General features: G+C 66.8%; 42 protein-coding genes. 18 read left to right on the top strand and 24 right to left on the bottom strand.

All coding sequences use genetic code 11. The features are described from left to right. On the bottom strand, positions 1 to 548 hold a 548-nt coding region (locus DWV11_RS01645), incomplete at its 3' end, for an ABC transporter substrate-binding protein (RefSeq protein ID WP_245953387.1). Between the two features lie 388 nt (positions 549 to 936). Here DWV11_RS01645 and DWV11_RS01650 point away from each other — a divergent pair. Continuing rightward, positions 937 to 1,593 (top strand): hypothetical protein, encoded by a 657-nt coding sequence (locus DWV11_RS01650; protein ID WP_115787164.1) that lies wholly within the window; start codon positions 937 to 939, stop codon positions 1,591 to 1,593. A 454-nt stretch (positions 1,594 to 2,047) separates the two neighbouring features. Then, on the top strand, positions 2,048 to 2,425 hold the full coding sequence (locus DWV11_RS01660; protein WP_115787166.1) for a YegP family protein: 378 nt from the start codon (positions 2,048 to 2,050) through the stop codon (positions 2,423 to 2,425). Positions 2,426 to 2,486: 61 nt separating this feature from the next. On the opposite strand, the gene DWV11_RS01665 is transcribed toward DWV11_RS01660, so the two are convergent. From DWV11_RS01665 to DWV11_RS01680, 4 genes are all read right to left on the bottom strand, one after another. Continuing rightward, a complete protein-coding gene (locus DWV11_RS01665; protein ID WP_115787167.1) occupies positions 2,487 to 2,915 on the bottom strand; it encodes an ester cyclase in 429 nt (142 codons plus the stop codon). An 87-nt stretch (positions 2,916 to 3,002) separates the two neighbouring features. Continuing rightward, positions 3,003 to 4,076 carry a DNA polymerase IV gene (locus tag DWV11_RS01670; RefSeq protein WP_483964180.1) on the bottom strand — a complete coding sequence of 358 codons (1,074 nt, stop codon included), beginning with the start codon at positions 4,074 to 4,076 and terminating at the stop codon, positions 3,003 to 3,005. Positions 4,077 to 4,210: 134 nt separating this feature from the next. Next, on the bottom strand, positions 4,211 to 5,833 hold the full coding sequence (locus DWV11_RS01675) for an ABC transporter permease (RefSeq protein WP_136017855.1): 1,623 nt from the start codon (positions 5,831 to 5,833) through the stop codon (positions 4,211 to 4,213). Between the two features lies 1 nt (position 5,834). Further along, positions 5,835 to 6,818 (bottom strand): ABC transporter ATP-binding protein, encoded by a 984-nt coding sequence (locus DWV11_RS01680; RefSeq protein ID WP_115787170.1) that lies wholly within the window; start codon positions 6,816 to 6,818, stop codon positions 5,835 to 5,837. A 162-nt stretch (positions 6,819 to 6,980) separates the two neighbouring features. On the opposite strand from DWV11_RS01680, the gene DWV11_RS01685 reads away from it, so the two are divergent. Further along, complete coding sequence (locus DWV11_RS01685; protein ID WP_115787171.1) at positions 6,981 to 7,418, top strand: DUF1003 domain-containing protein; 438 nt, start codon at positions 6,981 to 6,983, stop codon at positions 7,416 to 7,418. Between the two features lie 21 nt (positions 7,419 to 7,439). On the opposite strand, the gene DWV11_RS01690 is transcribed toward DWV11_RS01685, so the two are convergent. The 3 genes from DWV11_RS01690 to DWV11_RS01700 are packed head-to-tail and all read right to left on the bottom strand — an operon-like array spanning position 7,440 to position 10,393. Continuing rightward, entirely contained in the window at positions 7,440 to 8,876 is a 1,437-nt protein-coding gene (locus tag DWV11_RS01690) for a multicopper oxidase family protein (RefSeq protein ID WP_115787172.1), read from the bottom strand. Beyond that, positions 8,876 to 9,880, bottom strand: a complete 1,005-nt coding sequence (locus tag DWV11_RS01695; protein ID WP_210725640.1) for a 1-phosphofructokinase family hexose kinase — start codon at positions 9,878 to 9,880, stop codon at positions 8,876 to 8,878. Before DWV11_RS01695 ends, DWV11_RS01690 begins: the two co-directional genes overlap by 1 nt. Before the next feature lie 33 nt (positions 9,881 to 9,913). Then, the gene (locus DWV11_RS01700) at positions 9,914 to 10,393 is read right to left on the bottom strand and encodes a pyridoxamine 5'-phosphate oxidase family protein (RefSeq protein WP_115787173.1); all 480 of its coding nucleotides are present in this window, start codon (positions 10,391 to 10,393) and stop codon (positions 9,914 to 9,916) included. Between the two features lie 199 nt (positions 10,394 to 10,592). Here DWV11_RS01700 and DWV11_RS01705 point away from each other — a divergent pair, with 199 nt between their 5' ends. Next, entirely contained in the window at positions 10,593 to 11,456 is an 864-nt protein-coding gene (locus DWV11_RS01705) for a universal stress protein (protein ID WP_115787174.1), read from the top strand. Positions 11,457 to 11,566: 110 nt separating this feature from the next. Here the strand turns inward: DWV11_RS01705 and DWV11_RS01710 are convergent, their stop codons facing one another. The 5 genes from DWV11_RS01710 to DWV11_RS01730 all read right to left on the bottom strand — a co-directional run bounded on the left by DWV11_RS01710 (position 11,567) and on the right by DWV11_RS01730 (position 14,459). After that, the gene (locus DWV11_RS01710) at positions 11,567 to 12,460 is read right to left on the bottom strand and encodes a universal stress protein (RefSeq protein ID WP_245953388.1); all 894 of its coding nucleotides are present in this window, start codon (positions 12,458 to 12,460) and stop codon (positions 11,567 to 11,569) included. A 5-nt stretch (positions 12,461 to 12,465) separates the two neighbouring features. Beyond that, positions 12,466 to 12,912 (bottom strand): universal stress protein, encoded by a 447-nt coding sequence (locus DWV11_RS01715; RefSeq protein ID WP_115787176.1) that lies wholly within the window; start codon positions 12,910 to 12,912, stop codon positions 12,466 to 12,468. A gap of 69 nt (positions 12,913 to 12,981) precedes the next feature. After that, on the bottom strand, positions 12,982 to 13,254 hold the full coding sequence (locus DWV11_RS01720) for an SHOCT domain-containing protein (protein WP_115787177.1): 273 nt from the start codon (positions 13,252 to 13,254) through the stop codon (positions 12,982 to 12,984). Positions 13,255 to 13,320: 66 nt separating this feature from the next. Further along, positions 13,321 to 14,067, bottom strand: coding sequence for a glucose 1-dehydrogenase (locus DWV11_RS01725; RefSeq protein WP_115787178.1), 747 nt, complete (start codon positions 14,065 to 14,067; stop codon positions 13,321 to 13,323). Between the two features lie 62 nt (positions 14,068 to 14,129). Beyond that, entirely contained in the window at positions 14,130 to 14,459 is a 330-nt protein-coding gene (locus tag DWV11_RS01730) for a DUF3040 domain-containing protein (RefSeq protein ID WP_115787179.1), read from the bottom strand. Between the two features lie 254 nt (positions 14,460 to 14,713). Here DWV11_RS01730 and DWV11_RS01735 point away from each other — a divergent pair, with 254 nt between their 5' ends. Continuing rightward, positions 14,714 to 15,730: a zinc-dependent alcohol dehydrogenase family protein gene (locus tag DWV11_RS01735; protein ID WP_115787180.1), complete on the top strand. Its 1,017-nt coding sequence runs from the start codon at positions 14,714 to 14,716 to the stop codon at positions 15,728 to 15,730. Between the two features lie 4 nt (positions 15,731 to 15,734). Next, on the top strand, positions 15,735 to 18,389 hold the full coding sequence (locus DWV11_RS01740; protein WP_115787181.1) for a cation-translocating P-type ATPase: 2,655 nt from the start codon (positions 15,735 to 15,737) through the stop codon (positions 18,387 to 18,389). A 94-nt stretch (positions 18,390 to 18,483) separates the two neighbouring features. Here DWV11_RS01740 and DWV11_RS01745 read toward each other — a convergent pair whose 3' ends face one another. The 4 genes from DWV11_RS01745 to DWV11_RS01760 all read right to left on the bottom strand — a co-directional run bounded on the left by DWV11_RS01745 (position 18,484) and on the right by DWV11_RS01760 (position 21,463). Next, positions 18,484 to 18,945 carry a pyridoxamine 5'-phosphate oxidase family protein gene (locus DWV11_RS01745; RefSeq protein WP_115787182.1) on the bottom strand — a complete coding sequence of 154 codons (462 nt, stop codon included), beginning with the start codon at positions 18,943 to 18,945 and terminating at the stop codon, positions 18,484 to 18,486. A gap of 111 nt (positions 18,946 to 19,056) precedes the next feature. Further along, positions 19,057 to 19,527 (bottom strand): pyridoxamine 5'-phosphate oxidase family protein, encoded by a 471-nt coding sequence (locus DWV11_RS01750; RefSeq protein WP_115787183.1) that lies wholly within the window; start codon positions 19,525 to 19,527, stop codon positions 19,057 to 19,059. A 126-nt stretch (positions 19,528 to 19,653) separates the two neighbouring features. Further along, entirely contained in the window at positions 19,654 to 20,928 is a 1,275-nt protein-coding gene (locus tag DWV11_RS01755; protein WP_115787184.1) for an MFS transporter, read from the bottom strand. A 46-nt stretch (positions 20,929 to 20,974) separates the two neighbouring features. After that, positions 20,975 to 21,463: a hypothetical protein gene (locus DWV11_RS01760; RefSeq protein WP_115787185.1), complete on the bottom strand. Its 489-nt coding sequence runs from the start codon at positions 21,461 to 21,463 to the stop codon at positions 20,975 to 20,977. Positions 21,464 to 21,566: 103 nt separating this feature from the next. Between DWV11_RS01760 and DWV11_RS01765 the strand changes: the two genes are divergently transcribed. Then, the gene (locus DWV11_RS01765) at positions 21,567 to 22,232 is read left to right on the top strand and encodes an ArsR/SmtB family transcription factor (RefSeq protein WP_115787186.1); all 666 of its coding nucleotides are present in this window, start codon (positions 21,567 to 21,569) and stop codon (positions 22,230 to 22,232) included. A gap of 43 nt (positions 22,233 to 22,275) precedes the next feature. On the opposite strand, the gene DWV11_RS01770 is transcribed toward DWV11_RS01765, so the two are convergent. Continuing rightward, the gene (locus DWV11_RS01770; protein WP_115787187.1) at positions 22,276 to 22,797 is read right to left on the bottom strand and encodes a MarR family transcriptional regulator; all 522 of its coding nucleotides are present in this window, start codon (positions 22,795 to 22,797) and stop codon (positions 22,276 to 22,278) included. Positions 22,798 to 22,904: 107 nt separating this feature from the next. Here DWV11_RS01770 and DWV11_RS01775 point away from each other — a divergent pair, with 107 nt between their 5' ends. Continuing rightward, positions 22,905 to 24,170, top strand: coding sequence for an FAD-dependent oxidoreductase (locus tag DWV11_RS01775; RefSeq protein ID WP_115787188.1), 1,266 nt, complete (start codon positions 22,905 to 22,907; stop codon positions 24,168 to 24,170). Here the strand turns inward: DWV11_RS01775 and DWV11_RS01780 are convergent. From DWV11_RS01780 to DWV11_RS01785, 3 genes are all read right to left on the bottom strand, one after another. Then, entirely contained in the window at positions 24,163 to 26,289 is a 2,127-nt protein-coding gene (locus tag DWV11_RS01780; RefSeq protein WP_425452035.1) for an alpha-galactosidase, read from the bottom strand. The two genes, DWV11_RS01775 and DWV11_RS01780, sit on opposite strands and share 8 nt — an antisense overlap. Before the next feature lie 176 nt (positions 26,290 to 26,465). After that, positions 26,466 to 28,871, bottom strand: a complete 2,406-nt coding sequence (locus DWV11_RS20005) for a glycosyl hydrolase family 95 catalytic domain-containing protein (RefSeq protein WP_168404513.1) — start codon at positions 28,869 to 28,871, stop codon at positions 26,466 to 26,468. A 93-nt stretch (positions 28,872 to 28,964) separates the two neighbouring features. After that, positions 28,965 to 29,966: a LacI family DNA-binding transcriptional regulator gene (locus tag DWV11_RS01785; RefSeq protein ID WP_115787190.1), complete on the bottom strand. Its 1,002-nt coding sequence runs from the start codon at positions 29,964 to 29,966 to the stop codon at positions 28,965 to 28,967. A gap of 298 nt (positions 29,967 to 30,264) precedes the next feature. Between DWV11_RS01785 and DWV11_RS01790 the strand changes: the two genes are divergently transcribed. The 8 genes from DWV11_RS01790 (at position 30,265) to DWV11_RS01825 (ending at position 43,705) form a co-directional block, all read left to right on the top strand. Then, positions 30,265 to 31,539, top strand: coding sequence for an ABC transporter substrate-binding protein (locus tag DWV11_RS01790; protein ID WP_168404515.1), 1,275 nt, complete (start codon positions 30,265 to 30,267; stop codon positions 31,537 to 31,539). A 67-nt stretch (positions 31,540 to 31,606) separates the two neighbouring features. After that, complete coding sequence (locus DWV11_RS01795; RefSeq protein WP_115787192.1) at positions 31,607 to 32,566, top strand: carbohydrate ABC transporter permease; 960 nt, start codon at positions 31,607 to 31,609, stop codon at positions 32,564 to 32,566. After that, positions 32,566 to 33,471 (top strand): carbohydrate ABC transporter permease, encoded by a 906-nt coding sequence (locus tag DWV11_RS01800; RefSeq protein ID WP_115787193.1) that lies wholly within the window; start codon positions 32,566 to 32,568, stop codon positions 33,469 to 33,471. Before DWV11_RS01795 ends, DWV11_RS01800 begins: the two co-directional genes overlap by 1 nt. Further along, the gene (locus tag DWV11_RS01805) at positions 33,471 to 35,810 is read left to right on the top strand and encodes a beta-glucosidase (RefSeq protein WP_115787194.1); all 2,340 of its coding nucleotides are present in this window, start codon (positions 33,471 to 33,473) and stop codon (positions 35,808 to 35,810) included. Before DWV11_RS01800 ends, DWV11_RS01805 begins: the two co-directional genes overlap by 1 nt. A gap of 84 nt (positions 35,811 to 35,894) precedes the next feature. Continuing rightward, positions 35,895 to 37,502 carry an alpha-N-arabinofuranosidase gene (locus tag DWV11_RS01810; protein ID WP_115787195.1) on the top strand — a complete coding sequence of 536 codons (1,608 nt, stop codon included), beginning with the start codon at positions 35,895 to 35,897 and terminating at the stop codon, positions 37,500 to 37,502. A gap of 101 nt (positions 37,503 to 37,603) precedes the next feature. Next, positions 37,604 to 39,901 (top strand): beta-L-arabinofuranosidase domain-containing protein, encoded by a 2,298-nt coding sequence (locus DWV11_RS01815; protein WP_168404517.1) that lies wholly within the window; start codon positions 37,604 to 37,606, stop codon positions 39,899 to 39,901. 259 nt (positions 39,902 to 40,160) lie between these two features. Beyond that, entirely contained in the window at positions 40,161 to 41,366 is a 1,206-nt protein-coding gene (locus DWV11_RS01820) for a metal-dependent hydrolase family protein (protein WP_115787197.1), read from the top strand. Positions 41,367 to 41,548: 182 nt separating this feature from the next. After that, on the top strand, positions 41,549 to 43,705 hold the full coding sequence (locus DWV11_RS01825; RefSeq protein ID WP_115787198.1) for an amylo-alpha-1,6-glucosidase: 2,157 nt from the start codon (positions 41,549 to 41,551) through the stop codon (positions 43,703 to 43,705). Between the two features lie 4 nt (positions 43,706 to 43,709). Here DWV11_RS01825 and DWV11_RS01830 read toward each other — a convergent pair whose 3' ends face one another. Both DWV11_RS01830 and DWV11_RS01835 read right to left on the bottom strand, forming a co-directional pair. After that, positions 43,710 to 45,047 (bottom strand): MFS transporter, encoded by a 1,338-nt coding sequence (locus DWV11_RS01830; protein ID WP_245953389.1) that lies wholly within the window; start codon positions 45,045 to 45,047, stop codon positions 43,710 to 43,712. Between the two features lie 71 nt (positions 45,048 to 45,118). Beyond that, positions 45,119 to 46,585, bottom strand: a complete 1,467-nt coding sequence (locus tag DWV11_RS01835) for an FAD-dependent monooxygenase (protein WP_115787199.1) — start codon at positions 46,583 to 46,585, stop codon at positions 45,119 to 45,121. 347 nt (positions 46,586 to 46,932) lie between these two features. Here DWV11_RS01835 and DWV11_RS01840 point away from each other — a divergent pair, with 347 nt between their 5' ends. Next, a complete protein-coding gene (locus tag DWV11_RS01840; RefSeq protein ID WP_115787200.1) occupies positions 46,933 to 47,280 on the top strand; it encodes a TraR/DksA family transcriptional regulator in 348 nt (115 codons plus the stop codon). 112 nt (positions 47,281 to 47,392) lie between these two features. Continuing rightward, entirely contained in the window at positions 47,393 to 48,019 is a 627-nt protein-coding gene (locus DWV11_RS01845; RefSeq protein ID WP_115787201.1) for a dihydrofolate reductase family protein, read from the top strand. 4 nt (positions 48,020 to 48,023) lie between these two features. Here the strand turns inward: DWV11_RS01845 and DWV11_RS01850 are convergent, their stop codons facing one another. Next, positions 48,024 to 48,620 carry a dihydrofolate reductase family protein gene (locus DWV11_RS01850; RefSeq protein WP_115787202.1) on the bottom strand — a complete coding sequence of 199 codons (597 nt, stop codon included), beginning with the start codon at positions 48,618 to 48,620 and terminating at the stop codon, positions 48,024 to 48,026. Positions 48,621 to 48,891 lie beyond the last annotated feature (271 nt).

Genomic DNA, 48,891 nt, shown 5'->3' on the forward strand with positions numbered 1-48,891 from the left:
CGCAGCGCCACGTCCTGGGTGCCGCCCAGCTGCGGGGAGGCCAGGGTCTTGCCCTTCAAACCGGCGGCTGAGGTGATCCCGGGTTTGACGACCAGCTGCGCGCCGCCGGCGGCGGCACCGGCGATGATCCGGATGGACTCGCCGTTGCTTTTGACGAAGGAGTTGATGGCCGGGTTCGGGCCGATGTAGGTGGCGTCGATCGCGCCGGCGTTCAGGGCCTCGATCGCGGCCGGGCCGGCGTTGAAGACCTGGGTGCTCAGCTTCGTGGCGCCGAGTTCCTTGGCGATGAATCCCTTGCTGACCCCCACCAGGGCCGGGGCGTGGGTGACGTTGCCGAAGTAGCCCAGGCGCAGCTCGGCGGCCGGGGAGGGCGCGGCTGCCGGGGCGGCGTTGTTCCGGGCGACCGCCGAAGCGACCGCGGCGCCGCCGCCGACCAGCAGGGCCAGGCCGACGGCGATGCCCACTTTCAGGCCGCGCCCGGCCTTGGGCTTGTTGCTCTCACCGGCAACGATACGGGTAGTCGAGGTGTTGTCGTGGGGTGATGACACGGGGAAATCCTTTGGGAGAGGGCAGGCCCATATGACGGCCTGGGCCATGAACGGAGGTGGTTGGAAAGCCCGGGAGGAGGTCCCCTGCCCGGGCTGGCTGCCTTGGCTGGATTGAGATTACGGTCACCGTTTCATGGCCACAACGGGAAACGACACGTGCTGTCACCGGGGGACGCCGACGTTAATCCGTCGTCGCCCGGGGTCATGGGAGGACCAAGTTCTTCATGCAGGAGTGCGTCCTCCCTGGGGCTCCGCCGCGGCCGCCGACTGGCAACCCGGGCAAAAAGCCAGCAGACTGGACAGGGGGTAGTCAGGGGAGCGGGCGGAACCCGCTCCCGCCGGATGGAGAGGCCCCGTCATTCCAACACCACATCGCCGGATCAATCCGTTGATCCGCAAATACCTCAGACCCGGCCGTCCCGCTTCCTACGAGGCGGGGAACCTCGGCGACCTCAGGCCGGTCGAACCGGCGGCTTGGCGCGAGGGCGTGCCGCTTATCGGCGACGATCAGGTCTACGTGATGAAGCGCGGGGCTGTGTACCACCGCAGGTGGTGCCCCTCTGTGGCCGACAAATGGGGAACCGCCCCCAGGGGACTGCTGGTGGCAATGCTTGCCGACGTCGGGGCGCGCACCCCCTGCAAGGAATGCGCCCGCCTCGTGAAGGCGGCCAGTGCCGCAGCACAGGAACAGCAGATTCCGCCCCGCACGGTACAGCAAGCCGGTCCTGCACCTGGGGTCGTCCCACTGAAGGCTGTCGGGCTCGCCCACGGAATCCTCTTCCTGGCAGCGGCGGCGGAACATCGGGGCCGGCTGAAGGAGACCGCCGTGGAGCCGGCGACCCCTCTGTACGTCGATGGCCAGCGAGCCGGCATGCTCGTACGTTTGGACGCCGGCCGCGCCGAGCCACTACTGGTAGTGCAGATGGACCCGCGGGCCACGTTCCGGGACGGAGCGTACCAGGTGCGCCTGCGTCACCCGCTGCGGCGGTCGGCGAGCAAACCCTTCGCGGTGGCCTGCATCGAACCGGTGCCGGAGGCGCAATAACGGGGGCTGCCCGCGTAACCGGCCTGCCGCCGTCGTACCCGGAAGGAGTCAGTCCACCATGTCGGGGAGGAGCGCCCCGTCGTCATCGGGCATCGGCATCCTGGACGTGGAGGGTTCCTTGCCGCGGCGGAAGTACAGTGCCGGTTCCGCGGCGCACTGGCGATTTGTGCTGATCCTGTCGCTTGAAGCACCATCCCACGTCCACAAGTTTGAACGTCTCGTCCGTATTTTGAATACGAGGAACCATTGGCCGCACGCGGTCGCATTGGGAAAGTCCGCCCGCATTCCCGGAACGGCCCTAGTCAGCCGGGCTCCTTGCCCTTTAGGTTGGTTTCCAACACGGTGTGGCGGGTATCACTCGCAGTCGGACAATGATGTCCGAAGCGAGCCGCTGCGTTCCGGACCCGTCGAGACCTTGCGGGCGTTCAGCCGCCCGCCGTTCAGGAGGATACGTATGACCGGTATGTTTGAAGTTTTCATCGACGAGGACGAGAGCTTCAAATTCAGGCTCAAGGCGCCGGACGGGACCGTGGTGGCCGTTTCGATGTCCTTTCCCGACAAACCCGCCGTGGTGTGCGGCATCCGCGACGTGCGCGAGTATGCCGGAATGGGCCTGATCACCGATTTGTGCCCGGAGGTCCCGGTCCACGGACCATTACCGGATGGCCCGGCGGCTCCAAGGCAGCTTGCCCCTTCCGCCGCTCCGCTGCCGCCAGCCCCGCAGCTTCCCGTACCGCAGCGCCTCCACGGTCCACTCCTGCAGAAGGAGCGGGCTATCCGGCCCTGGCACACGGGATCCGCAGTGGACTGCCCCGGCATGGTGGAAGCCTAGGTGCAACAGGCGCAACAGGCGCAACAGGGGAGTCGGCACGGGGAGCCTGGTCGAAACGCGGTCACTCCGCCCCGGGTTCGAAATGGCCGCCCATCTGTGTGAGGGCGCCATACAGGTCCGGCACGCCCCACCATTCGACGGCGCGGCCCCCTTGAAAACGCAGGATCTGGATCGACACCACCGTCAGCGGTTTGCCGGTTGCTGCGACGCCTACAAACGGCCCTGTGTGCGTTCCCCGCCACGTCACCCGGGCAGCGACCTTGTCGCCCTCCACGACGGTGTCTTCGACCGTTCCCGTGAGGCCGGACAGGGCCGCATGCAGTCCCCGCATCCAGAAGGCAATCCCGGGGAGGCCCGGCGCCTGGCCGGGGAATGGGGCGTGGTCCACAATGTCCGGGTCTACGGTCTCCGCCAGCGCATCGCCGTCGTTGGCTTCGACGGCGGCGATAAGCCGCACGTACGCCTGCCGCAAGTCATTGTTGTTGCCCATGGTTCCTCCTCGCAGGGCGCGCCGCCAGCCGGAACGGCTAGCACCAAGTGTGGGCGCCGCGGAGCAGGTGGACAAGGGCCGACGCCGTCACCAGCCGCCGCGCGTCGGCGTGTGTCCTTTCCGGGCATCGTCCGGCATGGCCATTTCGGCACGCAGGCCAAGGAGCCGGATCGGTCGGCCCGTTTCGATGACGGTTGCGAGGTCCAGGGCCCTCGCGAGGACTTCGTTCCGGTCGAAGGTTTCCGGGACCTTTTTCGCATGGGTCGTGGTGAGGAATGGCGCATACCGGATTTTCAGGGTGAGCCCGATCACCGGCCGCCCTTCGGCCACGACATCCTCCAGGACGTGCGCCGCCAGCTCCCGCACGGCGTCCTCCACCTCGGCAGGATCGGTCAGGTCGTGCTGGAAGGTGGTCTCCCGGCTGTGCCCACGGGCAACCCAAGGGGTGTCATCCACCACGCTGGCGCCTTCCCCGCGTCCAAGCTGCGCGTACCACGGGCCCATCCTGGGGCCGAACTCCGGAACCAGGTCCTGGGGGTCGCACGCGGCGAGCTCGGCAACGGTGTTGATGCCGTGTTTGGCAAGCCGGGCCGAGACCCTGGAACCGACGCCCCACAGCTCCTTGGTGGGGCGGCTCCCCATGACGTCGAGCCAGTTCCCGGCGGTCAGGCGGAAGACGCCGGCCGGCTTACCGAAGCCGGTGGCGACTTTGGCCCTGACCAGGGTATCGCCGATGCCAACGCTGCAATGCAGTTGCGTCCGCTCCAGGACGGCGGACTGCACCTGCCGGGCGTAGGCCTCCGGATCCTCGGTTTCGACTCCCACAAAGGCCTCGTCCCACCCCAGCACCTGAACCGTGGCACCGGGTTGTTCGCGCAGTGTGGCCATCACCGTTTCGGAAGCCGCCAGGTACGCCTCGAAGTCGACGGGCAGGATCACGGCGTCCGGCACCTTGCGCGCGGCAACACGCAAGGGCATTCCCGAACCCACGCCGAACGCCCTGGCCTCGTAGGAGGCGGTGGACACCACCGCCCGTTCCGTCGGGTCACCCCGCCCGCCCACGATGATCGGCTTGCCCGCAAGTTCCGGCCGCCGCAGCACTTCGACCGCCGCGATGAACTGGTCGAGATCGACGTGCAGCACCCACCGGATTCCGCTCACGGCTCCAGTGTGCCCTAAACCCCGCCGCCAGGCATCGGGTCCGGTAGGGGTTCTCTGGGCCCCGGCAGGCGGACCGCTCACTGGCGGCCTTCGAGACGCTCGACAGAGTTGTTCCGGCAATAACCGGTGCCTGCTTACGCCGAGCCGACCTCCCGGCGGCGCACAGCGAGCAGGGCGAGAAGTGTCAGGGCTGCGGCGATGCCGAGCATCCAGAACCCGTCGCCCCAGTCCGTTCCGGCAGCGGTGGTGACCGGTGAGTGCGTGAAGGGCGAGAGGTCCCGGACTGTCTGGTCGAAGCCGAGCATGCTTCCGTAGATACCGACGACGACGCCGAGGCCCAGCAGTGCCCATCCGGCCGGAATGGTGGCGCGCGGCCAGATGACGAAGACCGCGGCCGGGAGGGCGAGATAGATCAGGGCGGCCGGGAGTTGGTTGACCGCGGTCAGCCACACCTCACCGACCGCGCTCGACGTGTCGCCGGAAGCGACGAGGGAGAGCCATGCGCCGAGAGCCGTGAACGCCATGACAAGTACGACTGAAGCCGCGCCCAGACCAAGGAAGCTCCCGAGCCAGCGCACGCGCCCTACAGGGCGGGACAGGACCTGCTCTGCCGTGCCGGCTGCTTCTTCCTGGCGCAGCCTCAGCACGGCTTGGAGGCCACAGGCAGCGGCAAGGACACCTGCCACTTCGAAGAGGGCAGCCACGAGGAGTTGGGTCATGGAGGTCCCTTGTGCCTCGATCATGGAACGGAGGACCGCGGTAACCTGGGGATTGTCAGTAATCGCGGATTGTATTGCCGATCCGAGGGAGCCGGTCAGAACACCTGTGGCCAGGCCGCCGACGCACCAGCCAACGATCGCGCCCTGTTGGAGGCGCAGCGCGAGGGTGAACGCGCCGCGCAGGGTGGATGGCGCGTCCGCCCGCCCTGCCCGGCCGGTGAGGATGCTCGCACCAACGTCCCGCCGGGCCATGACTGCGGCCACCGCGGCTGTGCAGGCAACTCCAAGCGCGAGCGGCAGGAGCAATGGCCACAGCCGGTTGCCCGTGTAGGCGAACGTCTGTTGGCCCCATCCGATGGGCGAGAGCCAGCTCGGCCAGGCAGCGGTCATGGTCATGCCGTCGGCGCTGACCTCGCCCGTCGCGTCGCCGAAGCCGCGCAGCAGATAGGCGACCATGGCCAGCGCCGAAGATGCTCCGTTGGCGCTGCGGGAAGTGCTGAAGAACTCGGCGGTCAGCAGCCCCACGCCAAGGAACGCGAACCCGACCGCGCCTGTGGCCAAGCCGGCGACGACCGAACCGGCCGGATCAAGCCCGCCTCCCACGAAGCCAAGCGCAGTGGCAATTGCGACGAGAATGTTGGCGGCGATGCCGTGGAGCACTGTTGCCGCAAGCGGAGCCCAACGACCGGCCGCCGTCGCGGAAACCAAGTCGGCGCGGCCGGCCTCCTCCTCGGCACGTGTGTGGCGCACGGCCATGAACGTGTTCATGAAAGCGGCGAGCAAGGCAAGGAACGCGAAGATCTCGAAGAACGTGAAGGAGCCGAGCTCCGGTCCGCGGGCGAGGCCGCGAAGCAGCAGGATCGCCGGGGTTGCCGTCGCGAGGCGGAGGATTTCGGCGCGCGCCGCCTCATCACCGAAGGACTTCGCGATGGCAGCGACGGCGAAGAGTGCCAGGACGCCGATCGAAAGGACCCAGCTGGCCAGCTGCCATCGATCCCGGCGCAGCCGCTGCCGGTACAGGATCCAGAGTGCTTCCACCTTAGGCTCCCGCCCCCGCGGCCGCACGATGCCCGCGATGGCGACGGGCGCCGTCGTGCGCTTCCTGCACCGGTTCAATGACCTGGTCCCCGTAGTGGCGCAGGAACAGTTCCTCCAGCGACGGCGGGGCGACGAGGAGGTCTTTGACCCCCAGGGTGCCGAGCAGAGGGAGCACTTCGTGGACCCTGTCGGAATCGGCGCCGAACTTGACGCGGCCGTCGGCGACGACGAGGTCGTGCACTTGGGTGAGGGCCGCGAGGGCGTGGGTTTCGACGCTGTCCGCCGAGAAGGAGACTTCCGTCCGGGTGAGGTGCCGGAGGGTTTCGAGGGTGCCGCCGTCGACGATCCGCCCGGAGCGGATGATGCTTACGCGGTCCGCAAGATGCTCCACCTCGGACAGGATATGGCTGGAGAGCAGCACCGTTGCACCGTTCTCCTGCACCAGCCGCCGGGCCTCCCGCATGAAGACGGCCTCCATGAGGGGGTCGAGTCCGCTGGTAAGCTCGTCGAGGAGGTAGAGCTCGGCGTCTGTTGCGAGGGCGGCGATGAGGGCGACCTTCTGCCGGTTGCCCTTGGAGTAGGCACGGCCCTTCTTGCTCGGATCGAAATCGAAGATCTCGCACAGCTGTTTCTTGCGACGCTTGTATCCTTCGCGGTCTTCGGCGCGCCCGCTCAGTCGTGAAAGGAGGTCTATCGCTTCTCCGCCGGAGAGGTTGGGCCAGATGCTCACGTCGCCTGGCACGTTCGCGACGCGCCGGTGGAGCGCGACGGCGTCCGCCCATGGGTGCAGGCCAAGCACCGTAGCGGTGCCCGACGACGCGCGCGCGAGGCCGAGCAAGATGCGCAAAGTGGTGGTCTTCCCGGCGCCGTTGGGGCCGAGGAAGCCGTGGATCTCGCCGGCGTGGACTTCGAGGTCGAGGCCATCGAGGGCCTTGACGCGGCCGAAGTTCTTGTGGAGGTCGACAGTCTGGATGACGGTGTCCATGGTGTGAGCGTACGAAGCTTTCGCTGTTCTGTGAACGTCCCAAAGGCCCTTGCGCGCCAGGAAATTCCGTAGCAAACAATTCCGTCCGTCAGCGCATGCCCAAACAGGGCCTTGAGGCCTTCCTTCCTCGCTTCGGGATGCAACGGACCTTACCCTGTGGCTATGAACCAGCGGGGAAGAAATTGGCACGGGCAGCACAAAGCGGAGCTGACCCGGGGCGAACGCGCCGCGGACGTACTCCGCAACGGAATGGGCAGCTGGACCTTCGTCGGGCTGTTCATGGCGTTCATGGCGGCCTGGGCGGCGATCAACACTTACGTGTACGGTTCCCAGGCATGGGATCCGTACCCCTTCATCCTTCTGAACCTTTTCCTGTCCATGTTGGCGGGCCTCCAGGGCGCAATCCTGCTGATTGCCGCCAAACGCCAGGACGCCATAGCGGCCGCGATGGCCCAGCACGACTACGAGACGGATGTCCTTGCAAAGTCGGAGATCGACCGGCTCATGGCCGTCAACAACGAGCAGCTGAAGCTGTTGGAAGAGCTCCGGGCCCTGCTCGTGTCGCAGCGGGGGGACCGGGGCTCACCGCATGCGGGATGAGGAATCCGTGCGGGAAGCTGGCTAGCGGACGTCGATGACGCCCATCATCCCGGAATCCTCGTGGTCGAGGATGTGGCAGTGATAGACGGACTTTCCCGTGAAGTCCCTGAAAGCAACCCGGACCCTCACCTGTCCTCCGGCCGGCACGTTCACGACGTCCCGGTAGAGCACGGCAGCCGGGGCCACTCCGCCTGCTTCCACGAGCTGCATCGGCCAGACGTGCAGATGGAACGGGTGATCCATCGGGCCGGCATTAAGAAGCGTCCATTCCTCGACGCTTCCTGCCGTGGCGATGGTGTCGGTTCTCGCCGGGTCGAAGTGTTTGCCGTTGATCGTGAAGTCCATCATGCCCATCATGGCCGCTCCACCAAACAGCAGGTGCCGCCGTGCGTCAACGGGAAGCAACCTCAGGTCCTCGGGCCCTGGACGTTCGAAGGCAGGCTCCGGCGGAGGCCCGGAATCACCGGTTCCCCGGAAGGTGGCGAGAGCCACCGGGTTGTCCGGGGACAGGGGACCGGGGAAGCCCGGCATGCCCATGCCCCTTCCATAGGGCGCCGTCGTCAGGAGAACGTCGCCGGGAGCCGCCGTCACCAGCAGGTCCGCACGGTTGCCGGGTACGAGCAGTATTTCCGTCGCCGGATCCGCTGGATCCGGCGCGCCCGAGTCGATGCCAAGGACACGCAGCCGCCGGCCCTCCATGCTTAGCAGCAGGTAGCGGGACGCGCAGGCATTGACGATCCGCCACCGTTCATGTTCGCCCGGGCGGGCTTCCAGGCGGGGAGTGAGCTGGCCATTGAGCAGCAGCAGTTGGCCTTCGCGGCCTGCCATCCGTTCCATGGCCGACGGCGGCAGGACCGTGCCGCCCGCGTCCAGGGTGGTGTCGGAAACCACCATGACACGTTCGCGGCTCACCGCGGCGGGAACCCGGTCCTCGACGATGATCGCTCCGAAGAGCCCGGCGAAAAGCTGATCGGCTGCGTTCCCGTGATGGTGCGGGTGGTACCAGTAGACCCCCGGGGGGTGGTCGTCGGGTATCCGGTACTCGTAGTCGAAGCTGCTTCCGGGGTCAACGGAGATGAAGGCATTGTCACCGTTGCCCTGCGGCGTGACATGCAGGCCGTGCAGGTGCAGGTTTGTCGGGTCCTGGAGGGAGTTGACGAGCCTGATTGCCAAGGAGTCGCCAGGGCGCATCCGCAATGTGGGACCCGGGACCACCCCGTTGTATGCAAAGCACGACGCCGCACGGCCGGCAAGCGGTACGGTTGCGGGCGATGCCTCCAAACGGACGTCAAGACGCCCGGCGGAACTGCGGATTACCGGCGGTTCCAGCAGTCCATCCCCGCCGGGCGATGCCGGCCCGGAGCCCGATGTGAGGATAGCGCCCACCGTACCGGCGGCCATTCCGGCCAGGCCGAGCCCGCCAATCAGGAGCGCCGTCCGCCGGCTGACGGGAGCCATCAGTCCACACTTCCCTCTTTCGTGGCCGGATAGGGCATCAACGGGCCACCGCCGGCTGGTCCCATGTCCGCTTCGAGCCGTTCGACGTCTTCCCGGCGGCATAGCTCGGTCGCCGGCGTCAGAACCGCGGCACTCCCGGCCGCAACCGCAGTCCTCAGCGCGGTTTCCGGCGGGTTTCCCTGCGCGAGCCGCAACACGAAGGCGGCCAGGAAGCTGTCCCCGGCCCCGACCGCGCTGACGACCTTGACGGGTGGCACAGCTATCCGGGCCGCACCGGAGGCGGACGCCAGGAGGGCTCCGTCTTCGCCGAGGGTCAGGGCCACATACTCCGCGGAGCCCTGTGCGATGAGGCCGGACGCGGCTTCCATCAGGTTTCGTTCGTCGTTCAGGTCCGCCCCGACAAGTTCGGAGAGCTCCCGTCGGCTGGGTTTGACCATAAAGACGCCCTCCCCGAGAGCTGCCGCAAGGGCAAGTCCGGAGGTGTCCACGATGCAGCGGGCCCCTGCCTTGCGCACCATCTGCGCAACCCTGGCGTAGAAGTCCACGGGCGCCCCGGGTGGCAGGCTGCCACTCGCAACGACGTATCCATGTGCCGGAACGGCACGGGCAGCAAGCCTCAGACAGTTGCGCCACTCGCGCCCGCTGAGTTCGGCCCCTTCAAGCACGAAGCGGAATTGCCGTCCGGTGGAGAGTTCGTCAACAGTGAAGTTCTGCCGGGTGCTCCCGCGCACGGGCGCGACGAGCACGGGGATTCCTTCTGCTTCCATGAGGTGCCGGTAGGTATCTCCGGTGGTGCCGCCCGCTGTGTACATGGCCACAGCCTGCCCGCCCAGCCGATGGATCACCCGGGCGACATTCGCGCCCCCGCCTCCGGGATCGATCCGGCTGCTGCCGCACCGAAGCTTGTGGCCGCTGTAGATTGAGTCCGCCGAAGTACTGATGTCCAAGGCAGGGTTCATGGTGAGCGTCAGGATCGGCATGGACATCCCCGTTCCGGAAGCCATTCCCGGACTCCTGTTCCACCCGGCGCCGGCGGCTCAGGCGTCGCCGTCGCTCTGGGACAGCGTGTCCGGTGTGCGAGGGGGCCACCATTGCACCGGATCGCTGATGACGAAGCGCCGTCCGCTGAGCCCGGTGGGGATTATCCGGACCACGTTGTCCTTGGGTCCGGCTTCCCAAGGGGACAACGACGTGCCGGCGGCCTCCTGTAGCTCCGCCACATCGTCAACAAGTTCGGCGGTTCCCTTGACGACGACGCTCCAGGCAATGGTGCCGTAGCGGTTCAGGCCGTCCGCTTCGAAGGCAATCGGTTTTCCGCTTTGCACGGCGTCGAGCTTCGTGCCTGGACCGGTCCGGAAGATCAGCGTGCCGTAGTCCGGAACATAGTTGACCGGGAAGATTTCGGGATCGCCGCTGCTGACCAAGGCGATTCTTCCTACGGAAGCGGTCCCAAGGTATTTCCAGCAGTCGTGCACGGTGAGGGACGTGGTGTCGGAAGCGGAGGCGGGAGTATCCATGGACCGAGGGTAGGTTCCAGGGCACGCGGACCGGTAGGGCAGAAAGTCCTGCGGAACCGTAGCCGGCGCCGGGAGCGACAGGGCGCTCCGCCGTCGGCGGGACTTCCGGCCCTAATCCGGACGGGACAGCAACGGGAGACTGGGTCTGCAGGGCCTGTGCAGGGTCCGCGGAATCCTTGGACGAGGAACGGGAAACACCATGAAGAATCCAATTATCGTCGGCGTCAACGACACCGATGCAAGCCAGGCGGCCCTTGCCTGGGCCATGCACAGGGCGGCAGCGTTGAAGCTGCCGGTGGTCCTGGTCCACGCCATCGACTACCCTCCGTCTTACGAGAACTACGCCAGCATGGAAACGGTCAGGAAGTACGGGACCGAGTTGCTTGAGAAGGCCAAAGCCCGGGCCGTGGAGGCGGAACCCTCAGTGGACCTTGCGACCAAGCTGGTTTCTGGAAGCGCCGGATATTCGCTGCGGAAGCAATCCCGGAACGCCTCGATGGTGGTCATCGGCTCCGGGGAGTCCTGGTTCGGCGGAGCGGTGACAGACAGGGCATTGCAGATTGCCGCCGTCGCACACTGTCCGGTGGCTGTCATCGGAACGAACGCCGGCGACGGCGGGCGGCAGGGCGTCCTGGTCGGTGCGGACGGGTCCGAGGAGGCCACCCAGGCGGTCGCGTTCGCGGCGGCGGAGGCGGACCGTGAAGGCCAGGAACTGACGATCCTGCACGCGTTCGGAAGCCCGCGTTTCAAAGTTCCCAAGGGCATGCCTGGCAGCGACCTCGCCGAACTCGCCGCGGAAGAAGAACGGGTGATCCTGTCCGAAACCGCGGCGGGCCTTGCGGAAAACTACCCTGACCTGACTGTCCGCCAAGTTCTCGTAGTCGATACAGCGCCCGCGAAAGCCCTCGTCGAAGCCGCCGGAAACGCCGGCCTGCTGGTCCTGGGAAGCCGGGGCAGGGGCGCGTTCAAGCGGCTGCTGATGGGTTCCACCGCCCATGCTGTGCTCTCGCAACTGCCGTGCCCCACCATCATTACGAGGATCCGCCCGGACCAGCACCGGTAGGGACAAGCACCCCATGCGGGAGGCCGGCTTTGGGGCGCCGCCTCCCGCGGACGGTGGTCACGTATCGGTGGTCACGGCTAGGAAACGGTCACGGCCAGGAAACCTGGCGGTCAGGGGACCGGCCCGCCAGGAGCGTCCGCGGTCCGGACAACCAATACCGGGCACGAAGCATGATGAAGCACTGCGTGCGCGGTCGAGCCGAGGCTTCCGCTGAGGACACTGCGGGAATGGGTGCCAACAACCACGGCGCTGGCACCGTGGGCGGCGTCCAGCAAAGTCCCGGCAACCGAGGTGCCGGTGAGCATCCGGGTGCGGACATCGAGTGCCGGTGACCACCGGCGCACCGTGCGTTCGGCGTCGTCAAGGACTTCCTCCGGGCGGCGCGGCCTGGCCGGCGCCGGGGTGCGGTGCCACGCACCTTGCCGGTGCTGCACGGACACGATGAGCAGCGGCGATTCCGTGAGCGTCGCAAGGACGCAGGCCTTGCGGACCGCTTCCTCCCAGTGCCGGTTGTCGGCCGCGGAAGCGGCATGCTCGGCGTCGACGCCGACGACGACGGGGCCGCCTTCGGGACCGGAACCGGTACCGCGGACGACGGCGACCGGGCAGTCCGCCGTGGCTGCCAGCTCCAGGCTGACCGATCCGACCAGCAGGCCCATGAAGCCGCCGATGCCCCGGCTGCCCACGACCAGCATGGTCGCGTCGGCCGAAAGCTCCTTCAGGACAGCGGCGGGCCAACCGAACTTCAAGACTGTACCGACCGCCACGGCAGGGGCTTCTTCCCGGGCGATGGCTGCACCTTCGGCCGCGACCGCCTCCGCCGCATGCTGCAGGCCGCTGTCCGCGATCCCGGGGACGGGCCCAAGATCGTGGGTGAAGGCAGGCCACACGGAGCAGTGCACCACGCTGAGTCCTGTTCCCCGCAGGAAGGCCTGGTGCGCGGCCCAGCGGACCGCAGCAGCTGCCTCGTCGGAGCCGTCGTAGCCGGCAACAATGCCCGACACTGAACTCAACTGTCTTCCGGGGTGTGGACGACAAGCACCGGGCAGTGGGCGTGTGCTGCCACTGCCGAGCTGACGGATCCGAGGAGGAGTCCGCCGAAGCCCCCGTGGCCCCGCCTGCCCACAACGATCATGTCAGCGTCTTTGCTGGCCTCGACGAGCATGTCCCTCGGATGGCCGCGGACCAGGCGGGGCACGACGTTGTCCGGCAGCTCCGGCCCGAAGGCCTTTTCGACGGCCTCCCGGAGAATAGTGTTCGCAGCTTCCTCGAATTGCCCGATACCCACCGCCACATAGCTGGCATACGCCTGGGGATAGTCCCAATAGGCGGAGGCCTCCAGCCGGGCCCCGAGCGGGACCGCCAGCTTCTGGGCCTGCCGGAGGGCTTCGATTGAGGCGTCGGAGCCGTCCACACCGACGATGATCCGGTGTTGATCCGGTGAATTGCCGTCCACTGCTCCTCCTGGCTTGGCGATGTTGATGGGCTGGGTAGCAACACTGTGCTCCCGGACAGGGGGTTGTGGCTAGGGCTGGGGGCGGCCGCGCAACACCGCGATCGACTTCTGGTATTCCTCGGCACCGATCTCGCCGCGGGCGAAGCGTTCGGCCAGGATCTCTTCCGCGGGGCGGGAAGCCGGAGGCGGAGCGAATCCGGCCGGCGGGTTGTGCCGGTCCTGCGGCTTGGCCAGGGAGCGGGCAACGAGGATGATGGCAGTGATTACCGTCCCCCAAAGAAGCAGCATTGTCACGGCCATGAAGACATACCCCCAGACGCCCAACTGCGTATTCCAGTACATGGCTGTTCCTTCCTTCTTCAGCAGGACGTTTTCTTCAGCAGGACGCTTGTTCAGCAGACCGCTGGCTCAGCCCGCCGCCGGCGGCGTGACAGTGCCGGCGGTGTCGCCGCCGTCGATGACGAATTCGGCTCCGGTAACGAAGGACGAGTCATCCGAGGCGAGGTACAGAATGAGCTCGGCGACTTCGCCGGGGTGCCCCATCCGGCTGATTGCAACATGGCTCATGTCCAAGGTCATGCCGGCGGTCATGGGGGTGGAGATGACGCCGGGATGGACCGAATTGACGCGGATGCCGTGGCGGCCCAGATCCAGTGCGGCGCTCTTGGTAAGGCCGCGGACTCCGAATTTCGAGGCCGTGTAGCCGGGAATCTGTTCGTAGCCGCGCAGGCCCGCAGTCGAGGAAACGTTGATGATGGACCCGCCCTTGGACTTCTTCAGGGCGGGTATGGCGGCCTTGATCCCGTTGAAGGTACCCGTCAGGTTGACGGCTATGACCGAATTCCATTGCTCCAGGGTGTAGTCCTCGATCGAGGCGAAATTGACGATTCCGGCATTGTTCACCAAGATATTGAGGCCGCCGAAGGTGTCGACGGCGGCTGCCACGGCCGCCTCCCAATCCTGCGGGGAGGTCACGTCGAGATGGACGTACAACGCGCCCGAACCGATGCGTTCGGCCGTTTCTTTGCCTTCGTCATCCAGGACATCGGCCAGCACCACACGCGCGCCTTCCCCGTGGAGCCGGGCAGCCGTGGCCGCTCCGATGCCGCGGGCAGCCCCGGTGACCAGAGCAACTTTGTCGATTACGCGTTCCATGGGTCTTCCTTTGTTTGGGGTGGAATGTGTGTGCGGCCGGCGAGTGGCTCACAGCGGGTGGCTCACAGCGAGGGCCCGGGACTGCCATCGTCGGCGGGCTGGCCTTTGGCGCGGGGCAGCCTGATCCCCAGGCGGGTATGCCTGAAGACCAAGTAGGCGCCGGACGCCATGATGGTGAACCCCACGGCGCCCAGGCCCGTAAGTTGCGTGGCGATACCCGCCATGAGGACGAAGGCCCCCACAAGCAGGATGAAAGCGCCGGCCGCCCTGCGGGCGGGACGCGCGACGTCGACCGTCGGGGCGCAGAGCTTGGCAGCCAGTCGGGGGTCTTCCTGCAGCAGCTGCTCGGCAAGCAGCTCCAACTGGTGCCTTTCGTATTCCGTGAGGGCCATTGCTTCCTCCTCGTCGAGCAACGTGGCCGGAAGCGCCCGGGTATCCCGCAGCGCGTCTGTTTCAAGGATGGTTCCGGCCGCTTCCCGCCAACAGGGCCGAAAGTCACGATAGGAGCAGGGCCTGCCGGCGCCGCCTGCCACTCTGTGAGGCACCACGCCGGGAGGACTTTCGGCCCTGTTGAACCCGTAAGGGGCAACGTGATTCTGGGGAGGGAAGCTCTTCCAACTTCACCTTTCCCGGCAGAGGAGGCACCGTGCGAGCATGGTGGGTGGACGATCCGGGGCCGGTCCGCATCGATCGGCTGAAGGGCGGTGAACGTCCGGATCCGGTCCCTGGCCAGGGCGAGCTCCTCCTGGCTGTCAAGGCCTGTGGAGTGTGCCGGACTGATCTGCACCTGGCCGAAGGAGACCTGCAACCCAGAGCGTCCGGAGTCATACCGGGGCACGAAGCCGTAGCTGAAGTGGCCGGCCTCGGTGAGGGCTGCACAAAGTACCGGATCGGGGACAGGGTGGGGGCTGCCTGGCTGGGCGCCACCTGCGGCGCCTGCCGCTTCTGCCTCGGGGGCCGGGAGAATCTGTGCCTCCACCCGCGGTTCACCGGCTGGGACCTGGATGGCGGCTACGCGGAATTCATGGTCGTCAAGGAGGACTTCGCCTACGCGATCCCCGACGCCTTCAGCGACGAAGAGGCCGCACCCCTCCTGTGCGCCGGAATCATCGGATACCGGGCGCTGAGGCGGGCGGCGGTTCCCCGTGGCGGCCGCCTTGGAATCTATGGCTTCGGGGCATCGGCGCACCTTGCCGCCCAAATTGCCATCTTCGAGGGGGCCGAGGTCTATGTGATGACCCGTTCCGAGAATGCCCGCCGCCTGGCCCTGGCACTGGGGGCAGTCTTCGCCGGGGACTCCCTGGACCGGCCGCCGGTGTCATTGGACTCGGCAATACTTTTCGCCCCGGCGGGCGAACTGGTTCCCGTTGCACTGCGGGCTCTCGACAGGGGTGGCACGCTGGCAGTTGCCGGTATCCATTTGAGCGACATACCGCCCCTGAAATACGGCGAGGAACTGTTCCAGGAACGGCAGTTGCGCAGCGTCACGGCCAATACCCGGCAGGACGGAATGGAGCTGATGGAGATCGCGTCCCGGATACCTCTTCGACCGGCCACCACCGCGTACCCGTTCGACGAAGCGAACAAGGCTTTGATGGACCTCGCAGCAGACCGGGTCACTGGTGCCGCCGTCTTGCGCATCGGCAACGGCAGGGGCCACTGAAGCCATGAAGGAAGCCGCGCCGACGGGGCAGGCGAGCGCTACCGCCGGGTTGACCACGGAGGCGGCAGCGGAACTCCTTCGACGGTATGGTCCCAACCAGTTGCCTGACGCCGGTTCGGCCTCGCGCTGGCGGCGGCTCCTCGCCGAGTTCGTGCACTTCTTCGCCCTCTTGCTGTGGGGTGCCTCCGGGCTCGCATTCATTGCGGGAATGCCCCAGCTGGGAATCGCGATTCTCGTGGTGGTCATCATCAACGGAGTCTTCGCCTACATCCAGGAGGAAAGGGCGGAGCACGCGGCAGCGAAGCTCAGGGCGCTGTTGCCGGCACAGGTGCTGGTGCGGCGCGACGGTGAAAGCTGCCGCATACCGGCCCGGGATCTGGTACCGGGAGACGTGGTCCTGCTCACCGGCGGGGACAGGATTCCCGCAGACGTCCGCCTTGTCGTCGTGGCGGGCTGCTCGGTGGATGAGTCGATGCTGACCGGCGAAAGTGAGCCCGTGGCCAAGGACCCCGGCGCCCCGGGAACCGGCGGCACGTTCCTGGTCAACGGCGATGCCGAAGGCATCGTCCTCGCCACGGGAGCCACGACCCGCCTGGCGCGGATCGCGGAACTGGCAGCCCGGGTCAAGCGGCCGCCCAGTCCGCTGAACCTGGAGCTGGACCGCATAGTCAGGACGATCGCCGTCGTCGCCCTGATAGTCGGCGGAGGCTTCTTCGCGGTCTCCGCCATGATCGGGATCCCCTGGCGGGATGCCTTCCTGTTCGCCATCGGGGTATCAGTGGCGTTGATCCCGGAAGGCCTCCTTCCGACGGTTACTCTGTCCCTCGCCATGGGCGCGCAACGGATGGCCGGCCGGAATGCCCTGGTGCGGCACCTGCAGGCCGTCGAAACGCTGGGATCCACCACCTTCATCTGCACCGACAAGACCGGCACCCTCACGCAAAACCGCATGAGCGCCGTCGAACTATGGACTCCGGCGGGCACAGTCAGGATCACCGGGAGCGGCTACGATCCCCAGGGAGACATCGAGGGGACGCCGGCGGCAACCGGTCTGGCCCGGCTCGCCGCCGGCGCCGCCGCGCTCGCCTCCCGGGGACGCACCGTTTTCCGGAATGAGGGCTGGCAACCCGACGGCGACCCGATGGAAGCCGCGCTCGACGCCCTCGCCGGCCGGCTCCAGGCCACCCGATCGGTGGGCAACCAGGCGGGGATGGCCCGGGCACCATTCACCCCTGCCCGACGGCGGGAGTCCGTTCTCGTCGGGACACGGCTTTCCGTCAAGGGCGCACCGGAAACGGTCCTGCCGCTGTGCACCGGAATGGCCGCCCCTGCCGGATCCGGGACGGTCCCGATCGACCCGGACGCGGTGGGCCTGGCGATCGAAAGGATGGCCTCGGAAGGATTGAGGTTGCTCGCGGTCGCCGGACGGGACCTCCCAAGCGGCGGTCCGGCCGGGGCTTGGGGCGCGGTCCCTGCTGAGGGCCTTGAATCGGAGTTGATCCTGCTCGGCCTCATCGGACTGCATGACCCGCCCCGCCCCACGGTCGCCGCTGCCCTTCGCGAAGCCAGGCTGGCCGGGGTCAAGGTTGCGATGCTCACAGGGGACCACCCCTCGACGGCTGCGGCGATTGCCCGGGAAATCGGACTGTCCCTGGACCAGGAACGCCTGCTCGACGGGCAGCACCTTCCTCTCGACGAACTGGAGCTGGGTGAACTGCTGGACCACGACGGCGTCGTCGTGAGCCGGGTGACCCCGGAGCAAAAGCTCCTCGTGGCGCGCGCCCTGCAGCGCCGCGGGCATGTGTTGGCGATGACGGGTGATGGCGTCAATGACGGTCCTGCCCTTCGCGAGGCGGATGTCGGGGTCGCCATGGGCGTCGGGGGAACCGACGTGGCCCGGGACGCGGCGGATCTGGTGTTGCTCGATGACGACTTCTCCACCATCATCGCTGCCATTGAACAGGGACGTGCCACCTACGCGAACATCCGCCGTTTCCTGACCTATCATCTGACCGACAATGTTGCAGAACTGACCCCGTTCGTCATCTGGGCCCTGTCCGGGGGAAGTTTTCCCCTCGCGCTGGGAGTGCTGCAGATCCTGGCCCTCGACATCGGTACCGACCTGTTGCCCGCACTTGCCCTCGGCAGCGAAAAGGCCGGCCCGGGCGTGATGCGGCGGCCGCCGGAACGGCGCCACCTCATGGACAGGCCGCTGCTCATCAGGGTGTTCGCCATACTTGGCCCCGTGGAAGCCTTGACCGAAATGATGGCGTTCACGCTGGTGCTCTACCTCGGCGGATGGTTCAGTGCCGGAGCACAGAAACCCGGTCCCTTGCTCCTCGAGGCATCCGGGACCGCGTTCGCGGCCGTGGTCCTGGGGCAGCTCGCGAATGCATATGCCTGCCGCAGCGCCACCCGGCCGCCTTGGAAGCTCGGCTGGACAGGCAACAGGATGATGCTCTGGGCTGTGCTGGCAGAGTCGGCGGCCCTGTTGTTCTTCCTGTACGTGCCGCCGCTGGCCGCGATCCTGGGGCAAGCGCCGCCGTCACTTGCCGGTGCCGCCGCTGCCGTGCTGGCGATCCCGGCGGTCTTCGCCGCAGATTTCCTCCACAAGGTCATCCGGGGGGCCGGCCGGCGCGGCAATGGGCCCGGCGCATGAGCGGGCCCGTGTACCGGGGCCGGCCTGTGACAAGTGGCTGTGACAACTGGCCGGCCTGTGACAAGTGGGCCGGTCTGTGACTGGTGCACTGGAACTATTCGAAGGACTTTCGGCGCGCGTCGTTGAGCCGGGTGGTCCAGACATCCGGGGCGTTGACCTTGAAACGGCGTCCAGTCAGCACGCGCGGTGCGAGCCGCACATAGTGCGATTTTGTCCCGGGTTGCCATGGTTCCAGGCCGAGGGCATCTGCGGCGGACTTTTCGTCCGGGTCATCGATCAGCGAGGTACTGCCTCGCACGATGACGCTCCAGGCTTCCTCGGCCACTGGATCGTAGCCATCGATCTCGAAGGCGGCGGGCTCTTCCTTCCTGGATTCCCACAGCTTCGTCCCGGCCGCGGTGCGGAACACAATGCTCCTGCGCTCCAGGACGAAATTGACCGGGAAGATTTCGGGGTGCCCGTCCACGATGAGAGCGAGCCTGCCGACGACGGATGCGGCCAGCAGCTCATAGCATTCCTCGAAATCGATCTTGCCATCATTCGGTACATCGCCCATGGGCCCGGATCCTAACGTCAACGGTCTTTCCAGAGTTCAGGGGTCTTTCCAAAGTTCACGGGGGAGTGCGGCCAGGCATGCGATGCACGCCAAAGCCGCACCGGAGGCAGGCTATTCCATTCCCGCCCTGGTTGCATCATCCACACCGACCCTCCAGCGCATTCCCGGGGTAACCGAGTACCTGCGGCCGGTCACGGAATCCGGAACGACGCGGAACAACTGATCCTTCCCGCTTCCCTGCCAAGGAAACAGTGCTTTGCTCAGGGATTCAAGCGCTTCCCTCGTTGAATCGCTGCGCATGGCATTTCCCTTGACGACGACGCTCCAGGCCATCCCGAATTCGGAGCTGACGGCGTCGGCCTCCAAGGCGACGGCGCCGCCGTCGTCGATTGCGCGCGTCTTGGTGCCCGCACCGGTGAGGAAAAGCAGCGTGTTGTCTTCCACCTTGTAATTCACCGGGAACACATCGGGCCGGCCATCGACGATGACCCCCAGCCGGCCGACCCCGGTCTCCCGAAGCAGCCTCCAGCATTCTTCGGTATCGAGTTCTTCCGCTTCCGGCACTACGTTTTTGTCAACCATGAGGCGATCCTAGGATGGCATCGGGGCGTGCGGACAGGGCACAAAGTCCCAACCCCCGCCAGCCACGCAAAGCGGTCTCCCTTGCAAGCAAAGCGTTGGCGCAGCACATCCTGTCCCACGGGTCTTCTATCGTGGCGTATGGTCGTTGCCGCGCATACGGAAGGCGACGAGGAGACCGGATGCGGCAGTGATCGCGGCGACCACAGAGACAGCCGCAGGGATCCCGTACTGGTCCGCGAGTACGCCGGAAAGCAGCGCCCCGACGGCGAAACCGCCGTCGCGCCACAGCCGGTAGACGCCGACGGAGCGGGCCCGCCAGGCGGGGTGTGCGACGTCGCCGATCGCGGCCAGGAACGTCGGGTAGACCATCGCGGTCCCCAATCCCAGGAGCAGAACGGCAGCCATCCAAGGCCCGAAGCTGTGCGAGGCTGCGACGATCGCCAATCCCACAGCCTGGATGAGCATGCCGGCGACGATAAGCCACTTCCGCCCCCACCGGTCCGAGGCCGCCCCGGTGGCAAGCTGCCCGGCGCCCCACACGGCGGGGTAGGCGGCGGCGAGGATGCCGATTTGCCCGAGGCTCAGTCCGGCACCTGCAAACAGGATCGGGAAGAGCCCCCAGGCGAGGCCGTCGTTGAGGTTGTTGACCATGCCGGCCTGGCTGACCGCCGAGAGGGAACGGTCGCGGAAGCTGGTCAGGGTGAAGACCTGCCGGTTAGTAAGCCCGCCGCTTGCCTGCTGGTGGGCATCGACGTGGTCCCTGGCCTCGACGAGGGAGTGCTCGCGGGTCTCGCGCACGGTTGCAACGGACAGGCCCAGGCCCAAGGCGATGCATACCGCGCCGAGCAGGAACGGCACTGGTCGGAGGCCGTAGGCGGAGGCGAGATAGCCGGTGGCCAGGGCGGCGACGGCGACGCCCAAGTAGCCTGCCGCCTCGTTCAGGCCCATGGCAAGTCCCCTGCGGGACGGGCCGACGAGGTCCATCTTCATTACGACGGTCGTGGACCAGTTCAGTCCTTGGCTGATGCCCAGCAGTACGTTTGCCATGACGATCCACGCCCATGCCTGCCCGAAGATGAGCAGGAGCGGAACCGGGATCGCCACCAGCCATCCCAGAAGGAGGACCGGCTTGCGGCCGAACCTGTCGGAGAGGGTGCCGGCGAAGTAGTTCGTCGCTGCCTTGGACAGGCCGAAGGCGAGGATGTACGTCAGCGCACTGCTGTACCGGTCGAGATGGAAGACGTCGCTGGCCAGCAGGGGCAGGACGGTCCGCTCCTGGCCGAGGGTGCCGCCAACCAAAGCGTTGACGGCGACGAGCAGGATGAACTGGGCCAGATTCCGGCGGAGTCCCAGCACGGGACCCGGTTCCGGGACGTGCTTGAGCTGTCTCGGTTCCGTCATCTTCCTCCGGTCCGGGGAATCCGCGCCGATCGCATCCGGTGGGACGTCACGCCTTCGCCGGGGCTCGCATGGCAGTGAAGACCAATACGACTCCTACGAGGAAAACAAGGACGGCGAGGTAGATCAGGCCGAGGTGGCCGAGCGTCGCCAGGCCCCAGGGGTAGTGGGCGGGCAGTGCAATGCCGAGGCCGACGACAGGAACGGCGACGGCCGTTGCGAAGGCCCACCGTTCACCGCGACGCACCCCGTACCAGGAGAGTGCTGCGACGGCCAGTCCGGCTGCCGCGATGAAGCCGCTGACTGCGATGTGCAAGTGGCTGATGTAGTGGTACAGCTGCGGGCTGAAGGCCTCGATCTCGTCCTTGCCCTTGTCCACCTGGTCCGGGCCTATCCCGAGTTCGAGGAAGGCATCCGTGAAATTGAGCACGAAGAAAATCACGGCGTATCCGACGAATCCGAGTCCAGCGACCGCCATGAGGGCGGCACCTGCGCGTAGGCGGGACTGCTCTTTTCGTGGAGTTTGGATGGTGGCCATTGCCACCGCCCCCTTTCTTATTCAAGTAGGTTCTTGAATAACACTCCTGATGTCATACTCTTGTCAAGAGACTTCTTGAATAGATTCCCGAAGGAGGTGCGGCATGGGGGACCATCGGGCCAAAGAAGCGCTATTCGACGTCCTTGTCGAGGCCGCGAGGGCGCTGGGGAACGGCCGGAGGGCGGAACTGGTGGACGTTCTCGCCCAGGGTGAGCGGTCGGTGGAGGAGTTGGCCGGGGAGATCCGGCAGAGCGTCGCCAACACCTCCCAGCACCTGCAACGCCTGCTGCGGGCAGGGGTGATCACCTCCAGGCGCTCAGGGACCCGCATCTACTACTCCTTGGCCGGGCCTGCGGTGGAGCGGCTATGGCGGGCGTTGCGGGAAACGGCCGAAGCGCATGCCGGCGCGCTGGGGGCTCTTGCCAGCTCATACCTGGGTGACCGTGCCAGCCTGAGCACTATCAGCCGTGACGAGTTGCAAGGGCGGCTGAAGCAGGGCGACGTCGTTGTGCTCGACGTCAGGCCGCGCACCGAATATGACGCGGCGCATATCCCCGGTGCCCTTTCAGTGCCCGTGGATGATCTGAAGGCCCGCCTGCGGCAGATACCCGAAGGCCGCGACATCGTGGCATATTGCCGGGGCTCGTATTGCGTGTACGCGGACGACGCCGTACGTGAGCTTAGCGACGACGGGCGCCGCGCGATGCGGCTCGAGGAAGGCTTTCCGGAGTGGAGGGCTGCCGGGCTCCCGGTCGAATCTGCCACGTGATCGGCGCCGGCCGACCGGGCAGGAAGGTGTAATCCGCTTCGTTTCAGCCGTCGTCGTTCGTCTTGCGGCCGCTCGCAGTGCCCGGCCGGCCCGCAGCGCCCAGCCGCCCTGCCGCGTCCTGCTGGATCCGCGCGGCTTGGGACGAATAGTCCGCGATGACGCGCAGTTCTTCGTCGCTGTACCGCTCCAGGAGGCTCGCCAGTCCGCCCATGAAGTCGGCAAAGTGGGGCATTGCGGGGCTGACCTGGTCGCCGACCAGTTCGATCAGGACCTTCCGCCTATCGCCTTCGTGCCGGACCCGGCGTGCTATGCCTTTGTGCTCGAGCCGTTGCATCAATCCCGTGACCGAGGCCGGGGCCAGCCCGGAGTGTTCGCCGAATTCCCCCGCCGTCATCGGTCCGAAGCGCAGCAGGATGTCGATTGCCTTACCCTCCGTTGCGGACAGTCCGCGCAGTTCGGAGAGCTTTGTGTGGAACATGACGGCCGCCGTCGAAAGCTCGCGTCCGGAGGCGTAGACCGCCTCAAGCAATTCCTGGCGCTGCGTGCTGGCGCTTTGTTTCTCCACCCCCAGAGACTAGCAAGTTGTTTCGTCCCACCGAAAGGATTGACGGGGCATGGCGGCACCAATATATTTCTTTCATCCGAACGAAATAAATTTCAAAGGAGTCGACCGTGCTGAACTGTCTTGTCATCGGATCCGGAATAGCCGGACTCGCCACCGCCATCTCGCTGCAGAAAGCCGGCCACCACGCCACCGTGTTCGAGGCCTACAATGAGCCCTCGGACGGCGTGGGTGGCTTCCTGACCGTGGCCGTCAATGGCTTCGATGCCTTGGAAACCCTCGGGCTCAAGGGTGCCGCCGCCGGTCTGGGCTTCAGCACCCCACGGATGTCCATGTACTTGGGCAGTACCGGAAAACACCTCATCGACTTTGACTATGGCGGATCCCTCCCTGACGGCACCACCGCGCGGACCATGACGCGTTCCCAGCTCCATGGCATGCTCCGCGAGGCGGCCGGCCGCCGCGGGATCCGCGTCGAGCACGGCAAGCGGCTCGCTACCGTGAAGGAAGCCGCCGACGGCGTCACGGCCGTTTTCGCGGACGGCACCTCCGCGCGCGGAGACCTGGTGGTGGGCGCCGACGGCCTCCACTCGGCTGTGCGGCCGCTGATCGATCCCTCGTCCCCGGCTCCCCGCAACATCCCCCTGCTCAACACTGGCGGTATCGTCGACGCCGGACTGCTCCCGGCAGGGCTCGTCGACGTCGAACCGGGCCGCATGAAGATGGTCTTCGGAAAGCGCTGCTTCTATTGCTACATGCAGGATCCGGAAGGCAGGATCTGGTGGTTCGCCAACCCTCTTCAGCGGTCATCGGAGGATCCAGCCATGCTTGACCATAGCGCCCGCAAGTCCTGGCTGATACGGCTCGTGGCGGGCGACCGCACCCCGATGGCAAGGATCATAGGGGCAACAGAGGGCATGATCCGGCCGTACAGTACCTCCGACTTTCCGGGCATTCCACGCTGGCATCGAGGCGGCCTGGTCCTGGTGGGAGACGCCGCCCACGCTGCATCCCCCTCGTCCGGGCAGGGTGCTTCCATGGCCGTTGAAGACGCCGTTGCGCTCGGTCGATCGCTTCGGGGCGTCTCTACCGAGGACATCCCCGGCGCCCTGTCCCGTTATGAGAACGAACGCCGGAACCGGGCCGAATCAGTGGTCGAATGGGGCCGCCGGAATGCCGCCCCAAAGGTCCGCGGCCAATTCAGGCGGGTCTTCGAAGACCTTGTGCTGAAGGCCGTCTTCCGCTCACTCGCCCGGAAGGCGCCTGACAACTTCGACTGGGTCTATCGCCACCACATCGACTGGGATGCGCCGGTGGTCCCCAGTGGGTCCGCCGCTCCCCGCCGGCCCGTTCCTTCCGCAAAGGCTGCTAGGTAGAAGCGTCGACGCGGACCAGCCGCAGGACGAGCGCCCGCTCAGGGAGCGAAGTGAGCAGGTCGAGGCCCGCCTCCCGGAGCAGGCTCCCCGAGTAGGAGGGCACCTCGGCTTCGGAGTCGAGACCGGTGGTCTTGTTCAGCCAGTGTGGGCTCAGCCACCAAGGGCCGAGCGAGTCGGGTCTAGCGGCCTCGACGCGGTACCGCGCCTCTGCCAAGAGTCCTGGCAGACGGACCCGGTGCCGTGAATCCGCGGACAGCGGCGGCGTCATGATGGTGTAGATCGCCTCCGAGCCGTCGGCGGCCACGACACCGCGGAGGGCCGGCGCATCAGGGTCAAAGTCGCCGTCGGCAACGACACGGCCGGTGCTGATGAGTTCCCGGTGCTCCTGATACGCAGAGATCCAGCGCGAAAGGACGGCTGCCTCCGCGTCTTCCAGTTCCCGGATGTCCCACTCGATGCCGAAATGGCCGAGGAACGCGATCGCACAGCGGGTGTGCAGATCGCTCGTGCGCCCGGTGACGGAGGAGACGGCTGAGGCAACGTGGGAGCCGAGCATCTCGGGCGGGACGAGGAGCCCGGTCCAGCGGAGCATGCGGGCGCGGTCGAGGGGATCATGATTATCGGAGGTATGCACGCGGTCGGTGCGCTCGAGGATCCCGAGGTCGACGCGTCCGCCTCCCGACGCGCAACTTTCGATCTCGAGCGCGGGGTGTCGTTGGCGCAGCTCATCGATCAGCCCGTACAGGGCGAGGGTTTGGGCGTGCACCGCCGGCGCTCCCGTCGCCGGGTGGCCCGCGTCGATCAGGTCGCGGTTATGGTCCCACTTGAGGTAGGCCACGCCGTGGTCCGTGACCAGGCCGTCGAGGACCCCGAGAATATGCGCAAAGGCCTCCGGATTGGTCAGATCGAGCACCTGCTGGTAGCGGAAACGTGGCGGCAGTTCCCCCCGCGCCTTGAGGATCCAGTCGGGGTGCGCGCGGGCGAGGTCGGAGTCCTCATTGATCATCTCGGGCTCGACCCACAGGCCGAATTCCATCCCGAGGCCACGGACGTGCTCGGCGAGCGGGCCGAGGCCGTCCGGCCACGCCACCGGGTCCGGGCTCCAATCGCCCAACCCGGCGGTGTCGTCCCTTCGGCCCAGGAACCAGCCGTCGTCGAGCACGAAGCGCTCAACTCCGAGGCCGGCGGCGCGCGTCGCGAGCTCTGCCAGAGTGTCGAAGTCATGGTCGAAGTACACGGCCTCCCACACATTGAGCGTGACGGGTCGTGGGCGACGCGACGAACGTGAGCGCTCCCGCAAGAAGCCGTGGTAGCGGGCGGCGGCGGCGTCCAGGCCAACGCCGAAGCTGCCGTAGACCCAAGGAGACACGTAGCTCTCACCGCTTGCAAGGCGCACCTCACCCGGGAGGAGAAGTTCGCCGCCGCGGAAGGCCAAATGCCCGTCACTCCGCTCGACGGCGTGCTCGTGGTTACCGCCGATGCCGACATGGCAGAGCCATACTCGGCCCGCTAGAGCGTCGAAGCCCGGTGTTCCGATGGCGACGACCGTTGTTGCGTCCAGGCCGGTGCGGCCGCGGCGGGACCCGCGGGTATGGGTCCCGAAGACGACGGGGTGCCGCTGCGGGATCTTCTCGGTGGCCCAGCGGCCCGAGAAATCCAGTATTTCGCGCGCATCGCCCGGCAGGCGCAGTGCCGGGTTCACCCCCACTATTTCGAGGTGCCCGTGCGCATCGCTTTCGTTACGTACGCTTACCCGCGTCCGCAGCAGGCCAGTAGCTGTGAGATCGATCTCTAGAGTGACTCCGATTCCGGCCCATTTGTCAGTGGCGGCGATGCTTACAAGACCACCCTGCCGCTGCACCACGCCGCCCTCGGCGAGTGTTTCGCCGTCCAGGGTGACCGTGGCCGCGACCAGCCGGGGTGACCATGCGGCGCCCGCACGGTGGGCCCTGATGCCCGGAAGACCGCCCCACCCCTGCGAGTGCTCGGGCAGGATGCCGGGCTCGTATGGGACATCGGATACCCCGCCAATCCCCGTGCGGACGCTGGTTCCGGCGTATTCGACGAGGTCATGGTCGCTTGCGTGGATCCGGGGTCCCCAGTGCGTAAGCACGGGCATCCCACCTGCCGCCTGAGTCAGGAGAACGGACACATTATCAGTAGTGAGGTGAATCACCCGGGGGAGTGGCATAGAGACATTCATACCGTCAATCCCAGCGCGAGTAAAGGGAGAGATCGATTTCTGACAATGGTCCGGCCGCGCCAATCCTGCTGTGACGCAGGGTAGTGAATACCCTAGTCGCGCAGCCACTCCAGCTCGACGCGGACAGGCCGCTCGCCGATGCTCAGGCGGCAATCCGTCATCGGCTCGCCGCCAACGCGGATCGCCGCGGCGCGGGGGAGCCGCACCCGGGTCCCCTCCGGCGGCGCCAGCCATCCGGCTCCAGGAAGTCGACGCACCGTGAAGGAGGCACCTTGCGGTTCCCAGTCAAGCCGGTCGACGGCGAGGCCCCCGCGTGCGCGCAGTCCCGTCACGCTGCCACGCGGCCACGCGGTGGGCAGGGCCGGCAGCACCGACAGCGAGTCGGTGCTGGACCCGAGCAACATCGAGGCAACGAGACCTGGAAGACCTCCGCTGGCGTCCAGATTGAAAATCCTGCCCGCATCGTGCGTTGTTGTCAGGGCCGGGCTCCAATGCTCAATCGCGAGCCAGTTGACGCATGCCTCGGCCGCCGCCGCATCGCCGAGCGCCGCAGCGGCCATCCCGACTTGGACGAGCCCGAATGCCATCTCCATCCGTCCGGGCGGCGCGGTGGGCGCCTCGGCACGCCATGCGATTTTGTTCCGCACTGTCGCCAAGGCGGCTGCACGCAGCTGCGTTGCCTCCTCGCCGTCGCCCTCGAAGGCCGGATCGATCTCGTACCAGAGCGGGTAAAGCTGGGAGGCGTGCCGGTGGGCGATGTTCTCGTTCCACTGAGGGTCGAGCCACTCGGCGAGAGTACCGTCGGCTGCGACGCGATAGGGCGGCAGCCCGCGCAGGACACGTGACCATCGTCCATCCAGGGAGTCGTCGCCGCGGGCCCGGCCGAGCAGTGTGGTCGCCCGCGCGGCATCACGCACGATGGCGACATCGATCGTCGCGTCCGTCGCGAGGGGGACCCGGGCGCCCCCCGGTGTGTTCTCGGGCGAATAGGACGGGACAATTCTGCGGACACCGTCGACCTCAAGCAACGCAGTCTCGGCAAAACGGAGGACTCCTTCGGCCAGCTCCCACACTCTGTCATCGACGATCGATCGGTCGCCGGTCGTGGCGACCGTATCGGCTACGATCCGCAGAACCCAGCCTCCGCACCCCGTCCAGAACAGATGGGGGTACTGCCCGGCGAAATGGTTGGCGCGGCCGTGCGTCGACATCCGCGAGGGGAGGAGCATGCCTTCGGCGCCGTAGATGAGGCGTGCGTTATCGCGATAGTCGTCGAGGTGGTCCCGCACGAGGCTCAGGAGCGACAGGGCAAGCTCCGGGGTGCCCGTCGGAGTCATGCCGGCCATCGCACCGTTCTGAACGTTGCCGTTCAGGGTGTAGTCGGCCGACCAGGCGGGCCGCCAGGTGCCCTGCCAGACACCCTGCAGGGTTGGTGGCAGCTCGCCCGTGGAGGCGATAATGTTCGCCCGGCCGCTCAAATACGCCGCTTCGACCACGCGGCGGCGCGCGCCCCCGTCGCCTGCGCGGGCCCTTGCCCAAAGGTCCTCTGTCCGTGACGCGGACGAGCCGCCCTGCAGATCCAGCATCGATGCGCCGGTCAGGGGGCAACGCGCCTTCTGCTGTTCGTTGCGGACTGCGTCCCACGACGGCGGCGTGTCACTGGTCGCTTCAACCCTGCGCCCGTTGCCCGGCAGCCTGATGTCGACCCGGATCAGCTGGGCCGCCCCCGGCCCCGTCCGGACGCTCGAGCGCGTGACGTCTCCTTCGACCTGCCACGGCTTTCCGGTCACCGCCGTGACGGTGGCCCGGACGGCTGTCGCCCCGTCGCCTGCATCGCTCACGAGTACGCCATGAGCCCCGCCGCCGACAATCGCGTTGACCACGGTGGAGGCGTCGGGAACCCCGGTGTCAAAGGATGTAGCGGCGCCGGCGCCCAGACCGAGCTCGACGATGCTGGTACTCGCGGATTCCGCTTCGAGCGCAAGCATGACGGACTCGCCACCGTGCGGGGCGATGAGCCGGAGTGCGTGCCGCCTGAACTCGAGATCGGTCCACTCAACTGCGACCTCGCCAAGAAGCGGATCGATGGTCCGCTGCGACTCGGCGACGCCGCCGGCGGTACGGACGGTGAGCGTCGCGCAGAGGCCGAGCGGGTCGGTCCAGATCAGGCCGTCGCCGTACCCGCTTGCGCGGGCTCCCTCGCCGAGCGCGGCACTTGCGGCGTCGGCTTCGCCGGAGAGGAGCGCGTCCCGCAGCCACCCCCTCACAGGAGCGAGATCGGGCGCCTGGGGCCTGGGGTTCACGGGGAGGAAATAGCGCTCGTGCGCGAGGGAGATGGTGATCGCGTCAGCCGGACCATAGGCGACGGCGCCGACCCGGCCGCTGCCAACGATGAGCCCCTCTTCCCAGGTCGGGGCATCGGTGGCCGTCACAAAGACGGGCCCCTCCTTCGGTGGGACGGCGGGGGACGCAGGAGCAGCGGGGGAAAGCTCGGTCATCGTCATCCTTGCTGTGCTGGGAGGCTCGCTACGCAGTCTGTCCCGGAAAGTCGCAACCCGGCCGGGCTCCGCCTGCGCAAGCCGTGTCCTTGGTTATGCCGACTCCCGCTGGACGAGGGAGGTGGCAAGAATGGGCTGCCGGTCGACGTCGCGGCCTTGCAGGACCGCGAGGATGGTTTCTGCTGCGACGCGCCCCATATCCTCCAGTGGCTGTCGAACCGTCGTGAGTGTTGGATCCATGGTGGTCGCGATGGAGACGTCGTCGAAGCCGATCACGGCGACGTCGGACGGGACGCGGCGACCGGCGGCCTGGAGGACCCGAATCGCTCCGCTCGCCATCAGGTCGGAGGAAGCGAAGACGCCGTCGAGGTCCGGATATCGTTTGAGGAGGCGCGCCATCGCCGCCGAACCGCTCACAAGGGTGAACTCGCCATGCACGATCGGGCTGTCCTCGATGCCGAGCTGCGCGAGCTCGTCACGCCAGCCCCTGATGCGGTCGCGGGCTGGCTCCATGTCGCTTGGGCCGGCGATGATCCCCAGCCGTCGGCGTCCGGCGTCGACCAGCGCCCGTGCGGCGAGCCTGCCACCGCCATAGTTGTCAGAGTCGATGACAATCGCGTCGGGGGCGAGGGCGACACGGGGGCGCCCGACCCACGCGATCGGCACGGGGGAGTCGGCGAGTGCCTGCGCGAGATGCGTGATTTCGTGCTGAAGGATGACGATCGCACCATCAATCGCCCCTGAGCGCAGAAACCGGGGGATGCGGTCGCCATCTTCGTGATCGGCCGGTAACAGGACGGGTTGGACCTCGCCGGTGTAAAGACCCTTCGCGGCGCCTTTGAGCACCGACGTGAAGAACGTACCTGTCAGGCTGTCGAGCTCGTTGAAGGCGACGATGAGTGCGATCGCCCCCGAGCGTCCGCCCCGCAGCATGCGAGCGGCGCTGTTGGCCTCATAGCCCAGCTCCTTGGCCGCGCGCTCGACGGCCGCTGCCATCCTGGCATCGACCTTCGTCTCGCCCGCGAGTACCCGCGCAGCCGTGGCGCGGGATACTCCCGCAATTCTGGCAACGTCCACCAGGGTGGGTCTTGGCATCGTGCATCCTTCTGAAAGTTGTGGACAGGCGGCCTCGATCTTGGCGGGAGGCCAGGGCCCCAGACTTCGATCTCCAGGCTCCCACGAGCACGGGAATCCGTCAGCGACATCCGTCCCCTTGGCGAAACTTTATTGTCTAACAGTATAGAGATCGATACTCCGGCGCGATAACTATTGGCATGAATTGCTCTTGCCTGGCGCCTGCTGACAAGCTACGGTTGTCGATCAGAGATCGTTCTCTAGCCCGGAGTCAGATGGCTCTGAGATCCCTGCAAGTCCCCGACGAAGAGGAATTGTTGTGAAAAGAAGCTCGACGGCGATAATCGCCACTGCAGCAGCACTTGCCGTCGCTCTGACCGGATGCTCGTCGTCCGGCGGCGGCGCCACATCGGCTGATCCGAATGCCGAGGTCTCCTTCTGGTCCTTCACCGGGATCAACGCGAAGGACAGCGTCAATGAGTACGCCAAGAAGGTGCCCGGCGCGAAGGTCAAGCTGACCGAGGTGGGCAGCACTACCGAGACGGCCACCGCCCTCACCGCCGCGCTGGCCGGGGGCAAGGTCCCCGACCTTGTCATGATCCAGAATGACGACCTGCCCAAGTTCGTCGAGAACAGCTCCAATTTCATTGACCTGCGCACCCTCGGCGGCGACAACATCGCCCACGACTACCTCGGCTGGGCCGCTGGTGCTGCGACCGCGACGGACGGCTCCATCATCGGCATCCCGACCGACGTTGGCGGACTGGGTTTCGCGTACCGTGCCGATCTCTTCGAGAAGGCCGGTCTGCCGACAAAGCCCGACGAGGTTGCTGCCATGTGGAAGGACTGGCCCTCCTTCATCGCAATGGGCCGGAAGTACACCGCCGCCACCGGTAAGCCGTTCGTCGACAATATCGAGACCAGCGTCTTCTTCTCCACCGTCAACCAGGTCAGCGAGAAGTACTATTCGCCCGACGGCAAGCTCGTCTACGACACGAACCCCCAGGTGAAAGACGCGTTCGACGTCGCCGTCAAAACCCATGACGCCGGCATCAGTGCGGGTATCGCGGCGTGGTCCTCGGGCTGGGCTCCAGGGCGCGCGAACGGTGCCTTCGCCGTCACCGTCGCTCCCTCATGGATGCTCAAGGGCATCAAGACCGACGCCCCCAACACCGCCGGCAAGTGGCGCATCGCCAGCGTGCCCGGCGTCGGCGGCAACTGGGGTGGCAGCGTTATTGCCATCCCGGCCCGCGCCGAGCACCCCGAGGCTGCCTGGCAGTACATCAAGACGATGATGTCGGCCGAAGGCCAAACGGACCACTTCACGCAGTCGGGTACCTTCCCGGCGGCAACCTCCGCCGTCGCAAGCCAGTCAGTCCTCGACTACACCGACCCGTTCTTTGGAGACTCGAAGATCGGCAAGGTCATGGCCACCTCCGTCCAGAAGTTCCCGTCGTTCTACAACGGCCCCGACACGACGCCGATCAACGGTGCGCTCCTCAACACCCTCGTCCAGCTGGAAGCCGGCGGCGTCACCTCCGATAAGGCGTGGGCCACCGCCCTCCACTCGGCTAAGCAGGCCATCGGCGGCTGACCGTTCCACCCACCCGGGTGGCCCGGCCTGGACAGCGCCGGGCCACCCCTTCGACGGAGGTACCACAGTGTCAACGGCGACAGCCACTCTCTCCCGCAAACAGCGCAAGGATCCGGTTCAGAAAGCCACGCGGATCCGCAACCCGCTCTCCGAGCGGATCGCTCCCTATGCGTACGTTGCGCCCTTCTTCATCATCTTCCTCGTCTTCGGACTATTCCCCCTGATCTTCACCTTCTACGTCTCGCTCTTCGACTGGAATCCCATTGGAAAGCAGACGTTCGTAGGCCTCAGGAACTTTGAGCAGCTCTTTGCCGACGGACGGTTCTGGAATGCGCTCCTGAACACGTTCGGGATCTTCCTGATCTCGACGATCCCGCAGCTGCTTCTCGCGCTCTTTCTCGCCCACCTGCTCAACCATGCACGCCTGCGCTGGGCGAACTTCTTCCGCATGGCGCTGCTGGTTCCGTACATCACCTCCGTCGCGGCGACCGCGATCGTCTTCGCTCAGATCTTCGACAAGAACTTCGGCTTCATCAATTGGGTCCTGGGGCTGTTCGGGCTCCCGTCGGTGAACTTCCTTGCGAGCAACTTCGGCTCCTGGATCCTCATCTCGGCGATGGTCATGTGGCGCTGGTTCGGCTACAACACGCTGCTTTACCTGGCGGGCCTGCAGTCGATGCCCCGGGAGATGTTCGAGGCGGCCTCCGTGGACGGCGCCTCGAGCTGGCAGCAGTTCCGGCACCTGACGATCCCGTCGCTGCGCCCCATCATCGTCTTCAGCGTCATCATGTCGACTATCGGCGGGCTGCAAATCTTCACGGAGCCGCTTCTCGTGGCGCCCGAGTCGGGCCTCACTTGCGGCGCGGGCCGACAATGCCAGACCCTGTCCCTCTTTCTCTACGAGCAAGGCTTCGGGTTGTTCAAGTTCGGTTACGGTTCCGCGATCGGCGTCGTCCTGTTCGTGATCGTCGTTCTCGTGTCGTTGCTCAACTTCTTCCTGTCCACACGTACGAGAAAGGCCCGCTGATGTCCGATGTCATCGATGAAGTCATCCCGCAGAGCCTGGCCGACCGCGGAGTCAAGCCGGCCCGGCCCCCCAAGCGCCGCAGCAAAGGAGGCAGAGTCAGTCGGCGCGTGTACGTGTTCCTCGCCCTGGCCGTCGTCGTGTCGGTGTTCCCGTTGTACTACATGTTCGTCATCGCGTCCGCGGGAGCCACGGCCGTGACCTCGATTCCCCCGCGGATGTACCCGGGCACGCAGTTCTTCGACGTCGCCGCGAAGGTGTTCGACACCGTCCCGTTTTTCGCCTCGCTGATGAACAGCGTATTCGTCTCGCTCACGATTGCCGTCGTTTCAGCCATCATGTGCGCAATGGCGGGCTTCGCGTTCGCCAAGCTTCAGTTCCCCGGCCGGAATCTGTTGTTCCTCATCGTCCTGTTGACAATGACCGTCCCTGCGCAGCTCAGCGTGATCCCGCAGTACCTGATCGTGTCCGGGCTTGACTGGGTTGACACCCTGCAAGCAATCATCGTGCCCGGGCTGGCCAGTGCGTTCGGTATCTTCTGGATGCGCCAACACATGGCGACCACCGTCAGCGATGAACTCATCCAGTCCGCCCGCATTGACGGTGCCAATTCGTGGCAGATGTTCTGGGCGATCGCCTTCCCGGTGGTCCGTCCGGCCGCGTTCGTGCTCGGACTGATTACCTTCACAGGGGTGTGGAACGACTTCATGTGGCCGTTCATTGTCCTGAAATCGCCGGAGTTGTTCACCGTGCAGATCGCACTCAAGCAACTCCAGGCCAACCGTACGATTGATGTGGCGCTGGCCATGGGCGGCTCGTTCCTGGCTACGCTGCCCCTGCTGATCGTGTTCTTTTTCGTCGGCCGGCGCATGGTGTCGGGCATCATGGACGGGGCGTTCAAGGGCTGATGCTGCACGACACTTCCAGCACAACCGCACGGCCCGCGACCGGCCGGACGGATACCGGCAACCAGCAGGGCTGGCGGGATCGATCGCTCCCTGCCGCAGAACGCGCCCGCTTGCTCACCGCCGAGCTGACCCTTGAAGAGAAAGCCGCCCAGCTTGGATCCGTCTGGGTCACCGACGCGGCAGACGACTTCGCGCCAAAACTGGAGGATGGTCCCGGGACCGCCGCCGATGCCTTGGAAGGTGGGCTAGGCCAGCTCACCCGCGTCTTCGGCACGGAACCGGTCACCGTCGCCGAAGGAGTGCGCCGCCTGCGCGAACTGCAGGAGCGCGTCGTCGCCTCCAGCCGCCTCGGCATTCCAGCCATCGCGCACGAAGAGTGCCTGACCGGGCTTGCGGCCTACGGCGCGACAGCCTTCCCGACGCCACTCGCCTGGGCGGCGACGTTCGACGAGGAACTGGTTCGTGAGATGGCGGAAGCGATCGGCTCCGACATGCGCGCGCTCGGCATCCACCAGGGACTCGCCCCCGTGGTCGATGTGGTGAAGGACTACCGCTGGGGCCGCGTCGAGGAGACCCTCGGCGAAGACCCCTACGTCGTTTCGCAGCTCGGCGCCGCGTACGTCGCGGGACTCGAGAGCACGGGGATCATTTCGACGCTGAAGCACTTTGCCGGGTACGCGGCATCCCGCGGTGCCCGCAACCATGGCCCCGTCAGCATGGGTGCGCGCGAGTTCGCCGACACCGTGCTGCCTCCATTTGAGGCCGCACTGCGGCAGGGCGGTGCCCGCAGTGTCATGACCTCCTATACAGACATCGACGGCGTGCCGAGCAGCTCAAACCGGCACCTGCTGACGACGTTGCTGCGCGATCGTTGGGGCTTCGAGGGCACCGTGGTCGCCGACTACTGGGCCGTGCCGTTCCTCTCTGCGATGCATCACGTCGCTGTCGACACGGCCGACGCCGGCCGGCTGGCCCTGCGCGCGGGAGTCGACGTCGAACTTCCGCAGACAGCGGCGTATGGCGAGTTGCCGCGCCTCATCCGGGAGGGCATCGTCGACGAGCGCGACCTCGACCGCTCGGTGCAACGCCACCTCCGGCACAAGTTCGAGGTGGGACTGTTCGACGACGCGCCGCCCGTCCCGCCCGGTGCCGAAAGCGTCGATCTCGACAGCAGCCGCAATCGGAAGATCTCCTCGCGGATCGCCGAGGAGTCGGTGGTGCTGCTGCGCGACGAGGATGCGCTGGCACTTCTCAGGTCCGGGAGCATCGCGGTCATCGGCCCGGCAGCTGACCAGTTCCGCAGCCTCGTCGGATGCTACGCGTTCCCCAATCATGTGCTTTCGAAACACCCCGGGCATGACCTCGGCATCAGGATTCCGACAGTGCTGGCCGCCATCCGCGAAGAGTTCGGGGCGGACCGGGTGCGATTCGAAGCCGGCGGTGAAATCACTTCCGCTGACCCTGACGCCGTCTCCGCCGCCGTTGCGCTCGCGCGCGACAGCGATGTGGCGGTCGTGGTGGTGGGAGACATTGCCGGGCTGTTCGGCGACGGCACCTCAGGCGAAGGCTGCGACGCCGCGGACCTTCGCTTGCCCGGCGGGCAGGACGCACTCGTCACCGCGGTGCTCGAGACCGGGGTGCCGACTGTCTTGGTCGTGTTGTCCGGTCGACCGTATGCGCTTGGTACCTACGGGAAGGCGCGCGCCGTTGTCCAGGCTTTCTTCCCCGGAGCTGACGGCGCCGCCGCGGTTGCCGGAGTGCTCTCCGGCCGCGTCCAGGCAACAGGCCGCCTGCCCGTGCAGATCCCGCGCTACCCCTACGCCTCGACGACGTACCTGCAGCCGGCGCTCGGGCTCCCGAACCCAGGTATCACTGCCCTGGACAACACGCCGCTGTACCCGTTCGGCTTCGGGCTCACCCGGGGCGCCATCACCTACGAAACAATCACCGCCGCCGAGACGCTCAGCACCGAAGGCTCGCTCGACGCGGCCGTGACGATACGCAACGACGGCGATGACACCGTGGAGGTCGTCCAGCTCTACGCAGCCTTCCCCTCGGCGCCGGTGGTCCGTCCCGCCGTGCAACTCATCGGCTACGCCCGGATCCCGATCGGGTCCGGTGAATCGCGGACGGTCTCCTTCCGGATTGACTCGGCCCGGCTCGCGATCACCGGCGAATACGGGGCGCTCGGAGTCGATCCAGGGCCCCTGCGGCTCATCGCCGGCCCGTCGGCAGCCGAGGCCGCGGTGACGGCTGAGGTGGCCATCGTCGGCGAGCGGCGACTGCTCACAGAGCGCGCGCTGCGCACTCCATGGTCGATCAGTTCCCCGACCAGCTAAGACACTCATGACTCAACCCGTTCCGGCTCATCGTCCGGGAAACCACCAGCTGAACCTACTCACAGACTTTGGAGGATCTTGACCATGGCATCTTCGCCCCGGCTCGTCGTCAATCTGGACATCGCGGGCCCCACCATCAGCCGCCACGTCTACGGCCACTTCGCTGAACACCTCGGCCGTTGCATCTACGGCGGTTTTTGGGTGGGGGAGGACAGCGGGATCCCCAACACCCGGGGAATCCGCAACGACGTTGTGGAAGCCCTGCGCGAGCTGCACATCCCGAATCTGCGCTGGCCGGGCGGCTGCTTCGCCGATGAATACCACTGGCGCGACGGTGTAGGCCCGCGGGAACAGCGTCCACGGATGGTCAATTCCCACTGGGGCGACGTTGTGGAGGACAACTCCTTCGGTACCCATGAGTTCATGGACCTTTGCGAGTTGCTCGGCGCGGACGCCTACGTCAACGGCAACGTGGGTTCGGGCACGGTCCAGGAGATGAGCGAGTGGATCGAATACCTCACCCGCGCCGATGATTCACCCATGGCTGCACTCCGGCGGCAGAACGGCCGGGACGAGCCCTGGAAGGTTCCCTTCTTCGGCATCGGCAATGAGCCCTGGGGATGCGGCGGCCATTTCCGCGCGGAGGCCTATGCAGATGTGGCCCGGCAGTACAGCACCTTCGTCCGTTCCCACAACGGCAACGAGGTCTACCGCATCGCAGCCGGTGCCAACGCAGATGACGTCGGCTGGACCAAGGCCCTCATGGAAGCACTCCAGGACAAGGGCGGTCCGGACCGCAAGAGCTTCCCGTACCAGGGCGTCTCCGTGCATTACTACACCATGTCCGGCCAGTGGGACGCGAAGGGCTCTGCCACGGAATTCAGCGAGGAGGAGTACTGGAAGACCGTCAAGGCGGCCCAGCATATTGAGGCCCTGCTGAGCGCCCACGCCACCATGATGGACGTCTACGACCCGCACAAGGCGGTGGGGTTGGTCCTGGACGAGTGGGGCACGTGGTGGGATGTCGAGCCCGGCACCAACCCCGGCTTCCTTTACCAGCAGAACACCGTGCGTGACGCCCTGGTGGCGGCCATCCACTTCGACTCCTTCCATCGCCACGCGGACCGTCTGGCCATGGCGAACATCGCCCAAACCGTGAATGTCCTGCAGGCCATGCTGCTCACCGATCCGGAGAGCGGCGCCCTGATCAAGACCCCCACGTTCCATGTCTTCGCCATGAACGCCGGTCACCAGGACGCCGCGGTAGTGCACACGTACCTGGACTCGGACGCCTCGTATGAGCTGGACGGTGCGCGGCTTCCGACCATAACGGCGTCTGCCAGCACCAAGGAAGGCAAGGTGCTCATCTCTGTGGCCAATCTCGAACTGGAAGACGAGAGCGAGCTGGTCCTGGATCTGCGCGGCGGCCGTCTGGACCACGTAGAGGCCATGGTGCTCGGCGGCGAAAGCGTCGCAGCGTTCAACGCCCCGGCGCATCCCTACGCCGTCGCGCCCCGTCCGCTGGCCGTGAAGGAACGGGACGGCCACGTGGTACTCCGCTTGCCGGCCCACTCGTTCGCGACCGTCCGTGGCACCCTGGCCGGTCAGGGCCCTGTGGCCCCAGCCGCAGCCGCCACTGCCGCGGCGCCCGCCGCTTCGGCCACCGGCAGCAAGCCCTGCCTCAACTGCTGAGCGCTGGATACCGCCGCAGGTACCCCCATCGTGCCAGGTCCGATGGGGGTACTTGTTTGCCCTGGATCGTCATGGGAATCGTCATGAAACGAGAGACAAGCATGAAGCGTGATTACCTGCCGCTGAGGCAGATCCAGCTCCGCGAAGGCCGCTTCGTTGATGCCCAGCGGGTGAACCGCGAGGCGCTGCTGCGCCTGGACCCGGACCGCCTTCTGGCTCCGTTCCACCGCGAGGCCGGCCTTCCGGCCACCGCGGCGGGCTACGGCGGCTGGGAGTCGTCCGGGCTCGACGGCCACACCGCGGGTCACGTCCTTTCTGCCCTCGCCCTGGCCGTGGCGGGCGACGGCGACCGCCGCCTGGGGGAGATGCTTGGACGCATGCTCTCCGGGCTGCGGGAAGCGCAGCTGGCTGGCGGAACGGGTTACCTGGGCGGTGTTCACCGCGGGCCGGCGCTCTGGGACGAGCTCGCCCGGGGTGAGGTCACGGCGTCGCCCTTTGAGCTCAACGGCCGCTGGGTTCCCCTGTACAACCTGCACAAGACGCTGGCCGGCCTTGTCGACGTCGCCTGGCATGTCCCCTCGGCGGAGTCGGACCGGCTCGTGGACGAGCTGGGGAACTGGTGGCTGGAAACCATGGCGCGCCTGGATCAGGAAACGCTGGAAAGGGTGCTGGTCACTGAATTCGGTGGCCTCACCGAGTCGTTTGCCCGACTGGCACTGCTCCGCCGGGATACCCGCTACCTGTACCTGGCCAAGAGATTCGTCCGGGAGGAGCTCATCACCCGGGTATTGGCCCTGCCCGGCGAACGGGTCCAGGATTCCCTGGCCGGACTGCACGCCAATACGCAGATCCCCGTGGTGGTGGGCTACGCAACCATCGCCAGGGTGGCCCGCGAACTGGGCGTGGAAGACCGGGCGACCGCGCGCATCGGCGAGGCGGCCAAGGCCTTCTTCGACGACGTCGCGGGTAGGCGCAGCAGCGCGATCGGAGGCAACAGCGTACGGGAGCACTTCCACCGTAGGGACGACTTCACCCCGATGTTTCTCGGCCGTGAGGGTCCGGAAAGCTGCAACAGCTACAACATGGTCAAGCTTGCAGCCGAGCTCTATCTGTTGGAGGGGGAGGACCACTGTCTGGACTACATCGAGGTGACCCAGTGCAGCCATGTGCTCTCCACCCAGCACCCGGACCATGGCGGGCTGGTCTACTTTACGTCGCACCGTCCCGGCCACTACCGGGTCTATTCGCCCGAGCAGGACGGCTTCTGGTGCTGCATGGGCTCGGGCTATGAGGCGCATGCAAAGCACGGGGCCCACGTGTACGTCGCCGAGGGGGAAAAACTCCGTATCACCTGGCTCCTGGCCAGTGAGCTCAGCTGGGAGGAACAGGGCGTGCAGATCTCCATCGACTCCGACTGGCCCGCTGGGAGCACCGCCCGCGTCCGGGTGACGGCGCCGCAACCGCGCGTGTTCACGCTCGCCATCCGTGTCCCGCAGTGGGCGCGGGGGGCTGCCGCCGTGTTGGGCGACGGCCGAAGGATCGACGACGATGGGGCGGGCTGGTGGACCCTGTGCCGTCGCTGGGAAGGCATGGAAGAGATCCGGCTCAGCATGGAGCGCGAGCCCCGGCTGGTGCCAGCACCGGACGGTTCGGCCTGGGCATGGATCCAGTACGGGCCCGCCGTCCTGGCCGAGGAGTTATCCGACGACGGCCTGGACTACCGGGCGGGCGGGGCCAGAACAGCCCACATCGCCTCGGGACCGCTCCGGCCCCTTTCCGAAACCCCGGTGCTGCTGGCCGGCGGCTTGGACGCGGTGCCCCAGGAGGGGGAAGGGCTCTCTGTCCTCGCCACGGACGGGCAGAGGGTCCGCCTGAAACCCCTGCACAGGATCCACGATTCCCGGTACCGGCTTTCCTGGCCCTTGGCGCAGGACGTCCGCCAGGTCAGTGAGGTACGGTACGCGCTGGCCGGGCATGACAGGGCGTCCACGGCCCTTGAAGCCCGGGTGGTGGACGGGATCACCTTCGGGGAGCAGCAGCCCGAACTCGACCACGGGGTCAGTGTTCCCCACGCGGAACGCGGCCTGACAGTGGACGGGACCCGCTGGCTCCGTCCCCGGGGGCCGCTCTCGCTCACGCTGCGCGACTGGACGACCGCCGGCACGAGCCTGCGCGTCGAATGGGTTCCGGGGGAGGACGAGGTCACTTTCCTTTTCTCCGGCGGGGACCACCCGACGGCTGTGGAGGTCACCGCCGGGGCGGACGGCGTGTGGGAGATGCCGTTCACCACCGGTGGAGAGCAGGAGGTCCGCCTGCTCCTCGCCCCGCGGGAAGGCCGCCCCATGCCCCGGCTGAGCCGCCTGCTGCTGCTGACCGGTACCGCGGATTCCCTCGGCTGAAAACAAGCCGTCCGGGGCTGTCCCACGGCCCCGGGGCAGGCAGGGCAAGGAGGGTTGACCTGCAGCGGCGACGGCGGTGAATGGGATTGCCGGTGCAAGTCCGGTTATGGGCGTGGACCGGGAGATCCGGCTTGCGTGGGGAGGCCGGGAGCTTGTGTGAGGTGGTCCTCGCCGGGTCTGTGGCTGCTCATAGACTAATGCGCAATTGGCTGAACAGGCCGGCCGTCATTTCGTAGCTTCACCATGGAAGGAGACCGCAATGCATTCAAAACCCGGCACCGCTCTCACTGTCCGGAATGCCGTGATTTTCGACGGCTCATCGCCCGACCTCATGGAAGGCTCGATCCTTTTCAAGGACGGGATCATTGCCGAGGTAGGAAACGTGGCTCCGCAAGGCGAGGTACTCGACGTCGCCGGCAAAACGGTGGTTCCGGGCCTGATCGATGCGCATTTCCATGCGTACGCGGTGGGCCTCGGGGGGTTTGAGGTCGAAAAGGGCCCGCTGAGTTACGCCGCCCTTGTGGGCGCCAAACGCCTGGAGTCCGCCTTGAGGAGGGGTTTCACGACGGTCCGGGACGTGGCCGGCGGCGATGCGGGTTTGTCGCGTGCCGTCAAGAGCGGCCTCTTCCGGTCGCCCCGCTACTACTTCACCGGGCCCGCCCTCAGCCAGACCGGGGGACACGGTGATCCACGGTCCGCGGACCTCGATCTCTGCTTCAGCCACGGTCACATGTGCGCTGTCGTGGACGGCGTGGATGAACTGAGGAGGGCTGTCCGTGACAGATTCCGGACCGGCAGCCATGCCATCAAGATCATGACGTCGGGCGGGGTCGTGTCGCTCACCGATCCCATCCGGGTCCCGCAGTATTCCGGTGAGGAGATCCGTGCGGTTGTGGAGGAGGCCAACCGCCGCGGCAGCTATGTTGCCGCGCACGCCTACTCCCCGGAAGCGATCGTCCACTCGGTCGAAAACGGAGTCCGGTCCATCGAACATGGCAACCTCCTGGACCGAGAAACCGCGTTCCTCATGGCAGAGCGCGGAAGCTACCTGGTCCCCACTCTCGCTACCTACGATGCGATGAACCGCCGGGGCGCGGGCCTTGGACTGAACCCGGTTTCCCAGGCCAAGAACGCTGAAGTCCTGGACGCAGGAAAGTCCGCCATCGAGTTGGCCCTGCGCGCGGGTGTCACGGTGGGTTTCGGGACCGACCTCATGGGCGATCTGGAAGACGAACAACTCGCCGGTGTCCGTTTGCAGACCGAGGTGGCCGGTGTGCTTGAAACCTTGAAGTCGATGACGTCGGTCAACGCCGCGCTCCTGCAGGACGGCGCGATCGGCCGGATCTCGGCAGGTGCCGCTGGAGATGCTTTGATCCTCGACGGGAATCCCTTCGAGGATCCAGCTGTGCTTTGGGACGAGGCGAGGCCGCGGACGGTCATCCAAGCCGGCCGGGTAGTCCGATGAAGAGGGGTTTGAGATGTTGAAGGACCCAGGCGCCCATGGCTTTAGGCTCAACGGCGATCTCGGCCGGCCCAAGGTTGACTGCGGGCCAATCGCGGAAGTCCCCGCTTTGCGCCTATTGCCGGGGAGGCTACAGGCGTAGCGTCTATCCAACAGAGCGTTCTTGCGCCGTGAAGGAGGCGGGCATGGCTGGATGGAATGCCGACACGGCGGCGGGCCCAGTGGGGCCGGGGACCGTGACTTTGGTGGAGGGCTCGTCCTTCTGCATCTCCATGGCGAACGGTGACATCCATCCGGAACATCCCCATGGTGTTTTCCATGACGACACCCGCATCCTGTCGCGCTGGAACCTGCTGATCAACGGCCAGTCCCTGGAACCCCTGACCGCATCGACCACCGAGCCTTACCGGGCCTTGTTCATCGGCCGGGTGCCCCGTTCCGACGGGTATGCGGACAGCCCCTTGATCGTGGAGCGCGTCCGGGAGGTCGGTGCCGGGATCCTGGAAGAAATCACCATCCGGAACTACTCCCCGGACGAAGCCGAATGCGAGGTCACCCTCGACGTCGAATCGGACTTCGCCGACCTCTTCGAAGTAAAGGAAGCACGCGTCCAAAGGCACTGGGAAGAATCCCGGGTGCCCGACGGCGACTCCCTGACCATCAAGGCCGCTTGGCAGGGCATCCGAAAAGGCGTCGTCGTGAGGGCCAGTGGCGCCGACATCGCCGCGAAGGCCCTGAGCTACCGCGTGGTCGTCCCCCCGCACGGACGCTGGAGCACCCGGCTGAGTGTGGTGCCGTCCGTCGACGGCGCCGCGCCGGCGGCGTCGTTCGTTCGTCAGCCCGGCGGTGAAACATCCCCCAGCGACCGCCGCCGCGAGGAATGGGTGGCGAAGATCCCGAAACTGCACATGGGCAACCGCTCCATTGAACGGACCCTGCGGCGCAGTTATGACGACCTGGGAGCGCTACGCATCGAGGATCCCGCCCACCCCGAACGAATCGTCGTGGCCGCCGGCGCTCCCTGGTTCATGACGCTCTTCGGCCGGGACTCGCTTTGGGCCTCGGAAATGGCGCTGCCGGTGGACCCGTCCCTGGCACTGGGCACCCTGAAGACGCTCGCGGACCGCCAAGGCAGGATGGTGGATCCGATGAGCGAGGAAGAGCCGGGGAAGATCCTGCACGAGGTCCGGCTCGGCGTCTCCAGCGGGCTTTCCCTCGGCGGCAAGTCCGTCTACTACGGCAGTGTCGACGCAACCCCGCAGTTCGTCATGGCTATCGCATCGGTGAGCCGCTGGGGTTTTGCCAAAGACACCATCGCCGCGCTGCTGCCGCACGCCGACCGGGCCCTGGACTGGGTCCGGAACTACGGGGACAAGGACGGCGACGGCTTCGTTGAGTATGAGCGCCTCAATGAACAGGGCCTCATCAACCAAGGCTGGAAGGACTCCTGGGACGGGATCAACTTCGTTGACGGCCGCTTGGCAGAACCGCCGATCGCGCTTTGCGAAGTCCAGGCGTTGGTCTACTCCGCGTACCTGTCCAGGGCATGGATGGCCTACGACGCCGGCGACGTACCCATGGCGACCAAACTCACCGCCGAAGCGGCCCGGTTGAAGAAGAAGTTCAACGAGCAGTTCTGGATGCCCGAGCGCGGCTACTACGCCATCGCCCTGGACGGCAGGAAGCGGCAAGTGGATGCATGCGCGTCCAACATGGGGCAATGCCTATGGCACGGTATCGTCGATGAGGACAAGGCGCCCCAGGTAGCCGCGCGGCTCATGTCCCCGGAGATGTTCAGCGGCTGGGGTGTGCGCACCCTCGCCAGCGACATGGGGGCATATAACCCCGCCAGCTACCACAACGGCTCGGTCTGGCCGCACGACAATGCGATCATCTGCGCAGGCTTGATGCGCTATGGGTTTGTCGACGAGGCGCAACGAATCGCGACGGCCCTCTTCGAGGCAGCCGATTACACCGGCGGCCGGCTTCCGGAACTCTTCTGCGGTTTCGATCGCGGGCAGGTCGCCGAGCCCGTGCCGTACCCGACGGCGTGTTCCCCGCAGGCCTGGGCGGCCACGAGCCCGATCATGCTGATCACCAGCCTGATGAGGTACGACGCCCACGTCTCCCGCGGCGGCTTCTGGATGGATCCGGCGCTGCCCGAGTCTTACGGTGACCTGCACATCACCAACGCGCCCATGGCGGGCGGCCGGATCACCATTGAAATCACGGATTCCGAACCTGTCGTACGGGGGCTGCCCGACGGAATAGCATTCCATCGTGAACACCGGCCATGGCTGACGGAAATGATGGAACAGGTCGGGCTGGGGGATCAGGAGTAATCCCTTAGTGCGAGAACCCGGCCGCCGCCTCGGTGAGGCTCTTTCCCTTCGTTTCGGGGGCGAGCCACTGTGACAATGCGGCGCCGACGAAGGCGATGCCGGCGGCGATCAGCATTGACGTTGCCGGGCCGAGATTGACCATCGCCCAGGGCAGCAGGAAGGTGCCCAAGCCGGCGCCGATGCGGCTGATGGCGGCGGCGAAACCCGTTCCGACGCAGCGGACCTCGGTGGGGAAGACCTCGCCTGGGTAGACCCCGGTGAGGGTGCCGACCATCGCGTTGAAGAAGGAGAACGCGAGGAACAATGCGAGCACCGCGGCCGGCGGCGCGCCTGCCCACAGGCCGATGACGGCAAGGAGCACGGTGCAGATCCACTGCGGCGGCACGGTCAGCATGCGCCGGCCGACCTTGTCGATCAGCAGGACGGTGAGGATCACTGCGGTGAGGGCGACGGCGGAGAGACCCACTCCGCCGGCGAGTCCGCCGCCGAGGCCGTACTGGCCGAGCACGCTGTCCGCGAAGGTGGCGATTGCGAAGTAGGGTGCGATGGCACAGAACCAGAACATCGAGACGAAGAGCGTCGCCCGCCAGTAGCGCCGGGAGAACAGCATCCCGAAGGTTCCCTTGGCGGTGTCTTCATGCTCGACGTCGGACATTTCCGCCGCGTGCGCCATGTACCGGTGGGCCACCGCCATCGCCTCGTCCTTGCGGCCCTGGTTCCACAACCACCGGGGCGACTCGGGGAGCCCGAACCGGGCCACGAACAGGACCACCGCGAGCAGCGTGCTCGTGCCCAGGATGATCCGCCAGCCAAGGGTAGTCGAGTGGGCCAGCCAGTACCCGAGCGCGAATGCGACCATGAACCCGGCGTACCAGGCAATCAGGGTCACGCCCAGCAGGCGCCCGCGGAGCTCGGCCGGGGCGAATTCGGACATCAGCGGCCAGCCCACTGAATACTCCATGCCGATGGCCACACCCATCATCAGCCGGACCACGAAAAGCAGCTCCGGTGAGTCGACGAAGAACTGCAGGCCCGACGCGACGACGAACAGGCCCATGTCCAGCATGAACAGGGGCCGGCGGCCGAACCTGTCGGCAGCCCAGCCGCCCGCCGGGGAACCGAAGAAGATGCCGAAGAGGGGTCCGGCCGCGATCAGGCCCTCCCATAGCGTCGACAGGCCCAGGTCGGCGGTCAGGTTGCCGGTGACCGGGCCGACGATCCCGAGGATGTATCCGTCCAGGAACATGCCGCCGGCGAGGACGAAGACCATCCTCCGCATGAAGCGCCGTTTGAATGCCGACGTCGCTGTCGAATCCCCGGTGATGCGCTCTCGTTGTGACATGGGATGGGCCTCTTCCTCCCCCTGTCCATGATGGCCCTTTGCAGCGGAGGGAGGAAGTGCCGCCCGCAAGGCTACGTGTCCGCTGCGCCGAACCAGGTGGCCAAGGCCCCGGTGAGCCCGTCTGCCGAGCCTTCGCCGACCCATGCGACGTAGCCGTCGGGACGCACGAGGACTGCCGTGGGTGCAGGGACGCCACCCAGCACAGGCAGCTCCCACGCGCCGTCGTAGGCGGCCGCGACGTGCCGGACCCGTCCGGCCCAGGCACCGGCGTCCAGGCGTGGCCCGCCGAGTTCCAGCAGCACCGGGCGGGCATCGTGCAGCAGTTCGAACACCCGCACGGTGCCATCGGAAGTGACGACGTCGAGGTCCGGCATCCGGCGCCCCAGCAGCGGGTGCGCGCTTCCGGAGTCGTGGGGGGCCGGGCCGTACGCGACGTCGAGCCCGGTGATCAGCGCCGCCACCAGCGGGCCCGCGCCGTCGAGGACCATCACCTCGTCCAGCAGCTCCCGGAGTGCTTCCTGCCGCGGATCGGCCTTTTGGAACAGCGACTGCGCCATGGTGTACTTCAGTGCCCGGGCGCCCGCCGGGTGCCGTTCGGCATGGTAGGTGTCGAGCAGCTCCTCACCGGAAATGCCGCGCACCACCTGGCCGAGTTTCCAGCCGAGGTTGACGGCGTCCTGAACTCCCAAACCGATGCCGAGCCCGCCCGTGGGGGAGTGCACGTGTGCCGCGTCGCCGGCCAGCAGCACCCGGCCCTTTCGGTATGATTCCGCCTGCCGTGTGGCGTCCGTGAACCGGGACAACCACGCGGGGCTGTGCACGCCGAAATCGGTGCCGAACACCTCGAGCAGTCCACGCCGCAGCTCGTCCAAGGTGGGCTCGGTGTTCAGGCCCAGCACGGCCTCGGTCACCACCACCCGCACCATGCCGTCGCCCATCGCATGCAGTCCGTGGACCCCGCGCTCGTCGATCTTCCCGGGCTGCGTCAGCTCCTCGGTCACTTTCACTTCGGCGATCAGGCTGCTGCGCGTCGCATCCGGACCGATGAAGCCGATCCCGGCCGCCCGCCGCACCACGCTCCGCCCGCCGTCCGCGCCCACCACGTACCCGGCCCGCAGCGCTTCGCCGGAGTCGAGCGCAACGTCGACGCCGCCGTCGTCGGCCGCTATGCCGGTGACCTCCACGCCCCGCCGGATCCGCACCCCCAGTTCCTCGACCCATTCGAGCAGGAGCCTTTCGATATGGTTCTGGAACAGGGCCAGGGTGTACGGATGCCGCGTCGGCAGCTTGTCCAACTGAAGCGCGGTCCCGCCGAAGGTGGCAGCGGCGATGGTTGTGCCTTCGTCGAGGAACCGCCCGGCAATTCCGCGTTGGTCGAGCAGTTCAATGGTCCGGGCATGGATTCCGCCGCCGCGCCGGCCCGCCAGTTCCTGCGATCCGCGCCGTTCGAGTACCACCGCGTCGACGCCGGCCAGCCGCAGCTCGCCGGCCAGCATCAACCCCGTCGGCCCGCTCCCGACAATCACCACATCGTGCATTCCTGACCACGCCCCTTCCGGCATCCGATGGCCAGTATCAAACAGCCGGGGGGCCTTCCCGCAAGCCCCCCTCACCCGGATATCCTGGAAAGGGCAGGCTCTTTGATTCCTGTGGTTCTTGTCCGGGCCGCCCGCCATCATGGAGGCAAGCGCGAGGGCGGAGGTTCCGTGGGATGCCTGAGGGTCCATCACCCGCGCAGCAAGGGAACACGGCGCCGCTCCTTCCAAGTCCTCCGCGGCCCGGTCTCCCGGGCAACGCCGAGCCGATGGCGGAACAGGCAAGTGGACAGGGCCTCGATTGCCGTGGCCCTGAAACACCTGCGGACGCCGGCACAGCGGTGAGCGGCATGGCAGAGCGCTTCCGGGCCATCCTGGAGGAGGAACGCGCGCGCAAGCGTTCCCTGCTCGAGTCACTCCGCCGGGACATTGCTTCCGTGAGCGCCGCCCGGCTGGACTCGAACGTCGACGACGAACACGATCCCGAAGGCAGCACCATCGCCTTCGAGCTGTCCCAGGCCTCCGCGCTGTTGGAACGGAGCCGCTCCGGGCTCGAACAGATCGAAGCTGCGCTGGAACGGATTTCGGCGGGGCGGTACGGCATCTGTGAAGTCTGCGGAGCCGCCATAGCCGAAGGCCGGCTCGAGGCGCGGCCCTGGACCCCGTATTGCATCGAGCACGCCTCCACCGGCAAGTAGCGCCCCGGCAGATGCGCCTTGCGGCCGCGGACCCTTGTAGCCCGCATTGGGCCGGGGCTAGCATGGCCCCGCACCGGCACGGATCAATTCGAACCACTGCGAGGAGACTGTCATGGGAGACACGAACGCCGACGCATCGAAACTGATGGTGGACCTGATCATTTCATTGGACGGCTACGCCTCGGCCGAAGGCTGGCCGGGGTGGTGGGGACTGGAAGGTCCGGAATACCTGGCCTGGCTGGGGGAAGAAGCCGAAAAGGGTTACACCTTCCTGATGGGGGCAACTACCTACCGGCTGATGTCCGGCATGTCCGAGGAGGCCGCGGGCGAGGGCTCCGGATTCTCCGCCGACGAAGGTGCGGCACTGACCGGCCTTGCCGCGGTGCCGAAGGTAATCTTCTCTTCAACGCTAAAGGCGCCCCTGAGCTGGCCGAACTCGCAGCTTGTCAGCGGAGACGCCATCGAGGCCGTGCGGCAGATGAAACAGGAAGGGATCGGTCCGCTGAGCACCCTCGGGAGCCTCAGCCTCAGCCGTTCCCTGTTGGCCGCCGGCCTGGTGGACAGCTTCAGGCTGGTCGTGTTCCCCGTGATCACCGGCAAGACCGGGCGGGAACGGATCTACGACGGTTACCCCGACGTCTCGCTTGAGATGGTGGGCAGCCGGACTTTCGACGGCAGGCTCCAGCTGCTCGAGTATGTTCCCACCGTCCTCGACGGACCGCCTGGCGGCCCCGCCTGACCGCTTAGTGGTGCACCCGGTATCGGATGTGGGTCACCAGGCCCGTGCCGCCCACCTCGATCGGTTCGAGCTTCAGTTTCCCGACGCCGTCGAGTAGCCGGGCGCCTCCGCCGAGGATGATCGGCGAAACATGGAGCCGGAGTTCGTCGATCAGTCCGGCCGAGAGGAACTGCCGGACGGTGTCGGCACCGCCCGCGACGGCGATGTCCCCGCCGTCGGCGGCTTCGCGCGCCTGGGCAAGGGCCGGCTCGACCCCATCCGCCACGAAGTTGAAGGTTGTTCCGCCGTCCATGTCAAGGGGCGGGCGCGGGTGGTGCGTGAGGACGAAGACCTGGGCGTGGTAAGGCGGTTCCTCGCCCCACCAACCGCGCCAATCCGCGGCCCACGGGCCGTCTCCGGGCCCGGCGAACATGTTGCGGCCCATGATGTACGCCCGCGAAGAGAGAATGCCTTTGATTTCTTCGGCATTGGCCTCGGGTTCCTCGAACATCCAGCGGTGCAGTTCTTCCCCGCCCTCGCCCAAGGGCTCGGAGGGAGTCTGGTTCGGGCCGGCAAGGTAGCCATCGAGGGAAACGGTGAGATCGCACGTGACCATGGTCATGAATTCCTCCACTGCTGCGGGTCCGTGAATGCACGTCAGCGCAACCCTAGCCGTGTTGTCCTTCGGCGGGAAGGGATGCACGAGCGGTTGCGCCTTTTCGCAAGGGAGCACCCCGGCCGCGTGGCCGGGGTGCTCCCTTGTGAAGCGGACTATTGCGCGGAAAGTGCTGCGGAACTACGCGAAGTCGCCGCGGACGGGGATGGTGGCGCCGATGAGGATGCTGCCTTTTTCTTCGTTGGTGGCCGGGCGGATCTGGCCGCGTTCCGGGACG

Origin of the sequence: Arthrobacter silvisoli (genome assembly GCF_003369445.1) — a bacterium.
GTDB classification, from domain to species: Bacteria; Actinomycetota; Actinomycetes; order Actinomycetales; family Micrococcaceae; genus Arthrobacter; species Arthrobacter silvisoli.

Bases quoted from the DNA above. Each gene is read 5' to 3' on its own strand.
- DWV11_RS01660 (WP_115787166.1), top strand. From the start codon at position 2,048: ATGACCGGTATGTTTGAAGTTTTCATCGACGAGGACGAGAGCTTCAAA.
- DWV11_RS01665 (WP_115787167.1), bottom strand. From the start codon at position 2,915: ATGGGCAACAACAATGACTTGCGGCAGGCGTACGTGCGGCTTATCGCC.
- DWV11_RS01680 (WP_115787170.1), bottom strand. From the start codon at position 6,818: ATGGACACCGTCATCCAGACTGTCGACCTCCACAAGAACTTCGGCCGC.
- DWV11_RS01685 (WP_115787171.1), top strand. From the start codon at position 6,981: ATGAACCAGCGGGGAAGAAATTGGCACGGGCAGCACAAAGCGGAGCTG.
- DWV11_RS01690 (WP_115787172.1), bottom strand. From the start codon at position 8,876: ATGGCTCCCGTCAGCCGGCGGACGGCGCTCCTGATTGGCGGGCTCGGC.
- DWV11_RS01695 (WP_210725640.1), bottom strand. From the start codon at position 9,880: ATGGCTTCCGGAACGGGGATGTCCATGCCGATCCTGACGCTCACCATG.
- DWV11_RS01700 (WP_115787173.1), bottom strand. From the start codon at position 10,393: ATGGATACTCCCGCCTCCGCTTCCGACACCACGTCCCTCACCGTGCAC.
- DWV11_RS01705 (WP_115787174.1), top strand. From the start codon at position 10,593: ATGAAGAATCCAATTATCGTCGGCGTCAACGACACCGATGCAAGCCAG.
- DWV11_RS01720 (WP_115787177.1), bottom strand. From the start codon at position 13,254: ATGTACTGGAATACGCAGTTGGGCGTCTGGGGGTATGTCTTCATGGCC.
- DWV11_RS01725 (WP_115787178.1), bottom strand. From the start codon at position 14,067: ATGGAACGCGTAATCGACAAAGTTGCTCTGGTCACCGGGGCTGCCCGC.
- DWV11_RS01730 (WP_115787179.1), bottom strand. From the start codon at position 14,459: ATGGCCCTCACGGAATACGAAAGGCACCAGTTGGAGCTGCTTGCCGAG.
- DWV11_RS01740 (WP_115787181.1), top strand. From the start codon at position 15,735: ATGAAGGAAGCCGCGCCGACGGGGCAGGCGAGCGCTACCGCCGGGTTG.
- DWV11_RS01745 (WP_115787182.1), bottom strand. From the start codon at position 18,945: ATGGGCGATGTACCGAATGATGGCAAGATCGATTTCGAGGAATGCTAT.
- DWV11_RS01750 (WP_115787183.1), bottom strand. From the start codon at position 19,527: ATGGTTGACAAAAACGTAGTGCCGGAAGCGGAAGAACTCGATACCGAA.
- DWV11_RS01755 (WP_115787184.1), bottom strand. From the start codon at position 20,928: ATGACGGAACCGAGACAGCTCAAGCACGTCCCGGAACCGGGTCCCGTG.
- DWV11_RS01760 (WP_115787185.1), bottom strand. From the start codon at position 21,463: ATGGCCACCATCCAAACTCCACGAAAAGAGCAGTCCCGCCTACGCGCA.
- DWV11_RS01765 (WP_115787186.1), top strand. From the start codon at position 21,567: ATGGGGGACCATCGGGCCAAAGAAGCGCTATTCGACGTCCTTGTCGAG.
- DWV11_RS01780 (WP_425452035.1), bottom strand. From the start codon at position 26,289: ATGCCCGTGCTTACGCACTGGGGACCCCGGATCCACGCAAGCGACCAT.
- DWV11_RS20005 (WP_168404513.1), bottom strand. From the start codon at position 28,871: ATGACCGAGCTTTCCCCCGCTGCTCCTGCGTCCCCCGCCGTCCCACCG.
- DWV11_RS01785 (WP_115787190.1), bottom strand. From the start codon at position 29,966: ATGCCAAGACCCACCCTGGTGGACGTTGCCAGAATTGCGGGAGTATCC.
- DWV11_RS01800 (WP_115787193.1), top strand. From the start codon at position 32,566: ATGTCCGATGTCATCGATGAAGTCATCCCGCAGAGCCTGGCCGACCGC.
- DWV11_RS01805 (WP_115787194.1), top strand. From the start codon at position 33,471: ATGCTGCACGACACTTCCAGCACAACCGCACGGCCCGCGACCGGCCGG.
- DWV11_RS01810 (WP_115787195.1), top strand. From the start codon at position 35,895: ATGGCATCTTCGCCCCGGCTCGTCGTCAATCTGGACATCGCGGGCCCC.
- DWV11_RS01815 (WP_168404517.1), top strand. From the start codon at position 37,604: ATGAAGCGTGATTACCTGCCGCTGAGGCAGATCCAGCTCCGCGAAGGC.
- DWV11_RS01820 (WP_115787197.1), top strand. From the start codon at position 40,161: ATGCATTCAAAACCCGGCACCGCTCTCACTGTCCGGAATGCCGTGATT.
- DWV11_RS01825 (WP_115787198.1), top strand. From the start codon at position 41,549: ATGGCTGGATGGAATGCCGACACGGCGGCGGGCCCAGTGGGGCCGGGG.
- DWV11_RS01830 (WP_245953389.1), bottom strand. From the start codon at position 45,047: ATGTCACAACGAGAGCGCATCACCGGGGATTCGACAGCGACGTCGGCA.
- DWV11_RS01835 (WP_115787199.1), bottom strand. From the start codon at position 46,585: ATGCACGATGTGGTGATTGTCGGGAGCGGGCCGACGGGGTTGATGCTG.
- DWV11_RS01840 (WP_115787200.1), top strand. From the start codon at position 46,933: ATGGCAGAGCGCTTCCGGGCCATCCTGGAGGAGGAACGCGCGCGCAAG.
- DWV11_RS01845 (WP_115787201.1), top strand. From the start codon at position 47,393: ATGGGAGACACGAACGCCGACGCATCGAAACTGATGGTGGACCTGATC.
- DWV11_RS01850 (WP_115787202.1), bottom strand. From the start codon at position 48,620: ATGACCATGGTCACGTGCGATCTCACCGTTTCCCTCGATGGCTACCTT.